This is a genomic window from Pseudodesulfovibrio sp. zrk46, assembly GCF_012516435.1.
Lineage (GTDB): Bacteria > Desulfobacterota > Desulfovibrionia > Desulfovibrionales > Desulfovibrionaceae > Pseudodesulfovibrio.
The window spans coordinates 3,379,924-3,437,594 of the sequence record NZ_CP051216.1 but is presented as its reverse complement, the minus strand read 5'-3'; the positions used below and the strand labels follow the sequence as shown (position 1 = coordinate 3,437,594).

The 57,671-nt window shown below is 46.0% G+C and carries 55 protein-coding genes and 2 tRNA genes (2 of these 57 only partly in view); 39 read left to right on the top strand and 18 right to left on the bottom strand.

Features of this window, described 5'->3' with window-relative positions; all coding sequences use genetic code 11:
* From rimI to HFN16_RS15520, 7 genes are all read left to right on the top strand, one after another.
* A protein-coding gene (rimI, locus tag HFN16_RS15550; RefSeq protein WP_168891629.1) for a ribosomal protein S18-alanine N-acetyltransferase crosses the window boundary here: on the top strand, nt 1-366 show its 3' portion. The gene continues 84 nt to the left of window position 1, outside the view; only the last 366 of its 450 coding nucleotides appear in the window; its start codon lies off the left edge, out of view; the stop codon is at nt 364-366.
* Between the two features lie 21 nt (nt 367-387).
* On the top strand, nt 388-1,590 hold the full coding sequence (locus tag HFN16_RS15545) for a phosphoglycerate kinase (protein WP_168891628.1): 1,203 nt from the start codon (nt 388-390) through the stop codon (nt 1,588-1,590).
* Nucleotides 1,587-2,342 (top strand): triose-phosphate isomerase, encoded by a 756-nt coding sequence (gene tpiA, locus HFN16_RS15540; protein ID WP_168891627.1) that lies wholly within the window; start codon nt 1,587-1,589, stop codon nt 2,340-2,342. Before HFN16_RS15545 ends, tpiA begins: the two co-directional genes overlap by 4 nt.
* Nucleotides 2,343-2,382: 40 nt before the next feature.
* Nucleotides 2,383-2,730, top strand: coding sequence for a preprotein translocase subunit SecG (gene secG / locus HFN16_RS15535; RefSeq protein ID WP_168891626.1), 348 nt, complete (start codon nt 2,383-2,385; stop codon nt 2,728-2,730).
* A 15-nt stretch (nt 2,731-2,745) separates the two neighbouring features.
* A tRNA-Leu gene (locus HFN16_RS15530) sits at nt 2,746-2,832 on the top strand.
* A 413-nt stretch (nt 2,833-3,245) separates the two neighbouring features.
* Nucleotides 3,246-3,332, top strand: a tRNA-Leu gene (locus HFN16_RS15525).
* A 172-nt stretch (nt 3,333-3,504) separates the two neighbouring features.
* Nucleotides 3,505-4,020 (top strand): cache domain-containing protein, encoded by a 516-nt coding sequence (locus HFN16_RS15520; RefSeq protein WP_168891625.1) that lies wholly within the window; start codon nt 3,505-3,507, stop codon nt 4,018-4,020.
* A 70-nt stretch (nt 4,021-4,090) separates the two neighbouring features.
* Here HFN16_RS15520 and HFN16_RS15515 read toward each other — a convergent pair whose 3' ends face one another.
* From HFN16_RS15515 to HFN16_RS15500, 4 genes are all read right to left on the bottom strand, one after another.
* Nucleotides 4,091-6,202, bottom strand: coding sequence for a tetratricopeptide repeat protein (locus HFN16_RS15515; RefSeq protein WP_168891624.1), 2,112 nt, complete (start codon nt 6,200-6,202; stop codon nt 4,091-4,093).
* Nucleotides 6,203-6,725: 523 nt separating this feature from the next.
* Nucleotides 6,726-7,004: a transcriptional regulator gene (locus tag HFN16_RS15510; protein ID WP_168891623.1), complete on the bottom strand. Its 279-nt coding sequence runs from the start codon at nt 7,002-7,004 to the stop codon at nt 6,726-6,728.
* Nucleotides 7,005-7,022: 18 nt separating this feature from the next.
* A complete protein-coding gene (gene folK, locus HFN16_RS15505; RefSeq protein ID WP_247648357.1) occupies nt 7,023-7,454 on the bottom strand; it encodes a 2-amino-4-hydroxy-6-hydroxymethyldihydropteridine diphosphokinase in 432 nt (143 codons plus the stop codon).
* 65 nt (nt 7,455-7,519) lie between these two features.
* Complete coding sequence (locus HFN16_RS15500; RefSeq protein WP_168891622.1) at nt 7,520-8,686, bottom strand: LL-diaminopimelate aminotransferase; 1,167 nt, start codon at nt 8,684-8,686, stop codon at nt 7,520-7,522.
* Nucleotides 8,687-8,904: 218 nt separating this feature from the next.
* On the opposite strand from HFN16_RS15500, the gene xerD reads away from it, so the two are divergent.
* The 10 genes from xerD (at nt 8,905) to HFN16_RS15450 (ending at nt 21,106) form a co-directional block, all read left to right on the top strand.
* Nucleotides 8,905-9,819, top strand: a complete 915-nt coding sequence (gene xerD / locus HFN16_RS15495; RefSeq protein WP_168891621.1) for a site-specific tyrosine recombinase XerD — start codon at nt 8,905-8,907, stop codon at nt 9,817-9,819.
* A 17-nt stretch (nt 9,820-9,836) separates the two neighbouring features.
* The gene (locus HFN16_RS15490) at nt 9,837-12,527 is read left to right on the top strand and encodes a CBS domain-containing protein (protein ID WP_168891620.1); all 2,691 of its coding nucleotides are present in this window, start codon (nt 9,837-9,839) and stop codon (nt 12,525-12,527) included.
* A 116-nt stretch (nt 12,528-12,643) separates the two neighbouring features.
* Nucleotides 12,644-13,132: an HIT domain-containing protein gene (locus HFN16_RS15485; RefSeq protein ID WP_168891619.1), complete on the top strand. Its 489-nt coding sequence runs from the start codon at nt 12,644-12,646 to the stop codon at nt 13,130-13,132.
* 12 nt (nt 13,133-13,144) lie between these two features.
* Nucleotides 13,145-13,501, top strand: coding sequence for a LapA family protein (locus tag HFN16_RS15480; protein WP_168891618.1), 357 nt, complete (start codon nt 13,145-13,147; stop codon nt 13,499-13,501).
* A gap of 9 nt (nt 13,502-13,510) precedes the next feature.
* Nucleotides 13,511-14,659, top strand: coding sequence for a tetratricopeptide repeat protein (locus HFN16_RS15475; protein WP_168891617.1), 1,149 nt, complete (start codon nt 13,511-13,513; stop codon nt 14,657-14,659).
* A gap of 42 nt (nt 14,660-14,701) precedes the next feature.
* Nucleotides 14,702-17,308: a DNA mismatch repair protein MutS gene (mutS, locus tag HFN16_RS15470; protein ID WP_168892388.1), complete on the top strand. Its 2,607-nt coding sequence runs from the start codon at nt 14,702-14,704 to the stop codon at nt 17,306-17,308.
* A 2-nt stretch (nt 17,309-17,310) separates the two neighbouring features.
* Nucleotides 17,311-17,745: a hypothetical protein gene (locus HFN16_RS15465; protein ID WP_168891616.1), complete on the top strand. Its 435-nt coding sequence runs from the start codon at nt 17,311-17,313 to the stop codon at nt 17,743-17,745.
* A gap of 116 nt (nt 17,746-17,861) precedes the next feature.
* On the top strand, nt 17,862-19,100 hold the full coding sequence (lysA, locus tag HFN16_RS15460; protein ID WP_168891615.1) for a diaminopimelate decarboxylase: 1,239 nt from the start codon (nt 17,862-17,864) through the stop codon (nt 19,098-19,100).
* A gap of 48 nt (nt 19,101-19,148) precedes the next feature.
* Nucleotides 19,149-19,886: an RsmE family RNA methyltransferase gene (locus HFN16_RS15455; protein WP_168891614.1), complete on the top strand. Its 738-nt coding sequence runs from the start codon at nt 19,149-19,151 to the stop codon at nt 19,884-19,886.
* The gene (locus HFN16_RS15450; RefSeq protein WP_168891613.1) at nt 19,883-21,106 is read left to right on the top strand and encodes a replication-associated recombination protein A; all 1,224 of its coding nucleotides are present in this window, start codon (nt 19,883-19,885) and stop codon (nt 21,104-21,106) included. Before HFN16_RS15455 ends, HFN16_RS15450 begins: the two co-directional genes overlap by 4 nt.
* 76 nt (nt 21,107-21,182) lie before the next feature.
* Here the strand turns inward: HFN16_RS15450 and HFN16_RS15445 are convergent, their stop codons facing one another.
* Both HFN16_RS15445 and HFN16_RS15440 read right to left on the bottom strand, forming a co-directional pair.
* Entirely contained in the window at nt 21,183-22,451 is a 1,269-nt protein-coding gene (locus HFN16_RS15445) for a glycosyltransferase (RefSeq protein ID WP_168891612.1), read from the bottom strand.
* Nucleotide 22,452: 1 nt separating this feature from the next.
* Nucleotides 22,453-23,574, bottom strand: a complete 1,122-nt coding sequence (locus HFN16_RS15440) for a glycosyltransferase family 9 protein (protein ID WP_247648356.1) — start codon at nt 23,572-23,574, stop codon at nt 22,453-22,455.
* Between the two features lie 227 nt (nt 23,575-23,801).
* Here HFN16_RS15440 and HFN16_RS15435 point away from each other — a divergent pair, with 227 nt between their 5' ends.
* From HFN16_RS15435 to HFN16_RS15410, 6 genes are all read left to right on the top strand, one after another.
* A complete protein-coding gene (locus tag HFN16_RS15435; protein ID WP_168891610.1) occupies nt 23,802-24,479 on the top strand; it encodes a bifunctional precorrin-2 dehydrogenase/sirohydrochlorin ferrochelatase in 678 nt (225 codons plus the stop codon).
* The gene (gene ccsA, locus HFN16_RS15430) at nt 24,466-25,278 is read left to right on the top strand and encodes a cytochrome c biogenesis protein CcsA (RefSeq protein ID WP_168891609.1); all 813 of its coding nucleotides are present in this window, start codon (nt 24,466-24,468) and stop codon (nt 25,276-25,278) included. The genes HFN16_RS15435 and ccsA overlap by 14 nt, the downstream gene beginning before the upstream one ends.
* Nucleotides 25,275-26,648, top strand: coding sequence for a glutamyl-tRNA reductase (gene hemA / locus HFN16_RS15425; RefSeq protein ID WP_168891608.1), 1,374 nt, complete (start codon nt 25,275-25,277; stop codon nt 26,646-26,648). The genes ccsA and hemA overlap by 4 nt, the downstream gene beginning before the upstream one ends.
* Entirely contained in the window at nt 26,648-26,995 is a 348-nt protein-coding gene (locus HFN16_RS15420) for a hypothetical protein (protein ID WP_168891607.1), read from the top strand. The genes hemA and HFN16_RS15420 overlap by 1 nt, the downstream gene beginning before the upstream one ends.
* On the top strand, nt 26,979-28,007 hold the full coding sequence (tilS, locus tag HFN16_RS15415) for a tRNA lysidine(34) synthetase TilS (RefSeq protein WP_247648355.1): 1,029 nt from the start codon (nt 26,979-26,981) through the stop codon (nt 28,005-28,007). Before HFN16_RS15420 ends, tilS begins: the two co-directional genes overlap by 17 nt.
* Nucleotides 28,008-28,105: 98 nt before the next feature.
* Entirely contained in the window at nt 28,106-28,768 is a 663-nt protein-coding gene (locus HFN16_RS15410) for an adenylate kinase (RefSeq protein WP_168891606.1), read from the top strand.
* 87 nt (nt 28,769-28,855) lie between these two features.
* On the opposite strand, the gene HFN16_RS15405 is transcribed toward HFN16_RS15410, so the two are convergent.
* The 9 genes from HFN16_RS15405 to HFN16_RS15365 all read right to left on the bottom strand — a co-directional run bounded on the left by HFN16_RS15405 (nt 28,856) and on the right by HFN16_RS15365 (nt 37,958).
* A complete protein-coding gene (locus HFN16_RS15405; RefSeq protein ID WP_168891605.1) occupies nt 28,856-29,518 on the bottom strand; it encodes an HAD family acid phosphatase in 663 nt (220 codons plus the stop codon).
* A 79-nt stretch (nt 29,519-29,597) separates the two neighbouring features.
* On the bottom strand, nt 29,598-30,665 hold the full coding sequence (gene secF / locus HFN16_RS15400) for a protein translocase subunit SecF (RefSeq protein ID WP_168891604.1): 1,068 nt from the start codon (nt 30,663-30,665) through the stop codon (nt 29,598-29,600).
* Nucleotides 30,666-30,674: 9 nt separating this feature from the next.
* Nucleotides 30,675-32,270 (bottom strand): protein translocase subunit SecD, encoded by a 1,596-nt coding sequence (gene secD / locus HFN16_RS15395; protein ID WP_168891603.1) that lies wholly within the window; start codon nt 32,268-32,270, stop codon nt 30,675-30,677.
* A gap of 127 nt (nt 32,271-32,397) precedes the next feature.
* The gene (yajC, locus tag HFN16_RS15390) at nt 32,398-32,748 is read right to left on the bottom strand and encodes a preprotein translocase subunit YajC (protein ID WP_168891602.1); all 351 of its coding nucleotides are present in this window, start codon (nt 32,746-32,748) and stop codon (nt 32,398-32,400) included.
* Between the two features lie 42 nt (nt 32,749-32,790).
* Nucleotides 32,791-33,552: a hypothetical protein gene (locus tag HFN16_RS15385; RefSeq protein ID WP_168891601.1), complete on the bottom strand. Its 762-nt coding sequence runs from the start codon at nt 33,550-33,552 to the stop codon at nt 32,791-32,793.
* A gap of 1 nt (nt 33,553) precedes the next feature.
* Nucleotides 33,554-34,651: a glutamine amidotransferase family protein gene (locus HFN16_RS15380; RefSeq protein ID WP_168891600.1), complete on the bottom strand. Its 1,098-nt coding sequence runs from the start codon at nt 34,649-34,651 to the stop codon at nt 33,554-33,556.
* Nucleotides 34,652-34,668: 17 nt separating this feature from the next.
* Nucleotides 34,669-35,955, bottom strand: coding sequence for an FAD-dependent oxidoreductase (locus HFN16_RS15375; RefSeq protein ID WP_168891599.1), 1,287 nt, complete (start codon nt 35,953-35,955; stop codon nt 34,669-34,671).
* 14 nt (nt 35,956-35,969) lie between these two features.
* Nucleotides 35,970-36,419: a 4Fe-4S dicluster domain-containing protein gene (locus HFN16_RS15370; RefSeq protein WP_168891598.1), complete on the bottom strand. Its 450-nt coding sequence runs from the start codon at nt 36,417-36,419 to the stop codon at nt 35,970-35,972.
* Nucleotides 36,420-36,431: 12 nt separating this feature from the next.
* Entirely contained in the window at nt 36,432-37,958 is a 1,527-nt protein-coding gene (locus HFN16_RS15365) for a glutamate synthase-related protein (RefSeq protein ID WP_168891597.1), read from the bottom strand.
* Between the two features lie 606 nt (nt 37,959-38,564).
* On the opposite strand from HFN16_RS15365, the gene HFN16_RS19005 reads away from it, so the two are divergent.
* The 16 genes from HFN16_RS19005 to proC all read left to right on the top strand — a co-directional run bounded on the left by HFN16_RS19005 (nt 38,565) and on the right by proC (nt 53,342).
* On the top strand, nt 38,565-38,711 hold the full coding sequence (locus HFN16_RS19005) for a symporter small accessory protein (RefSeq protein WP_348771052.1): 147 nt from the start codon (nt 38,565-38,567) through the stop codon (nt 38,709-38,711).
* A complete protein-coding gene (locus HFN16_RS15360) occupies nt 38,712-40,319 on the top strand; it encodes a sodium:solute symporter family protein (RefSeq protein ID WP_168891596.1) in 1,608 nt (535 codons plus the stop codon).
* 135 nt (nt 40,320-40,454) lie between these two features.
* On the top strand, nt 40,455-40,913 hold the full coding sequence (gene dut / locus HFN16_RS15355) for a dUTP diphosphatase (protein ID WP_168891595.1): 459 nt from the start codon (nt 40,455-40,457) through the stop codon (nt 40,911-40,913).
* 19 nt (nt 40,914-40,932) lie between these two features.
* A complete protein-coding gene (locus HFN16_RS15350) occupies nt 40,933-42,141 on the top strand; it encodes an aspartate aminotransferase family protein (protein ID WP_168891594.1) in 1,209 nt (402 codons plus the stop codon).
* A 53-nt stretch (nt 42,142-42,194) separates the two neighbouring features.
* Entirely contained in the window at nt 42,195-42,407 is a 213-nt protein-coding gene (locus tag HFN16_RS15345) for a hypothetical protein (RefSeq protein WP_168891593.1), read from the top strand.
* Nucleotides 42,408-42,480: 73 nt separating this feature from the next.
* Entirely contained in the window at nt 42,481-43,344 is an 864-nt protein-coding gene (gene prmA, locus HFN16_RS15340) for a 50S ribosomal protein L11 methyltransferase (RefSeq protein ID WP_168891592.1), read from the top strand.
* A 2-nt stretch (nt 43,345-43,346) separates the two neighbouring features.
* Nucleotides 43,347-43,997: an endonuclease III domain-containing protein gene (locus HFN16_RS15335; protein WP_168891591.1), complete on the top strand. Its 651-nt coding sequence runs from the start codon at nt 43,347-43,349 to the stop codon at nt 43,995-43,997.
* Between the two features lie 5 nt (nt 43,998-44,002).
* A complete protein-coding gene (locus HFN16_RS15330) occupies nt 44,003-45,106 on the top strand; it encodes a M23 family metallopeptidase (RefSeq protein ID WP_168891590.1) in 1,104 nt (367 codons plus the stop codon).
* Between the two features lie 47 nt (nt 45,107-45,153).
* Nucleotides 45,154-46,437, top strand: a complete 1,284-nt coding sequence (locus HFN16_RS15325; protein WP_168891589.1) for a S41 family peptidase — start codon at nt 45,154-45,156, stop codon at nt 46,435-46,437.
* 12 nt (nt 46,438-46,449) lie between these two features.
* The gene (locus tag HFN16_RS15320) at nt 46,450-47,682 is read left to right on the top strand and encodes a divergent polysaccharide deacetylase family protein (RefSeq protein ID WP_168891588.1); all 1,233 of its coding nucleotides are present in this window, start codon (nt 46,450-46,452) and stop codon (nt 47,680-47,682) included.
* Between the two features lie 419 nt (nt 47,683-48,101).
* Complete coding sequence (fliM, locus tag HFN16_RS15315; RefSeq protein WP_168891587.1) at nt 48,102-49,079, top strand: flagellar motor switch protein FliM; 978 nt, start codon at nt 48,102-48,104, stop codon at nt 49,077-49,079.
* A 164-nt stretch (nt 49,080-49,243) separates the two neighbouring features.
* Nucleotides 49,244-50,194, top strand: a complete 951-nt coding sequence (locus tag HFN16_RS15310) for an ABC transporter substrate-binding protein (protein WP_168891586.1) — start codon at nt 49,244-49,246, stop codon at nt 50,192-50,194.
* 120 nt (nt 50,195-50,314) lie between these two features.
* Nucleotides 50,315-51,211, top strand: a complete 897-nt coding sequence (locus tag HFN16_RS15305; RefSeq protein WP_168891585.1) for an ABC transporter permease — start codon at nt 50,315-50,317, stop codon at nt 51,209-51,211.
* The gene (locus tag HFN16_RS15300; protein WP_168891584.1) at nt 51,211-52,005 is read left to right on the top strand and encodes an ABC transporter ATP-binding protein; all 795 of its coding nucleotides are present in this window, start codon (nt 51,211-51,213) and stop codon (nt 52,003-52,005) included. The genes HFN16_RS15305 and HFN16_RS15300 overlap by 1 nt, the downstream gene beginning before the upstream one ends.
* A 114-nt stretch (nt 52,006-52,119) precedes the next feature.
* Nucleotides 52,120-52,542: a nucleoside-diphosphate kinase gene (gene ndk, locus HFN16_RS15295; RefSeq protein ID WP_168891583.1), complete on the top strand. Its 423-nt coding sequence runs from the start codon at nt 52,120-52,122 to the stop codon at nt 52,540-52,542.
* Entirely contained in the window at nt 52,542-53,342 is an 801-nt protein-coding gene (gene proC, locus HFN16_RS15290; protein ID WP_168891582.1) for a pyrroline-5-carboxylate reductase, read from the top strand. The genes ndk and proC overlap by 1 nt, the downstream gene beginning before the upstream one ends.
* A gap of 46 nt (nt 53,343-53,388) precedes the next feature.
* On the opposite strand, the gene cbiB is transcribed toward proC, so the two are convergent.
* The 3 genes from cbiB to dnaG form a co-directional block, all read right to left on the bottom strand.
* Nucleotides 53,389-54,342, bottom strand: a complete 954-nt coding sequence (gene cbiB / locus HFN16_RS15285; RefSeq protein ID WP_168891581.1) for an adenosylcobinamide-phosphate synthase CbiB — start codon at nt 54,340-54,342, stop codon at nt 53,389-53,391.
* Between the two features lie 63 nt (nt 54,343-54,405).
* Nucleotides 54,406-56,157 carry an RNA polymerase sigma factor RpoD gene (gene rpoD / locus HFN16_RS15280; RefSeq protein ID WP_168891580.1) on the bottom strand — a complete coding sequence of 584 codons (1,752 nt, stop codon included), beginning with the start codon at nt 56,155-56,157 and terminating at the stop codon, nt 54,406-54,408.
* Nucleotides 56,144-57,671 carry the 3' portion of a DNA primase gene (dnaG, locus tag HFN16_RS15275; protein WP_168891579.1) on the bottom strand. Its footprint extends 239 nt past the window's final position, so the window shows 1,528 of its 1,767 coding nt (coding positions 240-1,767); its start codon lies beyond the right edge, outside the window; it ends in the stop codon at nt 56,144-56,146. Before dnaG ends, rpoD begins: the two co-directional genes overlap by 14 nt.

Genomic DNA, 57,671 nt, shown 5'->3' with positions numbered 1-57,671 from the left:
AGTCGTGATCAGTTTCTTATGGGCCTTGAGAGGGGCGTGTTTAAGATCCTCGGCGTTCGTGAAGATGCCCGTCTTGTCGGGTATATTGCGATTTCTCTAATCGAGGATGAAATGGAAATTCTCAATCTAGCTGTTCATACTGATTACCGAAAGCGAGGTTTGGCCAAGGCCCTTTTGAAACGTGCTTTTGAGATTTGTACTAAGAAGGGAATTGTAAAGAGTTTTCTAGATGTAAAGATATCAAACACTCCGGCCATAGATTTGTATAAAAAATTTGGATATGTGCAAGTTGGTGTTCGAAAGAGGTATTATCCAGATACCAAAGAGGATGCTTTGTTATTCCGATGTGATTTTGCTACAGGCTAACTTTCTTTTGTTGAGGAACATATGAAATTTATTGATCAAATTGACATTCAAGGTAAGAAACTCTTATTCCGTGTGGATTTTAACGTCCCTCAGGATGAAACTGGTGCTATTACGGACGATAACCGTATTCAGGCGGCACTTCCTACTCTGAAGTATGCGTTGGAGAAAGGGGCTTCAGTTATATTGTGTGCACATCTTGGCAAACCTAAGGGGAAAGTTGTGCAGGAGTTGACATTAGCTCCAGTTGCCCAAAGAACTTCTCAGCTTCTCGGTGTTGACGTTCCTCTTGCCCCAAACACTGTAGGGAGAGAGGCTTTGGAGATGGCTGCATCATTAAAACCTGGCCAAGTTATGATGTTGGAAAATCTACGCTTTAATCCTGAGGAGACTGGTAAGACTCAAGAGGATCGAGGAGATTTTGGAAGCAAGCTGGCATCCATGGCTGACATCTATGTAAATGATGCTTTTGGGGTGGCGCATCGAGTTAATTCTTCTGTGGTGGATGTACCGAAGCATGCCAAAATGTGTTGTGGTGGTTTTCTTTTAAAGAAGGAAGTTGAATTTCTTGGTGACGCTCTTGCTGATCCTAGACGACCTTATGTCTGTGTGTCGGGCGGGGCAAAAGTTTCCACCAAGCTAGGAATATTGAATAACCTTCTTGGAAAAGTAGATGACATCATCATCGGCGGAGCCATGGCTAACACTTTCCTTCTCGCAAAAGGCTTGAATGTTGGCAAATCTCTGGTTGAAGAAGAGTTAGTGGACGCTGCTCGCAATATTATAGAGAAGTCAGAGAAGATGGGATCCAAGTTGCATTTGCCAACTGACTTCAAGTATGCAGCTACGCATACCGCCACTGAACCTGATGGTGTATGCGATGCAGATAGTATTCCTGCAGAAGCTATGGTTCTTGATATTGGACCAGAGTCAGCGAAGGACTTTGTTGCTGTACTTAAGCGTTCTAAAACGATTGTCTGGAATGGCCCTATGGGGCTTTTTGAGACACCGGCATTCGCAGAGGCTTCGTTTGATGTATGTCGAGCTATAGCTGAGATGGACGATGCTGTGAGTATCGTTGGGGGCGGCGATACAGATGCGGTGGTTCATTTGTTACACCTTGCAGATAAATTTAGTTTTATATCTACCGGTGGTGGGTCTTTCCTTGAATTTCTTGAAGGAAAAGAATTGCCTGCATTTAAGGCATTAAAGGAGTGCAACCGATGAAAAAATTGATGGCTGCGAACTGGAAGATGTTTAAGACTTGGGATGAAGCTCGGGCTACAGCACAAGAACTGGTTGACTTGGCTGCTGCCAAGTTGCCTGGAGATCGCGAGGTGCTTGTATTCCCTCAATTCACAGCTCTTAAAGGAGTAGCTGACGTCTTCCAAGGTATTGATGGTTTCTCGGTCGGCGGGCAGGATTATTACATAAAGGAAGAGGGCGCTTATACTGGTGAGATCTCTCCGAAGATGCTTGAGTCTGTGGGGGCCGTGTATGGGCTGACTGGCCACTCAGAACGTCGACATGTCCTTGGCGAGGATGATGAGTATATTGGGGCAAAGACGTCTTATGGTTTAGAGTCCGGTCTTAAGGTTGTCTTCTGCATTGGTGAAAAGATCGAGGATCGAAAGGCTGGGCGTGTTGAAGAGGTGCTAGAGCATCAGATACGTGTTGGCTTAAAGAATGTTCCGATCAATATCGATCCGGAAAATCTGAGTATTGCTTATGAACCTGTTTGGGCGATTGGTACCGGGGAAGTCGCTGGTCCAGAAGAAATATTGGAAGCTCATGCTTTTACTAGAAAAATTCTTATTTCAATCTTTGGAGAAAAGGCTAATGAAATGAGAGTGTTATACGGTGGAAGTGTGAAGCCTGCTAATTGCGCAGAGATTATTGCGCTTGACAATGTCGACGGAGTATTGGTAGGAGGCGCGAGCTTGGAGGGCGAAAGCTTTTCTCAGATTGTTTTAGCCTGATCCAAAGCAAAGAAAAACGAGTCAGACGAAGGATAAGATTTTGGAAACTTTAGTAATTGTGATTCATGTTATCGCTTGCGTTTTCTTGATCGGTGCTGTAATGCTTCAGTCCGGTCACGAAGGGATGGGAGTCATTTTCGGAGGCGGAAGTTCTACCATGTTTGGTAGTACCGGTGCCGGAGGACTTCTCGTCAAGGTCACTGCAGGCTTGGCTACTGTTTTCCTTGTGACTTCCCTGACCTACAATGTCCTGACTGGTAACAAGGTCACTGATCAGAATTCCCTGATGCTGCAAGGTGAAGGTGTGGTTCAGCCGATAGTTCCTGCAGACCAGCAGAAGCCGGGTGTTCAGTTCAAGGATACTGGAGACGACGCCAAGAGCGAATAGCTCTGAGCATATAGTGCCGAGGTGGTGGAATTGGTAGACACGCTGTCTTGAGGGGGCAGTGGAAGAAATTCCGTGGGGGTTCGAATCCCCCCCTCGGCACCACGAAATCAAAAAGCCGTAATCCGTTAGGATTACGGCTTTTTTGCGTGAGTATGTTCATGACCAATTGTTGATAGCCAGATAGCTCCTCTGGGGCGCTGGAAGGCTCAAAGGCAAGAGGGGACGAATCTCGCTGTTGATTTGCGTAGGAGGTATGTGAGGTTTGGAAGATGACGTTGATTTACGTAGTGAAAAGTCTCGTTTATACCTGTGTTCTGAGGACAGAGGTTGGCAGTTCGTCATATTAAGTTAGGCTCAAACAGTTTTCTGTTTTTGTGTACAAATAATTGGTATATTTAGTTTTTTTTGACTAATCTATTCGCCCTTAATTGATAATAAAAAAAAATTTAGAAAAACTCCAAATTTTAGTTGACTTTTATGCGGATTCATTAGAAATATTCCTTCCTCGCAAGGACGCCGAGGTGGTGGAATTGGTAGACACGCTGTCTTGAGGGGGCAGTGGAAGAAATTCCGTGGGGGTTCGAATCCCCCCCTCGGCACCACGAAAAGAATAAGGGCTGCAGATAAATCTGCAGCCCTTTCTTTTTGGTTTACAACTATTGGTCATTAATCTGTTCTGTTAAAAAATGGGCTTGATGGCGAGGTGGAGAAAGACGTACTTATATGTCAATGTATACAGACAAATTCGATTCTTAGATTGTTTTGGAGAAATGGATGTCCCAATTGAATGTGTATAATGCTTTAGCAATTATCCTGCTGTTGCTCCCACTTGTTTGCCCAAAGCAATCAGACGCTGCTTCTTCATTTGGCACTAGGCAGTCATTGGAGCTTGTTGTTACGGTGACAGCAGTTGGGCTGGGAGGGGTATTAGAAGGCGAGAAGTCCCATATAAAGCAAATAGAAGTTGTTTCTAAGTATATTAGCCCGATTCGTTTCTTTTCAGACTCATCTGGGTATTTCTTTGTTTATGACGACAAAGGCACCTGTGTTGCGCACGCTACTCAACCCAAACTTATTGGTCGCAATTTATATGACTTGCAGGATGAAAATGGGCAGTATGTGATTAGGGAGATCCTTTCTGTTGGGAATAGCGGAGGAGGATTTATTGAGTACAACTGGAAAAAACCGGATTCAAATGAAACTCATGACAAGGTGGTTTATGTAGCCCCGATACCAGGGACGAGATTGTTCATTGGATCAGGTATTTATTTTTCGAGTCTTAATCACTAAGATATGAAAATAGACAAAACAAAATCCCCAGCAACACCGTTGCTGGGGATTTTGTTTTGTTGGGTAAGCTTTAGAATGGGTACACTAATGCCGAGCTTTGATTTGATGAGGGCTTACCCATCTTTTTATCAATTGCATTGATGCGGGCCTTGGCTGCCTCACGTTGTTCTTTACGATCTGCACGTTTGACTACAGTTGTTAGTAGTCTTTTAGCTGTGTCGTATTTGCCTCGTTTTTCATATATAAGAGAGGCTCGATACATGGCTGTTAGAGCCCATATATTCTCTTGTGGATATTGCCATGCGAGCTTGAGATAATAATCTAAAGCCTCTTCAGTATTCTGCTGAGCCTGCTCCCCTTCGCCCAGCCAGAAGAGAGTCTCTGCTTGCAAGGTTGTAGTCATAGTGGCCTTGTTAGACCACATGGCGAGCAATTGCTCTTTAGCTGCACCAAAATCGCGACGCTGCTGAAAAAGTAAGGCCATACGAAGCCTGGTCATGACGGGGATGTCTACGCCGAGTTCATGCATTTTCTTAAATGTTGTTAATGCACTAGCATTTCGACCGGCGTCCAACTCCAATCGTGTCTTAATGTCAAGCCAGATCATTTTGTTGAATTTGTCCAAATCGTCGCTTTTCACAGAATTGAGATAAAATGCTCCAAGTTGTAGATGCTTACTTTTAACTGCATGGTTGGCGAGATAAAGCAGGCTTTCATTACCAAAGGCCGTTCCATTGAAAAGATAAGCTGCTCGTTTGGCCAAGTCAGGTGAAGCCTTGGTGTCGAATTGCTGTTGCCAGTAGGCGAGCAGTAGTAGTTTGTCTATCGGGTACTCCCTCTGTGAAAGTCTTATAAGTTTGTCTTGCGGTGCACTGATCCAGAAAGGCGCTTCATCGTTTCCGGTTATATTGTGTCCTGCAGCACCAGAAAGAGCCGTGAAAATGGGAGAAATAACATATGACTTGCTTGGTTCTGTCGGAAGGACAATGTTCAAGCTATCCTTGAACTGAATGATACCAGCAAGTTGTAACGCTAAGGGAAGATTTCGCTTTTCAAGTTGACCCCACGTGGAGGAAGCGTTGATAAAATCACCGGTAAACAAGGAAAGTGCCAGTTTGAAATTGTTTAATAAGGTTGCTGTTTGCTCTGAGATCAACATGGAGCCAAGTTCATTATTAATTGATTTGGCAGCTTCACCAGGAGTCATGGAAAGAATGTTGTTGCGGAATTTAGTCCAGGGGCCGGAGTCTGGATTGCCCAGAAGCCAACTAGTGCGAGAAGTAGAGTAGGGGGCTAGTAAATTCCCCTGCCAAAAAGCACTTGCTTTTAAGTAGTTACTATCAATAAGAGGTGTAAGTGATTCCGGGAGTTGGCCATCTTCAATGAATTGGATGACAGTGATCCAGAAGAAGCGAACTGGGGCCTGCTGGATTTCAGACACAAACTGATGGGCTTCTTTGAATTTCTCAAGTGAAGTTGCAGCTAAAGCTCTTACGATCAAGTCCGTATCAGCCTGTGAAATGAAAGGCTGAATCGGCTGTCCATTTTCATTCAGTTGTGTTGGAGGAATTGGAGAGGGCGATTCTTCTGAATTATCTTGATTCATAATGGATACCGTTTTTTGCCAATATTTATCTCCCCACACTTTCATACCAATATCAGCAATTTTAGCTAGTGCACCATGTTGAGCATCTCGCGACAGGCTGTAGTTCGCAGTGTGTGCCCAGTACATCCTTAACCATACGTCTTTCCAGATTTCTTCAAGTCCTGGTTCAGACCTAAATAGTGTACTTAACTCATTGCTGTTTTCCACATGTGATGCAGCTTGGGTAAACCACAGGACTGACTTGGTTAGGTCTCCTAGGGCTCGGTGGGCTTGTCCGCCAAGCCATAGACGATTTGCTTCAGTAGCATTGTCGTCAAATGTAGGTGTCATCTCTACGATTTCAAGGGCTTCCTTTGGAGAATTGAGGTTGAGATAGACCTTAACACGTTTGAGAATAGTTTCTGGGGCATCTTTATCTTGCTCTTGAGAGTATTCCTTCTCAAGTTGATCCCATGCGCCGTATTTTTGGAGCCATTCTTCGAACTTTAGAGTCTGTTTTTGAGCAAATGCTGTCGTTGCAAAGAGAAAAATGGTGCACAGCAGGGGGATGAAGCCAATATGGATAGTTTTTTTCATAAGTAGAATTATTGTTTGTTGTGGTTGTGGACTCAGAATTCTTACCAGTAGGGCTAGAAACATACAACGGGCGTTTTACCTTCCACATTAATAATCTGATTCTGAATTCAATTTTATGGTTAGCATTAAAATTTGAAAATGTGGAAATTTCGACTTTACAATGATTTTTCTTACTTTGTTATGTTAAAAGTTTACATAATTTACATTATGAGACAGTAGTATATGGTGCTGTAATTAATTGATATAAATCTTAAAGCTTGTGCAGTTAGAATGATTCCCGATAAGCGATCGATTTTTTGTATCTGTTCTGAGGATATTTAATAGCAGCTTGCAAGGTTTGGATTCCGATAGTTAGCTAAACTCCCTCTGAGGCTAAATATGGAAGAATCACTACATCGTATGTTTTTTGCAAAATGCTCATTTGTGACGTGTAATACTATTCCACAGAATTGATTCAATCTTCTTAAAGCATAAAAAAAGGCCCCGTTTAGGGGCCTTGATGAGACGTCTTTGGAAGATCTGTCTATTCGGTCTCTTCGTTGACTGTGGTCGCTTCAAGTTGCTTGAGGTATTTGTCTCGGCATTCGTAGGAGCAAAAGACATGTACTTTCTCCCCTTCCTTAACCCGAATGCTTCCGTCCTTCTCGACATACGTGCCGCAGATAGGGTCTTTTGCCATTTCTCCGGAAGCCGCCCTTTTTTTGGTCGTTTCGGTTTTTTCCATTTCTCGTTTTTTCTTGTCGCCCATGAAGAGTTTGTAGACGAGAAATAAGGCTACGCCGATGACAATGAATTTCAGCATGAAGCGCTCCGTTTTCTGTTAATCTTGCCAAATCTTATTGTCTTCCATGCGGTAATCGATGGCATTAAGTGCCTCATCAATATGTGTTCCGTCGGGAAAGACGAAGTCTGGTTCTACTTCTTTCAGTGGTATGAGGACAAATGCCCTTTCTTTTGCGCGCGGGTGTGGCAGGGTCAGGAAATCGCTTTCCAACTCTAAGTCACCCCATGCAATGATATCCATATCCAAAGGCCTAGGGCCACCTGGCTCCTGCCTTTGACGCCCCATTTTGGCCTCAATAGCAGTGCAGGTAGACAGGAATCCCGAAGGAGCCCAAATCTCTGCATCGATTTCCAGCTTGATTATCTGGTTTGTGAACCAGGGTTGATCTTTAATCTCCCCTTGAGGCTCAGTCAGGTAAGTGTGCGAAAACGATTTCAGAGTTATCTCGTCGCCATATTCTTCTAACAACGTCAGTGCGTAGTTCAGGTTCTCTTCGGGGTCGCCCTGGTTGGAACCGAGACTGACGTAGCAGTTTACAGTTTCGATATCCTGGATACCGCCTCCTCGAGCAGATCGTTATTAACGGTCAGGGAAATGCGGAAATAGCCTTCCCCGGGGGCCCCGAAGCCCTGGCCGGGAGTCAGCACGACGCCTGTCTGTTTCAGGACGTTGGTGACAAATTCGGACGAGGTGTATCCTTCGGGAGTGTTGCACCACATATAGAAAGCAGCGTCCGGAACACGGTGTTTGATGCCTACTTTGGTCAGTGCGGCGGAAACAACGTCTCGGCGCTCCTTGTAGATTGCGCGAAATTTCTCGGCGTACGGTTCTCCCTTCTGGAGTGCAGCAATTCCAGCTTCCTGAACGGCCTGGAAGATACCAGAATCTACGTTTTCCTTGATCTTGCCAAGCCCTGCGATGAGGTCTTTGTTTCCCACAGCCATTCCAATACGCCATCCGGTCATATTGTAAGTTTTGGACAGTGAGTGGAACTCAATGCATACGTCCTTGGCTCCTTCGCATTCCAAGATGGAAATGGGCTTGTTGGACGGATCGTAGTATATTTCAGTGTATGCGGCGTCGGAGACAACTATTACGTTGAACTCTTTTGCCTTTTCAATCAGACGATCGTAAAAGTCTTTGGTGGCGGTCGCTGCTGTTGGGTTGTTCGGATAGCAGACGAAAATCATTTTTGCCTTGGCCCAGGTGTCGTCGGAAATAGCATCCAGGTCGACAAGAAAGTCATTTTCTTCTAGCAGCGGCAGGTACTCTACTTCACCGCCGGCAAAGCTAGTGGCGATACCGTATACCGGGTAATTAGGAGTGGCGATGAGAGCCAGGTCGCCAGGATTTATATACGCCAGTGGGAAGTGAGCGATGCCTTCTTTCGATCCGATCAGGCTAACGACCTCCGTTTCGGCGTTGAGGTCCACGTTAAAGCGTTGTTTGTACCAATCGGCAACAGCTTGACGGTAAGACATCATACCTACATATGAAGGATACTGATGGTTAACGGATTTCTTGGCACCTTCGTACAGGGCGTCTATGATGAAATCCGGGGTCGGCAGATCAGGATCGCCGATGCCAAGGCTAATGATGTCCATTCCCTGGGCGGCAACTTCGGCCTTGGCCTTATCGATGGCTGCAAAAAGGTATGGGGGCAGCGTAGAAAGACGGTCGGCAAGCTTGAAATCAGACATTGTAAAGACTCTCCTTAAATTCACTCTGATAGAGCACTTGTCATAAATGGGGTAAGACCGCGTGTCAATGCGACATTGCGCTTTGGGCGGCACCTTGTTAGCTAACAATATACGATGTTTATTTTACGATTATCCATCCTGAACATTTGATTTTCATATTGTCTAATTCATTTTGCGTATCAATCCATAAACAGAATACAAAGGCCAGAGCTAAATTCATGCCTGACAAAGATAAAAACGCTCTACTCTCCCATCGCTGGGTGGATCGTTATCTAGAGCATATTCTAATAGAAAAGGGATTGTCTGAGAACAGTCTTGCCAGTTATTCACAGGATCTGACCTCCCTACTCGCCTTTCTTCAAGACAAATCCTTCAGGTTGGAAGAGTTATCAGATAAAACGCTCTTTTTTTATCTCACATATTTGAGGGCCAAGGGGTTGAAAAGTAGATCGCTGGCTAGACATCTTTCTACTCTGCGTGGCTTTTTTACTTTTGCTATGGATGAGCGGTGGTACAAAGAGGATCCTGGCCATTTGTTGGAAAATCCTAAACTTCCGAAAAAACTTCCGGAATTTCTGACGCGTAATGAAGTCTCCCGCATACTCGCCTTGCCCGATATTAGTACAAAGCTTGGTATGCGTGACAAGGCAATGCTGGAATTGCTTTACGCGGCGGGACTACGTGTGTCCGAATTGATTCAAATGAAGGTTTTGGACTACGATGCCCAAGTCGGTATTTTGAAAATATTCGGCAAGGGGGCGAAAGAGCGATTGGTGCCTATTCATTTCACCGCCCAAGATATCTTGAATCGTTATGTGGAAGAGATTCGCCCTACTTTCAAGCCAACAGAGGACCGCATGTTTCTTAATCGCTCCGGCAAAGGATTAACCCGTCAGGGAGTGTGGAAATTGATCAAGAAATTTGCCGAGAAAGCCGATATAAAACGGAGTATCTCACCCCATACTTTCCGCCATTCCTTTGCTACACACCTTCTTGAAGGTGGCGCAGATCTGCGAACCGTTCAGCTATTGCTCGGGCATTCAGATATCACTGCAACAGAGATATATACGCATATCCAAGCAGGAAGACTTAAAGCTATGCATCAAGAATTTCATCCTCGGTCTGGAATGTAAGGATAGAACAGGACATTATGTCAAATAATCAAAAAACACCTCGTATTACGGCCCCTATTGTCATCACTTCACACGCCAATGCTGATTTTGATGCTTTGGCCAGCATTGTCGCAGCTAGTAAAATTTATCCCGGAGCAACATTAGTCTTTCCAGGTAGTCAGGAAAAAAATCTGCGAAATTTTTTTATTCAAAGCACAACGTATCTTTTTAATTTCAAAATGTTCAAGGATATTGATCCGAAAAGTGTCGAGCTACTAGTCGTTTGTGATACTCGACAGCGGTCTCGTATTTCGCATGTCCGGCCGATTCTTGAAAACCAAAATTTGAAAATTCATCTTTATGATCATCATCCGGATACAGATGATGATCTTGCTGCTGACAAGACTGTTTACCGGGACTGGGGTTCGACCACCACGATCATTACATCAATAATTAAGGAACAAGGAATCTCATTGAATACCGAAGAGGCAACTCTGTTTGGTTTGGGGATTTATGAAGATACCGGTTCCTTTGGCTTTAATACGACTACGCCTGAAGATTTTGAGGCTGCTGGTTGGCTTAAAGGTCAGGGAATGGATATAGAGGTTATTAAAGATCTATTATCTCATGAAATGTCAGCTGAACAAGTAACTAATCTTGGTGAGTTACTACAAAATGCACATACTTATGATATTCATGGTGTTGATGTTGTAATTACTGAAATTTCTACAGATAAATTTGTCCCTGATTTTGCTCTTTTGGTTCATAAACTCATGGATATGGAAGATATTGGGGTCGCATTTGCTCTCGGGCGTATGGCTGATCGTATTCACGTGGTTGCACGCTCCAAAAATCCCGATGTTAATGTTGGACAAATCTGCTCATCCATGGGCGGTGGAGGCCATGCCGCTGCGGCTTCAGCAACTGTAAAGGAAAAGACATTGGCTGAAGTCAGAGATGATTTGTTTGCTTTGTTATACTCTCAGGTGAACCCACAAATTGTGGTTGAGAGCCTTATGTCCAAGCCCGCAATTGCCATTGAAGACAGTCATTCTCTAAGCGAAGCTGTAGAGATGATGACAAGATATGGGCTCAAAGATGTGCCTGTCGTTGGCAAAAGTACTCGCAAGTGTGTGGGGATTATTGGGCAGGCCACTGCGGATAAAGCGGTTGCCCATGGTTTAGGAGATATGGGAGTCGACGAGTATATGAGTCGTTCTTTTGAATCGGTGGACTCGAACACAGAGCTCTATAGGGTTATGGAAATCATACTAGGGAATCGTCAGCGTATGCTTCCTGTGGTTGAGCATGGTGAGATTATAGGTGTTATCACCCGTACTGATCTCATGAATATGCTAATCGAAGAGCCTGCACGCATCCCTGAATCCCTGATGCCAGATAGACGACGCGAGCGGAATATTGCTTCAATGGTTAATAACCGACTGCCGCAAAATATGCTCGACCTCTTAAAAGAGGCTGGCAGTTTAGGTAAAGAACTAGGGTGGGAAGTATATGCCGTAGGTGGCTTTGTTCGTGATATTTTATTGGGGCGTTCTAATCTGGATCTTGACCTTGTTGTAGAGGGGGATGGAATCCATTTTGCCAAGAAGTTGGTTGCCAAGTTGGGGGGGCGTGTTAAGGCGCATCATAAGTTTAAGACTGCGGTAACAATTCTTCCGGATGGTCAACGTGTTGATGTCGCCACAGCCCGTCTTGAATACTATGAATATCCGGCTGCCCTACCAACTGTAGAGCTTTCTTCCATTAAAATGGATCTTTACAGAAGAGATTTTACGGTCAACGCTTTGGCTCTTCGATTGAATCCTGGAAGATATGGTCAATTGGTCGACTTTTTTGGCGCAGAGCGTGATATTCGTAATAAGACAATACGTGTACTGCATTCATTGAGCTTTGTAGAGGATCCCACTCGAATCCTTAGGGCTATTAGGTTTGAGCGTCGATTTGATTTTCAGATTGGTGGTCAAACTATGCGCCTAATTAAAAATGCCATGAATCTTGAATTATTCAGCAAGCTGTCTGGCACCAGAGTAATGCATGAATTACAGCTTATCGTAAATGAGGGCGATCCGTTAGCTTGTCTAAACCGGGTTGGTGAACTTGGTATTATGAAGGCAATCCATCCTTTGTTGGAACTGACAAGGGATCGAATTCATGTACTGACTGAGCTATCTAAGGTGCATAGTTGGTACAAATTGCTTTATCTTGAGCCAGAAGTGGTTCCTTGGAAGCTCTATTTTCTTGGGATGACCATGGGAATTAAACGTGAGCAGATTACGCAAGTTACTGATCGGTTGCATTTTACTAAACGTGAGGAGCGTGATTTCCTTCAGTTGCGTGATATGATCGGTGATGCGCTTATGAAGCTTATGGGATGGCGTGAGGGCAAATCTAAACTGAGCAAGTTGTTTGCCATCTTACACCCAATTCCTGTCGAGGGTGTCCTTTTTCTTATGGCTCGGAGTCGAAAGGAACATATTCGTAGAAATATATCTCAGTATCTTTCTCGGTTGCGTTATATGACCATTGAAATTGATGGAAATGATTTATTGCATTTGGGAATAGAACCGGGGCCGGTCTATTCAAAGATTCTGAATAAAGTCATGGCTGCTAAGATTGATGGTGTCGTAGAAACAAAAGATGAGCAGGTAAAACTTGCAAATCAAGTGCATAAGGATTTTATAAATCACAACTCGGAAAGTGCTGGTTAATTGGCGTTTCATGCTTGCCCTGCGAGCACAAGCCGTGTAGAAAAATCAAGCCGTTGTTGGCATGACTGCAACACGATTGCTAAAGTCTTTTAGAATATTATTGTACTGGATAGACGATGGAAGTTCTGTGGGCGCCATGGCGTCTCGATTACATACTGGGCCCCAAGCCTGACGAATGTGTTTTTTGCATACCGGAGAATACGTCGGAAGACGAAGAGCGATGCATACTTGCTAGAGGTGAGCATTGCTACGTGATCATGAATAAATTCCCATATAATAATGGTCATCTCATGGTCTGCCCATATCGTCATGTAAGCAATCTGACGGATTTGACTTTGGAAGAGTCCAACGATTGTATGTTGTGGCTTAGGCATAGCACCACGGTCTTGGGAAAAGCTTTCAATCCTCAGGGTATTAATATGGGATTGAATTTAGGTGAGGCTGCGGGGGCCGGAATTGCAGCGCATCTTCATTTTCAGATGGTGCCGCGCTGGAACGGCGATGCCTCATTTATGGCGGTGTTTGGAGAAACGTCCGTCATACCGGAACATCTGTCATCGACATACAGCAGGTTGAAGCCGCTGTTTGAGGAAATAACATTTTAAGGAGTGTGTCTAATGCGTTTTATCAAAGTTCTGTTCTTGCTGGCCCTTTTCGTATTTTCTATTCTGTTCTTTTCTCAGAACAATGACGTGCTATTGCAGTCTCTGCAATTGAAATTGGACATCCCATACGCCATGACTCTGCATTCTTTGCCTTTGCCTTTTGGTGTCCTGATTCTTGCTTCTTTTGTTGCTGGTTGTCTTATGACCATGGTTTACTTTGCCGTTGATAAGGTTCGCGCAGGCTCCCGTCTTAAGGAGTGCAAGACTCGTATGGCCAGCCTTGAGCAGGAGTTAAACTCCTTGCGAAACATGCCCATCAGTGAAGAACCCTACACTTCTTCTGAAGAAAAGACTGAAGAGCAGGCTTAAGGAATCCACATGGTCTGGAAGCTGTTCAGTCGCAAAAAGCCGAATGGCTACGAGCAGAAGCTGAAGGCTGCCCGTGAAGCGGGCGGCAGTGAAGCACTGCCCGTGCAGGATACTCGTGCGGCCATTGAAGAGCTTAGTCAGGTTGTTAAAAACAACCCTGAAGCCGTTGAAATCTATCTTGCCCTTGGTAGTTTATATCGTTCTCAAGGGGAGATAGAGCGCGCTATCCAGATTAGAAATAGTCTTATCGTGAGGCCGGGCCTTGACCGCAAGTTTAAGGCTCGTGCTCTCTTCGAATTAGGACGAGATTTCCGCCGTGGTGGTTTTCTAGATCGCGCCGAGAAGGCTTTTGAAGATGCCCGCTCTTTTGGGCACGACCCTACTGCGATTCATCATGAAATGGCCCGGCTAGCCGCCGAACGCGGAGCGTATGAAAAGGCTGCCGATTCTTACGGTCAACTTGCCCTTCCCTTACCTCAGGCACATAGTCTTGTCCGTTTGGCAATGGACTATTTTGAAGAAGGGCAGGACTCTCAGGCGCATAGAGCTCTTCGCCATGCAATTAGAGCTTACCCGGGTGCTGTTGAAGCATGGCTTGAGCAAATAATTCAGGCCTACAAGTGCGGTAACTCCAAAAAAGTTGGAGACATTCTACGTGATGCCCTGGAAAAAGTAGCTCCGGACCTTCGGTTTGTGCTTCTTGAAGGGCTGCTGGAAGCCACGCGTCGCGCTGAACGTGAAGCTGGCCGACTAGCAGACAATGAGCAATGGAGCAAGGTGTGTTCTGACGAGCAGCTTGCCAAGGCTGTTGTTCCGGTGATTGAACAGCAGGACCCGCATGTGTTGTTACTCTACTACGGTGCAGTCTTTCTGTTACGTGTCGATGACGTGGACAATGCCAAATCATGGTTGGAGAAGGCCTTAGTGCTTGAACCTTCGTTTTGGTTAGCACGATTAGAGTTGTTTGAACTCTCCAAAAGTGATCAGACCATGACGCCTTTTTTTAAGGAACAACTCTCATTCTTTATGGGGCATGCTCGTCGGGTTCGACGTTTTTACTGCCGTCGCTGTGGTTTAAAGCGGGACCAACTTTTTTTCAACTGCCCCCGATGCCGCAGTTGGCATTCCATTGCCTTTCGTACTGATTTCTCTCAATAATAAGAATACATATTTCTCGTGGTAAAGAAAAAACTGACCCCCATGCTTGAGCAGTACCTCCGTTTCAAGGAGGAGAATCCAGGCTGCCTTTTATTCTTTCGCATGGGCGACTTTTATGAATTGTTTTTTGAGGATGCGGAGATAGTTGCGCGTTCTGTTCAGATTGCGTTGACAAGCCGTAATCCCAATGATGAAAACCCCATTCCCATGTGCGGTATGCCTCATCACGCTGTGGAGCCATACCTCAGTCAGTTGTTGGAGAAGGGATATAAGATTGCTATATGCGATCAGGTTGAAGATCCAAAAGAAGCCAAGGGGTTGGTGAAGCGCGATGTTACACGTGTTCTGACCCCTGGTACCGTTGTCGAAGATTCCAATCTGAAATCAAAGGCAAATAACTACTTAGGTTCTTTCTATTGGGATTCTAAGAGTGGAGCGGGCGGTATTGCCTGGCTTGATTTTTCCACAGGACAATGGTCCGGTCTTCTTTCCAGGAAAGAGCCTGAATTGTGGCAGTGGATGATGAAAATCAACCCTAGTGAATTGCTTTTGCCGCAGGGGGTTAAGGTTCCTCCGCAGTACAATGAGTTGTCTGGACAGGTGACTGCAGTGCCACTCGGTGTGTATTTCGATTATTCTTCTTCTGCTAATAAAATTAAAGATTTACAAGAATCAACTGAACTTGCCATTCTTGATTTGAATGACAAGCCAGAGCTAGTTCGAGCTTGTGGAGCCCTACTTACATATTTGGAGCATACTCAGAAGAGTGACTTTGGTCATATCGGCGAGTTTAAACCTCTTAATTTAGGCAAGCATCTCCTTCTTGATGAAGTAACCGAGCGTAATCTAGAAATTTTTCGTCGGCTTGATGGTAAGCTCGGTAAAGGCACTTTGTGGAAAGTGTTGGACCGCACGAAGACCCCTATGGGGGGACGTTTGTTAGAGGCCCGCTTGCGTCAGCCGTGGCGAGATATGGCTCCTATTGAAAAGTCTCTTCAATGCGTTACGTTCCTGTTTGATCGGGATCAGTTGCGTTCTGACCTTCGTAACGCTCTTGATTCGGTTTATGATTTGGAGCGGTTGTCCACTCGTGTTTTTCTTGGCCGAGCTAATCCAAAGGATTTCATAGCGTTGCGGCAGAGCCTCAACATGATGCCCCGACTTCATAGTCTGCTGCAGAAGGAAAATTTAGAAACTGCATCTGAGCTTAAGCGTATCATCAAAAAGTGGGATGCTATGGATGATATAGCGGCTCTGCTTGATATTTCTCTTGTGGACTCCCCTCCTCCCGTTATTACGGATGGAGGTTTGTTCAAGAAAGGGTTCGATGATAATCTTGACGAACTGATTGAACTAAATGAGCATGGTGAAGATCGACTTAAGGAGTTGCATGAGAAGGAGTTGACGGCGAACGATATTCCTAAACTCAAACTCGGTTTCAACAAGGTCTTTGGCTATTATTTCGAGGTTTCCAAGGCTTTTAAAGGGCAAGTTCCCGACCACTTCATTCGTCGGCAGACACTGGTTAATAGTGAACGCTATATCACTCCAGATCTTAAAGAGATGGAGGATAAAATTCTTTCTGCATCTGAAGAGCGAAAGTCATTGGAATATAAATTGTTCCAAGCTTTGCGCGACCGCCTTGCCGCAGCCCGGAGCCGATTCCTTTTCATGGCCGATGTTATCGCCACCCTCGATTATTGGCAGGGATTGGCTGAAGCTGCTCGCATTAATGAGTGGTGTCGTCCAGACTTGCATGATGGCATGGAGATCGAGATAGAGAAAGGTCGTCATCCTGTGGTTGAAGATGCTATGGGTGCATCTAATTATATTCCAGGTGATCTGCGAATGGACAAAGAGCGCCGTATCCTTCTTATTACCGGCCCGAATATGGCTGGTAAGTCGACAGTGCTTCGACAGGTTGCTATTTTGACAATCATGGCGCAGATCGGTTCTTTTGTTCCTGCTAAGTTTGCTAGAATTGGTTTGGCTGATCGTGTCTTTTCCCGAGTCGGTGCATCTGACAATTTGGCTCAAGGGCATTCTACATTTATGGTGGAAATGACCGAGACTGCTCGTATTTTGCGGCAAGCAACCAAACGTAGTCTAGTAATCCTTGATGAGATCGGGCGTGGTACAAGCACTTATGACGGTCTTTCCTTGGCTTGGGCCGTGGTTGAAGAGCTTTCCACGCGCGCTCGTGGCGGTATTCGTACGTTGTTCGCTACGCACTATCATGAATTAACCAGTCTTGAGGGTAAGATCGAAGGGCTTCGTAATTTAAATATTGCTGTCAAGGAGTGGAAAGGCGATATCGTTTTTTTACGTAGGCTTGTGCCTGGCCCGGCTGATCGTAGTTATGGTATTGAGGTTGCAAAGCTGGCAGGTGTGCCTCGCCCTGTGGTGGAACGTGCTCGTGATATTCTTGCGAAGTTGGAAGAAAAATCGCAAGAAACTCGGTCAAAAGGGGCTGTGGAGCGTGCGTCACAGACTTTGCTTCCTGGATTTGGTGCCCCGCCCATCGAGATCAGTGAGGAATTAGTTGAGCATCCCATTATCACTCAGCTTACGGAAATTGATGTAGACGGAATGACGCCTATTCAGGCCCTTATGCTAATTAACCAGTGGAAAGATATGATTAAGGGATAGTTATGCGCCCTATTACTATAATAATACCGCTTATTTTGCTTTTTTTCTTTTCTGGTTGTGCATTAGGTAAAAAAGAATGGCCTTCTGCCGTGGAAAGTGAAGATACGTTTACCTTGAAGCTGATGGCGACAGCTGTTCAAAATAATTGTATTTTCATGAAGGTTGTTGTTGATGGAGCATCCCATCGTTTGTACCGGGCCACCATTCAATATGAATATGTGGGGGATGGCGGAGGCTGTGTTGGATGTCCGTTTGTTCCTCGAGATGTCGTTCATTTCACACGCAATCAGACTGAATTCGATATGAGCGGAAATACCTTATCTCTGAGTCTTTGTGGCATTGATCAAGATAAGGAGTATCGTTTTCGTGTTGCTGGCAAAAGTGAGTTGCCTGCTAGTCCTATCGAGTATACAGACGTTTACGTCACCACTCCTTAGGCGTTATTTCCCAAGCGGCTTATGTCGTTTGGTTTCATCGATATGCACAACGAATTAGACAAGACGAATAGTGCATGTTTCAGTGCCATAGTTTACTTATCTAAGGAGAGAGATCCATGCATCATTTTGAATATCGTGATGGCAAGCTGTTCGCAGAGGAAGTCAGTGTCACTGAGTTAGCCGTTGAGTACGGCACCCCCTTGTATATTTATTCCGCTGCTACATTTAAGCGTCATTTTCAAGCTTTTGATTCAGCTTTCGATGGGTTAGATCATTTGACCTGTTATTCGGTTAAAGCAAATTCTAACCTGTCCGTGTTGAAAATGCTTGCTGAAGAAGGCGCTGGAATGGACGTGGTGTCTGGCGGCGAACTTTTTCGTGCTCTTAAAGCAGGAGTACCAGCTGAAAAAATCGTCTACTCAGGTGTAGGCAAGCGTGCTTCCGAAATTCGTGAAGCTCTGGCTGCAGGTATTTTGATGTTTAATGTGGAGTCCCAGGCCGAGTTAGTAAAGATTAACGAAGTGGCTGGTGAACTGGGAAAAGTTGCCCAGATCAGCATCCGTATCAACCCGGATGTTGATCCGCAGACCCACCCTTATATCTCCACGGGTATGAAAAAGAATAAGTTTGGCTTGGATATTGAGAATTCCCTCAAAGCATACAAAATGACTATGGACATGGACAATGTTGAAGCCATCGGAATGGATTGTCATATCGGCTCTCAGCTGACCAATATTGATCCGTTTTTAGAGGCTCTTGATAAATTGCTGGCATTCTATGAAAAACTTAAAGAATCCGGTTTAGAGATCAAGTACCTTGATCTGGGGGGCGGCCTGGGCATTAACTACGACGAAGAGGAACCGCCCCATCCGACAGAATTCGGTAAAGCTCTTGCAGACAAGCTTGCCGATGTCCCGTTGACTGTTATATTGGAACCAGGCCGTGTGATCGCGGGGAACTCAGGCATCATGGTCACTGAGGTGGTCTACACTAAGTCCAATCCGACTAAAAACTTCCTTATCGTTGACGGTGCTATGAACGATTTGGTTCGTCCTAGCTTGTATGGTTCTTTTCATCGCATTGGCGAGGTAGTGCTGCATGGTCGTGAGGTTAAGGAGTACGACGTTGTTGGTCCAATATGTGAGTCAGGAGACTTTTTAGCCCGAGAACGCGAATTGCCGGGTATTGAGCAGGGAGAGTTGTTGGCCCTCTACTCTGCCGGCGCATATGGTTTTACTATGTCCTCAAACTACAACTCAAGGCCGCGTGCATGCGAGTTGATTGTGGACGGCGACAAAGTTGTTGTTGCTCGAAAGCGCGAGACTTACGAAGACTTGATCGCAAACGAACTCTAGAAGATAGGGCCGGGAGTTTGCTCCCGGCCCTTTTTTGTTGGAGGAGATATGGCTCGGCTCAATTCATTTTATTTTCCCGCTGAAGACTGGCCCTCCCTTGTGGGAGATACTGTATTGTTTAAAGGGAACGAAGCGCGTCATATGTTGACTGTCCTTCGTACAGAAACAGGTCAGACGGTTCGCCTATTCGATGGTGAAGGGTGTGAAGGGTTGTTCCTAGTTAAAGAAATCGACAACAAGCGAGCCTTGCTTGAAGCATTGCAAATCAATGAATTGCAACGTCCGGAAACAGGGGTGACGCTTGCTATTGGTTGGGGTAAATCCAAGCGACGCAATTATTTGTTTGAAAAGGCGGTTGAACTGAGGGCGTCAGGCATAGCCTTCTGGGATGCTCGTCGAAGTCAGGGAAAAATTCCGGATCAACCCAAAGACACATGGCGGGAGAAATGCTTACAAGCGGCCAAGCAGTGTGGCAATCCGTATATTCCTGAACTGATAACACTTGGAGATATTAGTGAGCTGGTTGCTTTTGCTCAGAGTTTCGACCATTGTTACATCGCGTGGGAGTCTGAGAAGGCAACTACTCCCTTGGCTCCGGTCCATATGAGAAGTGGCAAGTGTCTGGTAGTCATCGGCCCTGAAGGTGGCATGGAAGACAAGGAAGCAGGTCTTTTGCTGGATACAGGCTTTGAGCCGGTCACATTGGGTGACTCCATTTTACGGTGGGAAACGGCTGCTGCCTATTGTTTGAGTCTCAGCTGGTTTGCAAGGCAGGAATCGAAATGAAGTTGGAAATAGAAGACGCCCAACCATTGGCTGACCGTATACGACCTACTTCTCTGGACGATTTTGTCGGCCAGGGACATATTCGTAATCGAATTGAAGCGATAACGCAGTCTAAACGATTACCTAGCCTTCTCCTTTTCGGTCCTCCAGGGTGTGGTAAATCTACCCTTGCCCTTTTGTTGGCCAAAATATCAGGCAAACGCAGTCTGCGTGTAAGCGCTCCAGAAGCCGGCTTGACTGCGTTACGTAAGCGTTTGCCTGGGCACGATATTTTGATTCTTGACGAATTGCATCGATTTTCCAAAGCACAGCAAGACTTTTTTCTTCCCATTCTTGAAACCGGTGAGATCACACTACTGGCTACGACTACGGAGAACCCTTCATTTAGTGTTACACGCCAACTTCTTTCGCGACTTCATGTGTTGCGTCTGCGTCCTTTGAGTCGTGGAGAGTTAGCCCAGGTTGTTGTACGCGGCGCAGCAGAATTGAGTTTGGAGTTGGAAGAAGATAGTCAGCAATTATTGGCAGCCATGTCTGGCGGTGATGCTCGTACTTTGCTGAATTTACTTGAATATACTGCTCAATTGCCAAAAGATCAGCGAAACGCAGAAAAATTGCGAGAATCACTACCCGAGATAGTCGTTCGAGGTGATCGTGATGGTGACTCTCACTACGAGCTAGCTTCTGCGCTTATCAAATCTATTCGGGGTAGTGATCCTGATGCGGCCCTCTATTATCTAGCTTGTTTACTTGAAAGTGGTGAGGATCCCCGGTTTGTGACTCGTCGTCTCATTATCTCTGCCTCCGAAGATGTCGGATTAGGAGATCCTAATGCGCTGCCTCAAGCCATGGCCTGTCATCAGGCTATTGAAGCTATTGGTATGCCTGAAGGATTCATTCCTATGGCACAGACCGCAGTATATCTTGCATTGGCCCCAAAGAGTAATTCTACTTACGCAGCTTATCGTACTGCTCAAAAAGAGGTTCGTGAGAATGGCCCTAAACCTGTTCCACTTCACCTGCGAAATGCCACCTCTGCTTTGCAGAGGGAGTGGGGCTATGGCCGTGGGTATCTGTATCCACACAACTTTCCAAGGTCATGGGCAGATCAGGATTACTTGCCTAATGAGTTGACGGGGCGTAAGTTTTATCATCCCAAGGACCAGGGGGAAGAACCTCGTCTTCAAGCTTGGCTTAGACAGTTTAAGAAATCTCGTTAGTGTATGATGATCAACTAGAAACTCCTTTATCTTTTAGCGAGATAAAGGAGTTTGCTTATTCTCCACTGTAACCTGTTTAAGCTCTTTTTTTGTATAATTTTTGCCATTCATCTAAGAATAGAATGGCTGTATCCAGTTCTGATAGCTTTCCTTGCTGTTGTCTGACTGCCCAAACAATATCATCAAAAGAAGTGCTTTCTGGTAGTCCTAGTTTGCCAAGTAACTGTTTAATCTTAGTGGCGAGTTCAGGCGGGAAATTTGCTGGCAGATTTGAGTCTGTATGCTTTGGGGGCCATCCTTTCATTCGTTGGGCGGTAAATTCCAACAATGTGCGCATGCGCGTCTGATAAGTATGCTCTTTGAGCACGCGCAATTGAGATTTCACGGCAAAGGATTCACGTTCTTTTTGGTTGTTGAGAAAATAATCAATCTTTTCGATTAGTTCTTCAATTGATGCGAAGGTTGCCAGTTCGTCTTTGGCAAATGCTTCATTAAGCAGGCTGCGCTCGTCAACCAACTGAAATGCCCCGCATGCAGCCAATTCAAATGTGCGCGGGTTAACGAAGTCACCGAAGGTTACTAATTTCTTTGATTGAACGCTGGAATGCAGATTGAGATTAACTTTGGTGGCGTTGAAAATTTTCACGCAATCTTCGGGGGAAACACGTGCTCCGTTCATTTGGACAAGAGGTTCGAGAACATGGTCTCCTTCCCATTCTGTGCCCCATATTTTAATGTCGTAATTGACCATTTCCTTGAAGGCAATTCGACGATTAGGATAGCCTGCCCCCATAAATGAAATATCTGATCCGAATTTTTTCTGTTCGACAGAAGTGAGTTTTATAGGTTGGTGAAAATCTGGCTGGGCTGCCAGAGGCAGATAGAGAGCGTTTGGTTGACCAATGGCGGCTAGCTCTTCAAAGAAAGGCTCTTTTTGGATAACGGCAAAAATATCATAGAAAGGTGCAAATGATTTCCAATAGGTAAACAATCTATAGTCTTCAACAAACCACATGGCTGTTGTTACACCATCCCGCCTCAAACGTTTGAGGGCCTGATGGTTCAGTGGTGCTTGTGCCATGGCAATGACCAGATCAGGCTCAAAGGTCTCGACTTTGGCTAGGACGGATTGACTAACTACATTAAGGAAGGAGTTTTGGAGATAGCTCAATCGATCTGTAGTTACCTTAAGTGATTTGAGTGATTCGTATGCAGAGTGGAATTCAGGAGCCTCGAAGATTTCCACTATATGGTTATCCTGTCGCAAGGCCGAAGCAACGTATCTACCAATTGGGAGTGAGCCTCCATAAAGTGGTAAGACAACCAAAATACGTAAATTTTTCATGCTATAATCCAATGGATTTTCCTGGTTCGCTATCCATGATCCAGTCGTTTTCACGGTATAGACGTTGTGCGAAGACGGTTTCCATATCTGAGGCTTCCCCCTTCCCTGTTAGAAACTGTTCAATGAAAGAGCGGAATTTTATGCGTTGCTCGGCATCAGGGTCATTTCCGGCCACGGGAGTATAGACTTGTCCTAATGTGTCGAACTCAGATGTGAATAGTGTTAGATTTGTAGGACAATGCTCAGGTTTATGAGTGACAAGAAAACGCTGAAATTCTTGCGAATTGAAAGAATTACCGCATTTAACATCATAGATGCATGGAGCTGTTTCTAGGCACGGTAGGCAGTCTGTTGAGGCTTGGTACACCAGATGTCCAGTTCCATATGGGCCTGTTTCAAAGCACCATGCAGAGGACAGAAAAAAAGCACGGACAGGAGTGCCGAGATGGGCAGCCAGATGCATAGTTCCTGTATCAGGAGTCACGAGCATATCAAGAGAACCGACTATATCCACCAAGTCGGTCCATTGAGTTTTACCTGCCATGTTTGAAGTTGTTTTTTGAAGTGCAGATGGTAGTGATTTGATGACAGCCTTTCCTGCGCCCTCTTCGGCGCCCCCTCCAAGAAGTGTAATTCTTTCGGCTTGCTGACTACGTGCAAAAGTTGAAACTACTTGTGCTAATGTATTGACTGGAAGAGAACGTCGTGATTCGCGCCCAGCTAGGACTACCCCTATTCCGCCCCCTTTGGGAGATGCTATAGGATTGACTTTTTGGGGGCTGATCATATCCGGGCAATATCCGGCCCAGAAATCCACCAAGTTGATGCCAATGCGTCTATAGTCAGACCACCGCATGGCCATGGAGGGCCATATTCCTACTAGTTCCTGACCATTTTTCCATGAATACCCCTTAACTCTCTCTGGTTCAAATAACGCTGCGATACGAAAATTGAGTGGGGAAAAGTTAAGATTGAATATTGTTTCAAAATTAAGGGATGTTAATTGAGAGAAGGCAGACACATTGTCCACGAGCATGGTACACATTGCCTCCGGGCCTGTCAGGCCTGTTCCATGACAAGCAATGGAGTGAACAGTCACATTGGGGTAGATCAGTTGAGCCAATGAAGACAACGAGTTATCCACGCACAGATGTACATTTGCTTTCTCACGAGCGCATAGTGTGGCCAAAAGTCGTTTGGTCTGAATGAGGTCGCCGAATCGGGCAAGTTGTATAACTAGATAGTGTTTCATATTTTTTTGTGTCAATTTTCTACCGTATTTCCGGCAGATAATGCAAGAAGTGGGCAATTCCCGTTTTACATGTTCGCTTGCATTCGTTATCAAGAGTCATGCAACATTATCCCCTTTTTGTGAATCTGGAAAATAGGCATTGCTTGGTGGTCGGTGCCGGAGGCGTTGGAAAGAGAAAAATCCGCTCCCTGATTGATTCCGGGGCGGGGCGCGTTACTGTCATTGATACACGTCCTGCCGATGCAGAGCTTGCACATATTCTTGGTTCGGGAAATGTTGAATTCCAGTGTCGCCCTTTTCAAGATCAGGATGTAGATGGGAAGTTTCTAGTCATTGCCTGCACCTCAAGTGATGACGTCAACTCCCGGATCGGCAATATTTGTAATGAGCGTCAAATTCTTTGCAACATTGCGGATGATCCGGACATGGGCAGTTTCATCGTACCTGCTACGTTTCAGCGCGGTGATCTTGTGCTTGCTGTGTCCACATCGGGGAAGAGCCCGGCTATGGCTCGTCGGATTCGTCTGGAATTAGAGGATTATTTCGGTGATGAGTACGCTTTTATTTTAACTATAATGGGGCGTCTTCGCCCGCTTATGCTTAATTTGGGAATGGAGACTAAGCACAATACCGCTGTGTTTCGTAAGTTGGTCAACTCCAAACTTTTGGAAGCTTTGAAGCGACAAGACCTTGACGCAGCGCAGGAAATACTTAATGAATCTTTGCCCCAACCTTTGCACGCCAACATTCCGGAGCTGTTAGATGGGCTTGTTTGAACTACTGCACATCGTGATTATCGCCCTGTATGGACTGGGCACAGTGCTGTTCCTCACAGGACTTGGCACCGGCAATGATCGTTTAAAAAAAATAGCGGTCTGGCTGGCTGTCGCTGGTTTTGTCATGAATACTGTCGACTTATCGCTTGTTGTAATGCAGGATCACGCCGCTTTGTACGCGGGTAAATTTTATTTCAATATTCTGGCTTGGTGCGTACTCGCTTTGTATTTTTTCCTATGGTGGCGATTGCGTTTGGAGTTTCTCGCTATTACTGCACTGCCTTTGGCCTTACTCCTTTTTATAGCCTCGTTGGCCCTTGGTGGAGTCCGGGTGAGCATGCCGCCGGAATTGACCGCACTTTTCTTCAGTCTGCATATCGGTTCGCTTATTTTGACTTTGGGTGTTCTGATTATGGCCTTTGGGGCTGGTGTAGCCTTTATTCATTACAATAAGAAACTTAAAACCAAGGCCGGTTTGTCCAGCATGGGCAAAGATGTTCCTTCGTTGGATAAGTTTGACAGAGTTAACCGTTGGGCCGTTGTTATCGGCTTTCCACTTTATACTCTAGGTTTGTTTTCTACATTCTTTTGGTACTGGATTGCACCAGATAAGCAGTTTTCTTGGGATGTCATGAAGATCGGTTCTTTGGCAGTATGGTTTCTGTTCGCCTTTCTCTTTCACCAGCGGGTAGTGCTGGGATGGCGCGGGCGCAAACCAGCCATCCTTGCCATCTGGGTCTTTTCGGGCATGTGCATTTCCCTTATTCATCACACGATTACTTTTAGAGCCCTGCCATGAATAGAAAGATCATACTTATAGGACTCAATCATCGCACCGCAGGAGTGGATGTACGCGAAAAGTTCGCCCTGACCGATGTGGATAACTTTGAGAAAGGATTGATGGCGCATTGCCCTGTTCGCGAATGTATGTGCCTCTCCACCTGTAATCGAGTGGAGATTATTGCTATTTCCAAGCGTGTGCCTGAACGTGAAGTTGTTGAGGCAATTATTCAATATTGGGCTGCAGTTTGCAAAGGTTCCCCGGAAGTTTTGATAGATAATACTTATCAGCACAGGGAGTTAGATGCAGTCAAACATCTTTTTACTGTGGCGTGCAGTCTTGACTCTATGGTCATGGGAGAACCACAGATTCTTGGACAGCTTAAAGATGCCTATCGAAAAGCTGCTGATGAAGGAACTGCTAAAACGATCATAAATCGATTGCTTCATAAGTCTTTCTCCGTAGCTAAACGAGTGCGCACCGAAACAGCAATCGCATCCAGTGCGGTTTCGATCAGCTATGCGGCTGTTGAGCTTGCTAAGAAGATTTTTGGTAATTTGGATGGCACCCGTGCAATGATGGTTGGTGCTGGCGAAATGGCTGAATTGGCTGTCACTCACCTCCTTCAAAATGGAGTTCAGGACACGATTGTAGCCAATCGCACACTTTCTCGAGCTAAGGAGTTGACTCAATCTTTAGGTGGTGAAGCCATTCAGATTGAACACCTTCCTGATCGTTTGCATGAGGTGGATATTGTTATTAGTTCTACTGGTTCTCCAGTGTCAGTCATCAAGGCCAAAGATGTAAAAGCCGTACTCAAACGACGTAAATTTAAACCTATGTTTTTTATCGATATTGCCGTTCCACGTGATATCGACCCTGACGTTAACCAACTGGACAACGTATACCTCTACGATATTGATGATTTAAAAGAGGTTGTGGAAGATAATATGGCCCAGCGTCAGGAGGAAGCAAATAAGGCTCGTGCTGTGGTTGATGCTGAAACTATGATATTCAGCAATTGGCTCAATTCGCTGGCGCTTCAACCGACAATTGTTGATTTAGTGGACAAGAGTGAAGAAATCGCTCTTCGTGAACTGAGCAAGACCTTGAAAAAGATCGGTCCTGTGAATGAAAAGACGCGCAAGTCTCTCGAAACACTAGTGCTATCTGTTGGAAGAAAGTCCCTTCACGAGCCCATTTGTTTCTTAAAACGACGCACTCAGGAAGAAGGGGCGGCTGAGCGCTTTATTGATTTGGCTCGTCGCATGTTTAATCTTGATGACGAGACAGTACCTGTAACGGCACATCAGAATCGGAAAGCAAATACTTGCACCCCTGAAGATATTGAACATCTCATTGATGTATCAAAAAATAAGGAACAATAATGCGCACCTACCTCTTAGACGATATTTCTGAAGACGATTTTATCAAGGTTCAGAACGCTTTTGATGAACTGGATTTGCGTGGTCCTATCGATGGGATTTATTATCTGCCTATGTCCGAAGAACTTTTGCAGCAGGAACAGAAGGATCACCTAGACGAATGCGGTCCTTATTTTATGGCTCTTGAATTAGTTGATGGTATTTCTGAGAAACAAGTTCGATTGGAGTTGTTGGTTCGTGGTCGCAATAAGCTTCGTTGTTCTTGCGTCACTTATGCGACTGCTGAGCAGCGTAAACATATGATCGAGTATCTCGATCAGTTTCTGGACGAGCTTGAAATCTACGTTTAGCATGACGGGTGCGTCCATAGATATCCCGCACTCACTGCAGGAATTACCACCTAAGTGGGCGCATTTTTGCCTTCACATTGAGCAATTTGTTCGCGATGAGTTGTTCTTTGAACTTGGTCAAAAAAAGCTTGTCGTGGCTTTCTCCGGCGGAGTGGACTCAACTGCCCTACTTCTCTGTTTATATTATCTTTCCCAAAAGAATAATGGCAATATCATTGCTGCCCATCTCAATCATCAGCTTCGTCCTGAGTCGACTGATGATGCGGTGTGGGCTGCTAATCTATGCAGCCATCTTGGAATTACATACATTCAAAAGGATGTTGATGTCGCGTCGTTGGCTGAAAAGATGGGAATTGGAGTTGAAGAAGCTGGGCGAAACGCACGATATAATTTTTTTCATTCCGTAAAGGATGACAATCAAGCAGACGCTATTGCTGTAGGACACCATCTCGGTGATTTGTGCGAGGATGTGCTCATGCGTTTGATTCGCGGCACAGGGTGGCCCGGCCTGTCTGGTATGGAGGGCTGGGATGAGAAGCGAAAACTGTTCCGCCCTTTCCTTTTGACAAACAAAGGGAAGCTAGAGGCATTTCTTAGTACTATTGGTGCGACTTGGCGTGAAGACTTGAGCAATTCGGATCAGGCTTGGACCCGCAATCGTGTTAGGTGCACCTTGCTTCCTCTTTTTCTCAAAGAAAATCCCAATTTCCCGAAATCTATAGCTCGTCTTTGGAAGTTGGGCAGGATAGATAAGGCTTTTTGGGATGACTTTACTGCTGAAACACCAAGTACCATTCTTCACAAGACTTTGGAGTCTAGCCATCAGGCCGTACGGTTGAGAATGTACAAGGCTGCCCTAGATTCTATAGGTAAAGGACAGGCATTGGCCGACACTTTATTTAAGCTGGATGAGGCCTGGCAGGAAAATAGAGTGGGAGTTGTCTTTCAGTTTCCTAATGAAAAAACCGCAACAATTACATCTTCTGGTGTGGTTTTCTCCTCCAAGCATTGACTTCCTTTCATCACCGGTATAATAGCATGTGATCTTTTGCACAATGTGCCGGTTTGCACTAGTGGCATACCGATTTTTATCATCAGGAGGAGTTAATTATGAATATTCTGATTTTCGGCCCCAACGGCTCCGGTAAAGGCACCCAGGGCGATATCGCCAAGGACAAGTACAACCTGGACCACATTGAGTCTGGCGCTATCTTTCGTAAGCACATCGGCGGTGGCACCGAGCTCGGTATGAAGGCCAAGGAATACATCAACAAGGGCGAGCTTGTTCCTGATGACATCACCATCCCCATGGTTCTCGACGTTTTGGCCGGTTCCACTCAAGGTTGGCTGCTCGATGGTTTCCCCCGCTCCCTCGTTCAGGGTGAAAAGCTGTGGGAAGCTCTGCAGAAAGACGGTGTAAAGCTCGATTACGTCATCGAGATTAAGCTGCCTCGTGAAATTGCCAAAGGCCGCATCATGGGACGTCGTCTCTGCGAAAACAACCCCAATCACCCCAACAACGTTGGCATTCCCGTTATCGCACCTGATGGCGACAAGTGCCGCGTGTGTGGTGGTGCTCTGACCGCTCGTGAAGACGACCAGGACGAAGCTGCAATCGATGTTCGTCATAACATCTACTACGATGAAGAGACTGGCACAATGGCAGCTTGTAACTACTTTAAAAACCTCGATGGCGACTTCAAGTTCGTTGAACTGAACGGCGAAGATTCTATCCAGGAGATCAAGGATTATTTGATCAGCCAGCTTGACTAGTTTCTACTTTTTTAGAAATGCTTAAGACCCTTTCGAGTTTCTCGAAAGGGTCTTTTTTTGGGTTATGACACTGAGTTTATATATGTGCTATTCGGTAACATATAATAAATTAGGTAAGCGAAATGATCGCCCTATAATATCTGATCCAAAATCAGATTCTTGGTCACCGAAGTTCGCGATTATTTGAACATCGCTTGTATTTTGGATTTGGTTTATTATTCGAGTCTTATACTGCTTTGCAGTGAGTTTTCGGTCCCACTCTTCCTTGAAGAAGATTCCTGTCCAATTGTCATACCCCTGCCCTTTGAGGTTTCGTAGTGTTTGAGAACGTTGAAAGACGTTTCGGCCAGTGACTATGAAAATATCCACCCTGTCTACATATTTTGCATAAAGCGATTGTATTGGAGCAATGGCAGGAATATTGGCCATATTTACCCACTGCTCCCATAGAGACCTACGGAATTGAAATCCATTTCTTTGATAGAATGAATAGTTATTTAACAACGTGTCATCAACATCAAAAACAATGGCTGGCTTGTTATATTGCCTCGATTTAAGTGTCTTTGCGATAAAAATATCTGCTTCAATGGACAACTTAAGAACGTCTTTGTCGTATTGTCCGTTGTAGTAGGCTGCAACAGCATCCATGTTGGTTTGGAGATTAACCGGACCATTTGTCGTAGTTATCTGGGCCGTGCATCCAGTTAAAATCATTACCAAGATAATGAGGTTTAATATATATTGCTTCATAGTTCATCTATTCTAACCAAAAAAAGGGAAGGACCGCTAGGCCCTTCCCTTTTTTTGATTGATATAAGCTTAGACTGATCTAGGCTTCGGTTTCCTTAACTGCTTCGCAGCCTGGGCCGAATCCAAGTAGGATTGGGCTGGCTACGAAGATGGAGGAATATGTACCGACGACGACACCGATGAGCAGAGCCAGTGCGAAGTCGTGGATGACGGCACCACCAAGTACGTAGAGACATGCCACGACCAACAAGGTAGTCAGGGAGGTCATAATCGTACGCGACAGAGTTTGGTTTATTGATCGGTTAATAACCTTTCCAAAGGAATCACTTCCCTTCCGTGCTATGTTATTCTCACGAATACGGTCAAATACGATGATGGTATCGTTGAGCGAGTAACCAATGATGGTCAAAAGCGCGGCGATGATGGTTAGATCGAACTCTTTGCCTAAAATAGAGAAGATGCCGACTGTGATCATTACGTCATGTATCAATGCGGCAACTGCACCTAAAGCATAGTTGAGTTTGAGGTACCAACAGAGACCTACTGTGATTACCATTGCGGCCACAATTAGGAAGCCCATGTCAAAACCGAGCATACCAATTCCGTAGATAGAAAAGCCCAGAGCGGCAGCCATAATGCCTGCTGCGGTCCAACGCTGTTCAAATCGACCAGAGATGTATACGGCAATGATAAGCACTGCATAGAAAAGAGCTTCAAGAGCTTTAGTGCGCAGGTCTGCTCCTACTTTGGGGCCAACCATTTCTAAACGTTGGATTTCAAAACCGGTAGCACCAAGATTTGAGCTTAAAGCTTCGGACACCTTACCACGTACTTCCTGAGAAGAGATATCTGAACTCGAAGTTCGAATAAGGTATTCATGGTCTCCTTCCAAGCCCAAGGTCTGAATAACCAGCCCGGGGAGTTCAACCCCCTTCATGGCGTCTTTAACTTCTTTAATGTCTTGGGCCTTATCGATCTTCACCTGGACAATCATGCCGCCGGCAAAGTCGATGCCATACTTAGGGCCACCCTTGAGTGCAAGGGAGCCTACACCGGCCAGAATGATAATCGCAGATAAAATAAAAGCGATTTTCTTGAAGCCGATGAAGTCGATATTGGTATCGGGTTTAATTACTTGCAGTCCCATGATCTACTCCTAAATGCTCAGCTTGGCGTCGTTGGCGCGGTTCTTCAGGTACAAGTCGAACAGAATGCGCGACACAAAGATGGCCGTGAACATGGAGGTAATGATGCCGAGCGTTAGGGTGACGGCAAAGCCGCGAACCGGACCAGTACCGAATTGGTACAGGATGATGGCAGCTATGACTGTAGTCACGTTGGCATCAAGAATGGTCAGTGTGGCTCGGCCATAACCTTCGGCAAGTGCTGCTTTCGCAGTCAGTCCACGTCGCAGTTCTTCACGGATACGCTCAAATATGATGACGTTAGCATCTACAGCCATACCGATAGTCAGGATGATACCCGCAATACCCGGTAGAGTCAGTGTGGCGCCAAACGCAGCAAGGCCACCGAGAATCAGCATTATATTAAGACAGAGCACCACATCGGCCACAAAACCCGCAAAGCCGTAGTAAATGACCATAAAGGCCAGCACCATGCCCATACCGATAAGGGCTGACATAATTCCCTTATCGATGGACTCTTGTCCCAAGGACGGACCAACCGAGCGTTGTTCCAAGATTACAACTGGCGCAGGCAAGGATCCGGCTCGAAGGACGACTGCGAGATCGCGAGCTTCTTCACGGGTAAACTGCCCCGTGATTGAAGCGCGACCGCCAGAAATCTTCTCTTGAATGACCGGCGCAGAGTATACTTTTCCATCCAGTACAATGGCCATGCGTTTATTTACGTTATCAGCCGTGAGGTTGGCGAAGATGGTGCCTCCGCGATTATTAAACGTAATGGAAACGTACGGCTGGTTCCAAGTGTCGAGTTGAACCTTGGCATCGGTGATATATTCGCCTGTCAGCACAGAGTCTTTTTTTAGAACAATCGGAGATTCTGTGTATTCCCCGTTGGCCTGTCGGTTTAAAATGACAGACAGTTCGCGACCGGGGGCCAGAATGCCCTTGAGGGCTTTTTCCATATCAGCGATGTCGTCCACCATTTTGAATTCGAGGTGAGCGGTTTGACCGATGATTTTAATGGCTCGTTCTGGATCCTGAAGGCCAGGCAGCTGCACTTGAATGCGGTTGCCTTGCTGCTTACGAATGTCCGGCTCGGCGACGCCAAATTGGTCAATACGGTTACGGATTGTCTTAATAGCTTGATCCATAGTCAATTTGGCAATCTCTTCCTTATATTGAGGAGGAACAACCAAAGTGAACTTGACCTTGCCGTCATCCATGGACTCCATGGACTCGACATCGAATGGACTGTAGTTTTTTACAGCTTTTTCAAATTTGTCCTGCTGATCCGCCTTGAGTAAAACAATTTCGATGCGAGTGTCGGAAATGACGTTCGGACGCAGCACAAAAATTTCTTCGTCCCGTGCTGCAGCTTTCAGGTCATCGCCGAGTCGGGCGAGATTGTTGTGCATGGCCGTATCCATATCGACACCGAGGGTCAGATGAATACCACCTTTTAGATCAAGGCCGAGGTTGACAGGATTGCCGGGCAACATTTTACCCAGTGCGGACCCTGACACTCCAGGCAGGGATGGCATCATGTATGCCAAACCCAAAGCCAGTACTACCAGGGCAGTGATGATTCTCCAACGCAGACTCTGCATGAAAACTCCCTTAATAAGAACATGTTACAGCCGAAACAATAGAACTTCGTTAAACGCAAACGCGGATCGGGCCATTTCTAATAAATGGTCCGATCCGCACGGAAGTCCTATTTCCTGGCTGTCAAGCCTACTTCTTTTCGTCTGCTGCGGGTTTGCCGTCCTTGTCGGCGACGAAACCGCGCTTGATGACAACATTGACGCCCTGGGCGATCTCGATGGTGAGATTGTCACCGTCGACATCGACGATGGTGCCGAGGATGCCACCATTGGTCCACACTTTATCGCCCTTCTTAAGGGCGTCCAGCATGGCCTTGTGCTGTTTCTGCTTTTTCTGCTGGGGGCGGATGAGAAGGAAGTAGAAGATAGCGAACATCAAGACCAGCATCGGCAGCGGACCACCAAGAATACCAGCCATGCCGCCAGCCTCTGCACCACCAGCGGGCGGAGCCATTGCGTAGGCTACGGAATCGAAGAACATAGTTCCTCCCAAACAGGGTAATTAAAGTTTCTTGTCAGCTATCTAGCAAGGAACGTACAGATTGCCGTACGGGCGATGCGAGAACGGACGAATTTTTACGAAGTTCTCGCTCATTATTTCCTTGCTGTCCAGCTTCAATTCTTTGGCGTAGTCTTTGGCTAGTTCCTCAATGACTTTGAGGTCTTCGGAATCGACGGGTTGCGAGTGCAAACCTGGGCCGAGTTGTTCCTTGGGAACTTCGCCGCGAACATAGATCACGCCGCCATGCATCCCTGTTCCGAGACTTCGTCCCGCAACAGGCGCATCAGGCTTATCAGAAAACATACCCAAGAGCAAAATAATTCCGCCAGCCATGTACTCACCGAGGAAGTCTCCGGCCTTGCCTCCAACCACGATTTTTGGCTGGTGGTCCATGTATGCCTTCATATGGATGCCAACTCGGTACCCCACGTCGCCCCGGATGAATATTTCACCGCCGCGCATGGCATAACCGATGACGTCTCCCGCAATGCCTTCGATGACCACACGGCCATCATCCATGGTATTGCCTACGCCGTCTTGTGCATTATTGTGTATACGAATGTAAGGGCCGCGCATGAAGGCGGCTAGATCCTGACCTGGCACGCCGTATACATCGAAACGGATGTCACCTTCCATAGCCGTACCAATGTAGCGCTGGCCGTTACATTCTTTAATAATGAAGTGGTTAACACCTTCTTTGGCTAATGCTCGAATCTCTTTATTAAACTGCTTGTAATATGTGCGCCCTGCCGTCAGGGTTTTCTGCTTAGTTTTAGCTGTCATGTTAGTCCTCCAGGTCCACGATAACGGGTTCACCTGCCTTGGGCATCCAGACTCGATCCAATTCGGGACAGACATCGCGAACGGCGGATTCTTCACTTGACATGAAAACCATGTCGTCTTTCTCGGCTACCAGCAGCGGGCGCAACTTGATTCGGTCGTTGAGCCCCATCAAACGATTGTTGTCTGCAACGAGAATGGCAAATGGACCATTAAGCATACCTGGACCATAGGTCGCGCGCAGGGTTTTGTACAACTCCTGATCTTCTTTATCCATGCGCTCAATTTCGTCCCAGAATGGCGGCGCAAAGCATTTGGCTGCCATCTCCCAGGATAGGCCGTGTTTTCTAATGAGCAGGTCGAGTTCGTATGCTACGACTTCCGTGTCAGTCATCATGGTGCACAGGTAGTCGTGTTCGCACAAGTAGCGACGGTTGATGCCGTATGAAGATATCTCGCCATTGTGTACAATGGACCAGTTTAGGATAGTGAACGGATGTGCCCCGCCCCACCAACCGGGGGTGTTGGTTGGGAATCGATTGTGGCCAGTCCATATGTAAGCCTTGTACTCTTCCAGTCTGAAAAGATCGGCTATCTCTTCGGGAAAACCAACACCTTTGAAGGCGCCCATATTTTTACCTGAAGATACAACGAACGCACCGTTTATAGTGGTGTTTATCTTCATGACTACAGCAACAATGTAATCTTCTTCTGGTAATTCCGCGTACTCGTTAAGTGGACGTTCTGGTACAGTGACAAAGTAACGGTTGAAGGTCGGCGGATTGGGAATTGCAAGCACTCGACGAGTTGGAATTGGCTCGTAATGATGCATGTCGAAGTAGTGGCGTAGCAGCTTTTCAGTCCTTTCGATGACTGCGTCATCATCATACATCAAGTGAAAAGCATAATGGTCGGCGTGCTCAGGATAGATTCCGTAGGCTGCAAACCCTCCTCCCAGGCCGTTGCCACGATCGTGCATACAGGCCATGGCTTGGATGGGCATGTCGCCGGGGATCAACCCTCTCTTTTTGTTAATGACGCCGAATATACCACAGCCGGATATATCCTTCTCGAAATCGTAATATCTTTCAGGCGCTTTCATTTATATAATTCCTCTCACTAGTCCTGTTCTTCCCAGCCGGGATTCCAGGTTTCCTTGAAGAAATCATCAGGCCACATGAGAACGTCAGGCTCTCCTGCCAGGATTTGCTTCTTAGCGTCTTGGGGTACTTTCATCTGGAACTTCACGAAGGCAGTGTACATGCCAGCCATATCGATGTCGCCTACCAGTACATACCCAACGATCCTATCGTTCTGGAACACGAGTTTGCGGTAGCTTTTCTTCTTCTCATCAAGGGACACGGCGACCTCATAGGAGTCATCGCCATCTGGTGGATTTACAGTGCCTACTGATATTGTTGGCAGGCCATAAAAGCTGATGGAATTCATAGCCAGACTGCCGGAGAACTCAATGGCTGTGCCTGTCATGTTCTTGCCTGCGCAGAAGCCCTGGTTGTATGCGTTGGTCCAAATTGGAATAACTCGGTCATCGCCAAACAATAGATCCTTCGCCTGGGCCACGTCTCCTGCTGCGAAAATTCCTTCGGCGCTGGTGCGCATATGATCATCCACATGGATGCCGCGGTCGACTTTTATTCCAGAATCTTTGGCTAAATTGTAGTTGGGCACGACACCGATTGCGATGACGACAACGTCACACTGGAGGAAATCGCCGTCAGTCAGATGCACCCCTTTAAGGTTGCCTTCCGCATCACGTTGAATTTCCTTGGCAGAAACACCGCAACGAACATGTAACCCCACTTCTTTAAGACGGGAGCTTGCCAAAGAGGCTGCATTTTCATCAAAGGCGAGACTCAATATTCTTGGGGATAGTTCAAGGATAGTCACGTCTACGCCACGATCAAATAGGGATTCACCGGCTTTTAGACCAATAAGACCACCACCTATGACAACCGCCCTTCTGATCTCCTTTGCTTTAGAGATTAGGGTTTGAGCATGCTTCAGATTGGTAAAATTATAGACATCCGAACCTTCAGAGCCTGGAATAGGAGGAGTAAATGGAATACCTCCGGTGGCGATGAGCAAGTTTTCGAACTCAATGGACTCGCCCTTGTCGGTCTGCACGGTCTTGGCAGAAGTATTGATATCGGTGACGGTGGTCCCAAGTTTTAAGGATACATTGGATTTCTCGTAGAACTCTTGAGGCCGAAGGGCTAGGCGATCCGGGGTGATCTTACCTGCCAGTAGATAGGAGATCAGTGGACGACCGTACGCCGGAGAATCTTCTGCTCCAATGACCAGGATTTCGTTTTTGGCATCAACCTTGCGAATGCCTTCGATGGCTCCGATGGAGGCGATACCGTTGCCTATGATTACGTATTTCATTGGTATCTCCTCTTCTAGTCGCGTTCTTCGAATTTGAGAGCCAAGTTTGGGCAGGCTGCAACGCAGGCCGGGCCTTCCTTCCTGTCTGAGCAGAGGTCACATTTTATGATCTTGCTTTCTGTTGGATGGCGCTTAATGGCCCCGTAGGGGCAAGCCATGAGGCAAGACCAGCAACCTACGCATTTTTCACGGTCATAGACCGTGCGTCCTGTTTCAGGGTCTTTATGAAGGCCACCGGAGATACAGGCGGCAATGCAGGAGGGTTCGTCACAGTGACGGCAGGAAATGGCCACACAGGTATCCCCCTTCTCGAAGACCTTTTTGCAGGAGTTCAGGCCGTCCTTTGTGCGTTCTTCTCGGTAGGCAACAATCAGGTCCTTGCTTTTGGAGTGAGCTGTGATGCAGGCCAACTCGCAGAGATGGCAACCGATGCAGTATTCTTTGTCCGGATAGACTCTTTTCATATCGTCCTCCGTTTAGCGACCAGCATGCTTGATGCCGAGAATGTCGAGTTCAGTATCAGAAAGGCCTACGCCGCGCAGTTTGTCACGGTTCCCCCGCAGTGATTCAATAGAGTTAAGTCCCATGCCGCCTAGCATTTCTTCGATCTCATGTCCCCAAGCACGAATTAAGTTGGACAGTTTCTTGGCTGCAATGTCGGGATTTTGTCGTTTGGAAAGCTTGGGGTCGTTCGTTGCAATGCCCCAGGGACATTTACCAGTGTAGCAGCGTCCACAAATTGTACAGCCTACAGCGATCAAGGTTGCTGTACCGATATACACGGCGTCTGCGCCAAGAGCTATGGCCTTGATGACGTCGCCTGCGCAACGGATACCACCAGCTGCAACTATGGAAACGTTATTGCGAATGCCTTCGTCGCGTAGACGTTGGTCCACTTGTGCCAAGGCAAGTTCGAGGGGGATACCTACGTTATCACGAATCATGGCCGGAGCGGCGCCTGTGCCACCGCGCATGCCGTCTACTGTAATGATGTCAGCGCCAGCACGGGCAATACCGGAAGCGATAGCGGCCACGTTATGGACTGCTGCGATCTTAACAGAGACAGGAACCTTGTATTCCGAGGCCTCCTTTAACGCATAGATAAGCTGTAAGAGATCCTCAATTGAGTAAATGTCGTGGTGTGGTGCGGGTGAAATTGCGTCGGAACCGATAGGAACCATGCGTGTTTCAGACACTTTGTCGTTGATTTTTTCACCTGGTAAATGGCCGCCGATGCCGGGCTTGGCTCCTTGACCAACCTTGATTTCGATGCCGCAACCAGCTTTAAGGTAATCAAGATGTACGCCAAATCGACCGGAAGCAACCTGAACAATGGTGTTTTTGCCGTATTTATAGAGGGACTTGTGCAGGCCGCCCTCACCAGTGTTGTACGCTGTGCCGGTTTCAGTTGCGGCGCGTGCCATGGCTCGGTGTAAATTGAAGTTGATTGCTCCGAATGACATCGCCGCAAACATGATAGGTACGTCTAATTCGATTTGGGGTGTCAGTTTCGTCTTGAGATTAGGCTTGCCATTCTTATCTGTTTCAATTTCAACCTTTTTGGGTTTGGCTCCAAGGAAGGTCTTGAGTTCCATCGGTTCGCGAAGTGGATCAATAGAAGGATTAGTGACCTGGCTTGCGTCCAGAAGCATGCGGTCCCAGTAAACCGGAATGTCAACGGGCGACCCCATGCCAGCCAGTAGCACACCACCTGTGTCGGCCTGTTTGTAAATGTTCTGCAGAAATACCGGCCGCCACAGATTGTTGGTCCTGAAGTCGGATGGTTTGTTGCGAATGTTCAGCGCAGCAGTTGGACACAGAGCCTCGCAGCGATGACAGCCAATACATTTCGTATTGTCATGTGCCACTTTCTGGCGAGCTTCATCCCAGAAATGGGCCTCATAGGAACACTGTCGGACACAAACCTGGCAATCGATGCACAGGTCTTTGTCACGGTCAATGCAAAACTCGTGATAGTTTTTATTGACGGGTTGGAACAGCAAGTTGGGCACCTCTTTCGTTTATTGCCAAAAAAGTAATCTTTTGTTTAGTTCAACCTTGTTGGCGTTTCTTGTTTTTCACAATAAGAGCAAATAGCGCTTTGTGTGAAGAGTTGACAAAAGAGCACAGGAAAACCTTTTCTGTCAAGAAGAGTTTCAATTAGCTGATTTTATTGTAAAAATCATCATTGTTAAATCTGGTAATTGTGTTTACTCATTTTTTGATTGCAAACCAACTAAGGAAAACTTTCTATTATTAATTATGTTGAAATGAAGAGATAACCCTTCGCAACCTACCAAAATGTACTCTTCGCTTTACTAAAATGAACATCGTGGAGAAAGTCATTTTTACGTAAGAATGGCTCTGCGCTTGACTTTGCAAATATTCCAAACTAAAGGTTTCTACATGAGTACAAACCTAAACCGCTTTAGCTTCTTTTTCTTTTTTAGCTTTCGCTTCTTTAGAAGCGCCTGCGGTCTTGGGGTGTGCGTATAACCATAGATAGGTAAATGCATTCATAACAAGGGCCGCAGGCGTTAAGCCAGCGGCCCTTTTCTTTTATCTGCCGTTGGACAAGCGTTAGGCCCGCAACGAGAGAGGTTTTTATCATGATGTTGGGTTTCGGGAGTATGGAGATCGCACTGGCCTACTGGCTTAGTATTGGTGCCACAGTATTGTGCGTCGTTTACGGAATTGTGAATTGGAACGAATCGGGTGAATCTTCTGATGTAAAGCCGCCCCAGGAGGATGCGTAGATGGAAGGTAAGATTCTCGGTATTCTCATATATTTGGGTGTCATTTTTTACCTCGGATACCAGGCGTGGAAAAAAACTAAACAGTCCACCGATTATATGCTGGCTGGGCGTCAGATGAATCCGTTTGTCCTTGCAATGTCTTATGGAGCAACCTTTGTTTCCACTTCTGCCATAATAGGTTTTGGTGGCGTGTCGGGCATGTTTGGCATGTCGTTGCTGTGGCTGACTTTTTTGACGATTTTCGTAGGTATCTTCGTTGCTATGGTCTTCTTTGGCAAGCGCACGCGCCGTATGGGGCTCGCACTTGATGCGCACACTTTTCCCGAGTTTCTGGGTAGGCGTTACAATTCAAAATTCATTCAGCAGTTCTCTGGTGTTGTCGTCTTTGTCTTTATTCCTGTATACGCAGCTGCTGTACTCATAGGTATTTGTCGTATGCTTGAAGTAGCTTTCCCCGCTGTCAGCTACGGCGCATGGCTTTTGATCGTGACAGCCATTGTTGCCATGTATGTAGTTACTGGTGGTCTGAAGGCAGTGATGTATACCGACGCTTTTCAAGGTACAATTATGGCCGTCATGATGCTTATTCTTATGGTTACCACTTACTCTCTGCTGGGTGGAGTTACCGAAGCGCATCAAGCCTTGACGGATATGGTGAACATGATTCCTCCCAAGCTGCTCAAGGGCGGGTTGGTTGGATGGACTGAAGGACCTCACTTTCAATCGCCCATCGGACTGACTATCTACACTACAATTATATATGGTGTCGGAATCGGAGTTTTGGCTCAACCGCAGCTTGCCATCCGATATATGACTGTTCCTTCTGATCGCGAACTGAATCGTGCTGTAGCGATAGGTGGTATTTTTATTTTGCTCATGACTGGTGTCGCCTTCACCGTAGGGGCGCTGTCAAACGTTGTGTTTTTTAATGAATTCGGAAAGATCTCTATCGCTATGGCTGGTGGTAACTTCGATAAAATTATTCCCATTTACATCGATAAGATCATGCCCGGTTGGTTTTCCGGTCTTTTCCTTGTGGCAATGTTTGCGGCAGCCATGTCTACCATGAGCTCTCAGTACCATGTGGGTGGAACTTCCCTTTCCCGAGACTTTTTGGAGCAGCATGTAAAAATCGGCAACAGCGGTTCTTCCATGAAGCTGAATCGTCTTGGCGTTACCATTGCGGTCATCGCCACTCTTGTCTGGGCTTGGTTGTTGCCAGGTGGTGTTATCGCACGCGCCACGGCTTTCTTCTTTGGTCTTTGCGCAGCCTCCTTTCTCCCCATCTACGTTTTGGGGCTTTATTGGAAAGGCATGACTAAAATAGGAGCAAAGGTCTCTATGGTCGGTGGGTTTGCTTCTTCGATGTTCTGGCTGCTCTTCATCCACCTCAAAGAAGCAAAGCCGATAGGCCTGTGTCAGGCTCTGACTGGCAAGGTAACTCTGGTGGCCGATGCAACTCCAATGTCATGGCCATGGCTGCTCCAGTGGGTTGATCCCAATGTGGTCGCCCTGCCCGTATCTGTCGCATTGGCCATAGGCGTTAGCCTTGCCACTCGACGTATGGGTGAAAAACACCTCGAAATGTGCTGGAACGGCGTGGTATAAAATAATTACTGTTGAAATCAGTTTATCTAGCGCCGGGGCACATTGTCCTGGCGCTTATTTTATTCCGTAATTGACAGGCTAACCCTTTAGGCACCATAACCAATCGACAATAATAAAAAGGATCGGATACGCTCTATGAGAAATATTGATGTGAACGTGAAGTTCCTGCACGAAGTTTGGAAAGAAAATGAACTGGCTTATGCTACCGAGCATTCTGCTGGACTTGACTTGCGTGCTTGCATCGACACCGAAGAACTGGAGATCGGTTCCGGTGAAAAAGTGGCCATCCCTGCTGGTATTTCAATTGAAATTCTTGAGAAAAGTGTTGCGGCCTATGTCTTTTCCCGTAGTGGTCTTGGCACTAAGGAAGGTTTGACTGTCAGCCAAGGCGTGGGGGTTATTGATCCTGACTACCGGGGCGAGATAAAAGTATCACTGCTCAATACTTCCGGAGAGAAGCGACGAATCAAGCGCGGTCAGCGCATTGCACAGCTTGTTTTTATGCCTATCTTTCAGGGTGTCATACGCCCTGTTGATGAACTCGGTGAAACCGATCGCGGTGCGGGAGGTTTCGGATCCACCGGAAAGCTATAATACATAATCGAGAGATAAAATGAGCAATAAGTTCGATGAAATAAAAGAGAGGGAGAGCAACCTCCTTTGCAATACATATGGTCGGTATCCTCTGGCTGTATCCAAAGCCAAAGGATGTAAATTATATGATTTGGACGGTGAAGAATACCTTGATTTTCTTTCTGGGATCGCCGTCTGCAGTCTCGGTCACAGTCGTGATGATTTGGCTGATGTTATGGCCGAACAAGCACGGCAATTAGTGCATGTGAGTAATCTTTTTTATCAGGAGCCTCAGTTGCAGTTGGCGGAAAAGCTGCTTTCTACCTGTGCTGCTGGTAAAATTTTCTTTTCCAATTCTGGAGCAGAGGCCAACGAAGGGGCGATCAAGTTGGCCCGTCGTTATATGCGGACAGTCCGTGAAGAAGATCGTTATGAGATAATAACTCTCGAAAAGTCTTTTCATGGTAGAACGCTGTCGACCCTGACAGCAACAGGTCAGACTGGACCAATAAAAGATGGTTTTAGTCCTTTACCCGAGGGGTTTGTCACAGTGCCGTTTGGCAACGTCAATGCCCTGCGCGGAGCTATTGGTAAGAATACTGCCGCTATCATGATCGAAATGGTTCAAGGAGAAGGTGGCGTACGCCCTCTGCCTTCAGATTACGTCAATGATATAGTAGCATTATGTAAGGAAAACGGCTTGTTGCTCATCGTGGATGAGGTTCAGACTGGCGTATGTCGTACTGGCCGTTTTTGGGCACATCAGCATTATGGAATTGTGCCGGATATTTTTACTTCAGCTAAGGCGCTAGCCAACGGTCTACCCATAGGGGCTGTTCTCTGTTCGGACGAAGTAGCTAAAGGTTTTAGCCCTGGTTCCCATGCGACCACTTTTGGTGGCGGCGGTGTTGTTTCCGCTGTTGCCAGTAAGGTCGTGGACATTATGCTGGAAGAGAAGATGGCGGAGCGTGCATTTGAAATGGGTAGTTTCGCCGCAGAAGAAGCTGAAAAGCTTCGTGCCAAGCATCCCGATAAGATCGTGGGCACACGTGGGCTTGGATTGCTTTTCGGTATTGAACTTTCTTTTCCGGGTAATGACGTTTGGAAGTCATTGCTTGACCAAAAGATGGTTTGCAATCTGACTCAGGGGACCATATTGCGCTTAGTGCCGCCCCTAACGATAGAAAAAGAAAATATCCGTACATTTATGGCTTCTCTGGACTCTATCTTGGAGACCATTGAGATATAGTCGATCTTGACCACTTGGTGGCGAAGGCGTATCCAATAAAGAGAGGTCAAGGTATGAGTAGCATTGCAGCATTGGAATCGATGAGCGAATATGCGCCCAATCGGTATGAAGAAAAACGGGAAGACGTTGAACCCGTCAAGGACCAGCCAAGGGAAGAAATCCAAACGCCGGTCATCCAGGCTGCTGCAGAGCAACAGGACCAAAAAAATACCATGAATGCATTCCAGTATACCGGAAAAGGTTCATTTATCGACAAAGTCTTTTAATGTTTTAAACAATAATCAACACTCAAGGCCGGGGCAATATCCCCGGCCTTTCACATGAAAAATGGAGCATCGTATGTCCACTCTGCTCAAGATTGAATTCTCTCTTGTCGAAGAAAAGGCTGATGAAGCTGGCGTATTCATTGCCACGAAGGTTCCTCACGGTTGGGAGGAAACCCCTATTGAAGGTGGCCGCAAATTCACTATTTTTTTGGAGGATCATCCGTTGGGAATGGAGATGATTCGTGATTTCCAATCTCGTTTTCCCGGAATAGACATCAAGCATTCGGAACAGGAGTCAGAAGATTGGGCTGTTGCCTGGAAGGATTTCTTCAATCCTGTAAATTGTGGGGAAACTTTCAAAATTTTACCGCCCTGGCTTGAAGATGAAGAAGATAATGGGACAACACATATTGTCATCGAACCTAAAATGGCATTTGGAACTGGTCACCACCCCACTACCTCCTTGTGTCTTGCGACTATTGGTGAACTTGCCCAAAAGGGAGCTATCAAAGAAGGTCAAGATTTTTTGGATCTTGGCACTGGATCTGGTATTCTTGCCATTGGATTGTGCAAATTAGGCTTGAAGGGAACTGGTCTTGATATTGATCCGCAAGCAATTGTTTGTGCTGTCGAAAATGTTGAAAAGAATAAAGTTTCTGATGACGTCAATCTAGCTGTTGGTTCCATAGAAAGTGTTGCAAAAGAACTTCAGTTTGATTTGTTGGTTGCCAATATTTTATCTGGTCCACTCATTGAGATGGCAGTAGATATTACTTCTCACGTTAAGCTTGGAGGTAGCTTGGTTCTGTCTGGTATTCTGGCAGGCCCTCAAGGTGATGCAGTAGTGGAGGCCTACGAAAGGCGTGGCATAGGACACCCTGAACGCTTCCAAGATGGCGAATGGGAATGCTTGGTGTGGGAGAAAGTCGGAGTGTAAAGATGGGCAACTCTAAAGTTCTCATCGAAATGTATGAAACAATGAGCGAGTCTCTGGGCCCCAGCAACTGGTGGCCTGGGGATTCGCCTTTTGAAATTGCTGTCGGTGCGATTCTTGTTCAGAACACCAACTGGGCTAATGTCGAAAAAGCAATCGATAACCTTAAGTCAAGGCATCTTCTTTCAGCTCAAGCAATGCATGAAATGCCTTCGTGCGATCTGGTCGAACTCATTCGTCCTGCTGGGTATTTCAACATTAAGGCAAAGAGACTTGTCAATTTTCTTGAATTTTTAAGAAATGAAGTTGATTACGAGATAGAAGGTTTGAAAGTTCAAGGCTTGGATGAGCTTAGGCCAAAGATGCTTGAAGTTAATGGGATTGGACCAGAAACAGCTGACGCCATCCTTTTGTATGCATTGGAGAAGCCGTCGTTTGTTGTAGATGCCTACACCTTTCGTATGATGGGCCGTCATGGATTGGCATGGGAGAATATGAATTACCATGATCTTCAAGCCCTTTTCATGGACGCATTGCCTGAAGATGTGGCACTGTACAATGAATATCATGCCCTCATCGTTCGTGTTGGCAAAGAATGGTGTAAAAAAAAATGCGGATTATGTGAAAATTGTCCGCTCAACTCTTTTCTCAATTGATTTTGATGAAACGATTCTTCCTTGTACTTTTACTATTTATTTTGATTCCAACGTCAGTCCAGGCGTTGGACGATAAAGAGCCTTTGCATGAAACGCTTCAGAAAGAGCATGAACGTGCTGATGACAAAGAACTGAAGGTTCGTGAATTGACGAAAAAGGCTGGCCGTATTTCCACGAGATTGTCAGATATTGAGCATGATATTGGTATGCTTAAGAAAAAGATCAGTGCTCAAGAGAAAGTGCTCAATGAAATCAAGATAAATGAAGTAAAAGCTCGTAAGGACCATTTTGCCTTAGAAAAGGAAAAACAACGTATCGCTTTGGAATTGTCTGGGCTCATGAAAACGTTATGGCCTGTGCATCTGCAGAATATTCGTGCTCGTTTTGAAGGCGTTGATAGCTGGGATATGTTTGATCGTCGCTTTACTTGGTTATCTGATATTTATGATGCGACTCAGGGGAAGCTTGAGGAAGCTCGTCTTAACTCTGAACGGATTGCGCGAAATTTGGAGCGTCAACGTTTGTTGGAAGAAGAGGCTGCGACACAACTTGCCAGCATCAACAAAAATAAAGATCGCCTTCTTGGCAATCGATACGCACTTCGTAAAAATCTCAAAAAGGTAAGACGACAGCGTGAAAACGTTGAAGCTGAACTCAGCGACATTTTGTCCTCTATTGAGAATTTGAAGTATCAATTACAGTCACAAAAAACCAAACGTTTTGACCTGTATAAACGCACTTTGCCCTGGCCTGTTCAAGGGCATCTTGTAAAAGGGTATAACCCTAAAGCCAAGCCACCTCTTCGCGGGTTAGTTATACGAGCATCAGAAGGGGCTAGTGTTCAATCTGTTTTCTGGGGCAAAGTAGTCCACAATGACACCTTGCGCGGGTTTGGGCATGTAATAATTGTATATCATGGGTATGATTATTACAGTCTTTATGCTTATTTAGCAGAGACTTATGTCCGGAATGGACAAGAGGTCGAAAAAAACGAGCCTCTTGGAAGTGTCGGTTATAATCCCAAGGCGGATGGTCCTGGAATGTATTTTGAATTGCGTTTTCACCAAAAACCAATTAACCCAAAGCTTTGGCTAACCGCTAAAAAATAGACGGTTTGCAGATACATTGAACCCCACTCCGTTTCACGGGAGGATACATGCGGATCACGCTCTGGATAGTCACTTTTCTTCTTCTTTTCACCCTGACTGTCGCCCCTGGCCCTACTATGGCCGCCAAGGACGATCACTTTGAGGCCTTAAAGAGGTTCTCTCAAGTGCTCGACATGGTGGAGAGCTACTATGTCAAACCTGTTACTCGTAAAGAGTTAATCAACAATTCCATTAAGGGAATGATTGAGCAACTTGATCCGCACTCTACTTATCTTACCCCTGAAGATTATAAAGAGATGCAGGTGGATACTGCTGGGAAGTTCAGTGGAATTGGCATCGAAATAAGTATGGAGCAAGGACGTCTCACTTGTGTGACTCCTATTGAAGATACTCCCGCTTATAAGGCTGGCATGCTTGCTGGTGACCTGATTCTTGAGATTAATGGTGAATCCACTCAAGAAATGACCTTGGAAGATGCTGTTAAGCGTATTCGTGGTAAGAAAGGAACAACTGTTAAGTTACTTATTCTGCATAAAGCCGCCAGTAAACCTGTTGAAATTGCAATTGTTCGTGGCACCATTCCGATTATCAGTGCAAAATCACAATCTCTGGAAGACGGTTATTTGTATCTGCGTTTGACCCGTTTTAACGAGTCTACTACCAAGAACATGCGTGAGAAGATTGTTGACTATCAGAAAACTCACACTCTGAAGGGTGTAGTACTGGACTTACGAAATAATCCTGGGGGCCTTCTCGGGCAGGCTGTATCTGTTGCAGACACCTTCATTGATGAAGGAACAATTGTTTACATTCAGGGTAAGGACAAGAATAATCGCAAAGACTTCTTCGCTGCTAAAAATTCCAATGAGATTTCTGTCCCGTTGGTCGTGCTTATAAACGCTGGCTCTGCGTCTGCTTCTGAAATTGTTGCAGGTGCTCTGCAGGATCACAAGCGTGCTCTTATTATCGGTGAGCGTTCATTTGGCAAAGGGTCCGTTCAAACCATTATTCCAATGGCGGATGGTTCTGGTATCAAATTGACCACTGCACTTTATTACACCCCTAATGGTCGCTCTATTCAGGCTAAGGGAATTGAGCCAGACATTAGAGTTCCTTTTGTGGCTCCACCCAATGATGAAGACAAAACAATGCGTGATCGCTTCACTGTTCGTGAAAAGGATCTGAGCCGTCATCTCGAAAATGGTAATAAGTCCAAGAAGGGAACTGACAAAGATGCCGAAAAGGCCAAGGACCGTCTTGAACGTGATAACCAACTCAGAATGGCGCTGGAACTAGTCAAGAGCTTGCCCAAACTGAAGGACATCAGATAGGATACCTCTTCCATGGACGAACGTTCCCCGGAAGAAATTACTACCGAACAAAAGACCGGGTTGGACAGTCTGATTACTAGACTGTACCAGCCCGGTCCTCTTGTTTTTCTTTTTATCCTAGCCTTCTTAGCTATGGCTTCCCTTGGCTATTATCTTTTAACTAAGGATACGCCTCCGCCGACGGTTGTGACAGAGACTAATACAGTATCAGGCGTTACTTCTAAGCCTAGGATCTATGAAGAAGAGTTGTCTGATATGGAAGACAAGGTCAAACAAGCCGACCTTGCTGTTATAGAGACTATGCGGGCCATGGAAATGAACATGCAGGAACTTGGGCTTCTGGATGTTGAAATGCGCCATTTGGAAGACAAAGGCTATCATTACCAAGTCTTGCAGCTTCCTCCTGTGACTGAACAACAGTTTTTTTATAAAAAACTTCAGACCAACTTGGTTCAGCGTTTGCCAGAAGCTGTATTGAGTCCAGTATCGGCCTACGAAATGCAGCTTTCCATCGAAGGTATACCTACTCATCGCCTTCTCTTAAAACCTACCCCACTATCCTTGCCCCGTCCAAAAGACAAAGGGCCAAAACTTGCCATTGTTATTGATGATATTGGTGAGAATCTTCCTGTGCTTGAAGGCTTAGTTAATCTCGATTTTCAAGTGACCCTAGCTGTTTGGCCTCACGCGACACATACCCGTAAATCTGTAGAGATCATTGCTCAGAAGAGGCGTGACCTTATCATCCATTTTCCAATGGAGCCAAAGGGGTACCCTCGTTACAATCCGGGTAAAGACGCCTTATTTGTCTCTATGACGACCCAAGAAATCAAGCAGCAAGTCGCGGAAAATGTGTCTAAGATTCCTGAAGCCATCGGCGTGAACAATCATATGGGGTCGCGTTTTACTGGTCACACAAAAGGGATGGAAGTCGCGCTGGCTGAATTCAAGCGTCATGGCCTTTTCTTTCTGGACAGCAAAACTACTGCCAAGAGTGTTGGGCGTTCCACTGCTCGTGAAACAGGTATCCCCTTCTACCAGCGTGATATTTTCATAGATAACGTTAAAGACGTGAACGCCATAATTCACCAACTAAAGAAAGCGGAAAACGTTGCTCTCAAACGCGGGCATGCTATTGCTATCGGCCATCCATATAAGGAAACTCTCGCTGCTTTGAAGGAATGGAATAATGGTCGAAATCAATCCATCAATCTTATTCCTCTCTCCAGATTGACTGCGGAATAACCCATTATTGGACAGAGTAATTAATAGTTGTTCTGATTGCTCAAATATTGAAAGTTGAGCTCGCTTTCTCTTATAGGAATACTTTTGGTCTTGCGTACATCCTAACATGGTAATATTAAATGTTTATTCGATTATCCTAATAGAGCCATTTGATTTTTTCTAAATGATATCCAGACATTTTCTTGGAAAATTGAGGCAAATAAACGCCTTGCTATTGCCATCCGACCACAGCGAGTGTAACAATTTCTTAAGTTTAAAAGCACTGCTGCCGAAAAGAGTGTATAGGGTTCGGTCCGTTTTTTGCTTAGTGTTTAACAGTGTTCAAAAAAACGGCATTAGATGTATTGATGTGTTCAAAACTGGAACATGTAGATTTAAAGTGGACCGGAAGTCCGGCAAATGAGTGAGGCTTTCTCCCAATGAGCAAAATCCTCGAACAAGATGAAGTCGATGCCCTGCTCCGTGGTCTTTCCGGAGGAGATGTCGAAACAGAGACTGAGATACCGGAGGATGACTCCGGTGTGGTTGCGTTTGATCTGGCCAATCAGGACAGAATCATTCGTGGCCGAATGCCCGTTCTCGAAATCGTTAACGATCGTTTCGCAAGGCTTTGCACTAACGCACTTGCCAATACCATGCGTAAACGTGTCGACATTAATCCCATCTCTATCGACATGTCCAAGTTCGGTGACTTCATGCGCTCGCTGCCCGTACCGACGTCCATCTCTATCTTCAAAATGGACCCGCTACGGGGCAACGCTCTGCTCGTTGTCGATTCTCGTCTGGTTTTCGCCTTGGTAGAGAATTTTTTTGGTGGAGCAGGTAGTCAACCCAAGGTTGAGGGGCGAGATTTTACGCCTATTGAGCAGGCCATTGTCGAACGGGTTGTCAAAATTGCCCTAGCTAATATGGAAGAGTCCTGGAAGCCAGTCCACGAAGTTCATGTGGAAATGGTTCGTACAGAGGTAAATCCTCAGTTTGCTGCAATTGTTCCGCCTTCAGATGTCGTTATCGTTGTTACTTTTGAAGTTGAACTCGAAAATGCCATTGGTTCGCTCATTGTTTGCCTGCCGTATGCCACCATGGAGCCTATTCGCTCCAAACTCCACGCCTCTTTCCAATCTGAACGCCTTGAAGTTGACCATGTTTGGATTAATCGATTCAAAGAGCGTCTTATGGAGACTCCGGTTGAAATGGTTGTACGTCTTGGACGAACAACCATTAGCGGACGCCAGCTTCTTTATTTGCAAGAGGGTGATATTATATTGCTTGATACAGACGAGGACGAACTTCTTGAAGCTGAAGTTGAAGGGGTGAGAAAATTTCAGGGTCTTCCTGGTCGTGTTAAAGGTAATAAATCTTTCAAGGTTATCAAGGAAGAAGAGATTCGTTTTTAAGGATAATCAATAACATATTGTTAAAGGTCGCTATTGCGACCTTTTTTTTTTACATGTGTTGGTTTTGTAATTTGAGTCTCCTTGGTTGAACAATATTTCTTGACGAAGAACTTGGTACAGTCCAAAATTTTAAATTACAAAAATATTAAGAGGAGTCTAACTCAATGAAAAAAATTATTATGTCTTTGATGGCGCTGTTTCTCATTGCTAGCACCGCCTTTGCAGGCCAGAGCTACACTGTATCTGTGACACAAATTGTTGAACATCCTTCCTTGGACGCTATGCGTAATGGTGTTTTTGAACGACTGAAGGAGAAAGGAGTGGTAATTAAACCCAATGTACATATTGCACAGGGGAATGCTGCGACAAACGTACAGATTATTAGTCAGATTATAGGTGAACAGCCCGATCTGGTCTTGGCTATAGCGACCCCCGGCGCTCAAGCTGCTGCCCAGAAGATTAAGGATCGTCCAATTCTGTTCACAGGTGTTACAGATCCTGTTTCTGCTGGTTTGGTAAAGGATCTTCAGAACACTGGCGGTAAGAATATCACTGGAATGTCTGATTTCAGTCCTATGGACAAACATGTAGAATTGATTAAGGAAATCGTGCCTTCTGCTAACTCAATCGGTGTTATCTATAATGCTGGTGAACCTAATTCTGTAGCATTGGTTAGCAAACTTAAGGAAGAAGCGGCCAAAGCTGGTCTAAACGTTGAAGAAGCCACAATCGCAAATTCCAGTGGTGTATATCAGGCAGCCAAGAGTCTCGTTGGGCGTTGCGAGGTCATCTATATTCCCACTGATAATACTGCTATATCCGCTTTGGAATCTGCTATCAAAGTCTGCAAGCAGAATCGCCTCCCTTTGATTACAGGTGACGTTGATTCGGTTGCTCGAGGCTCCATCGCAGCTGTTGCTGTAGATTACTATAAGATGGGTCTTCAGACTGGGGATATGGCGTACAAGATTCTTGTCGAGGGTGTTAATCCTAGTTCTATGCCAGTTGAGTTTCTGCATGACCTTAATTTGCATGTAAATAAGAAAGCCGCAGACTCAATGGGTGTTGCATTGCCCGAGTCTACTATTAAACGGGCTGAAAAGGTTATTGAATAAGCTCTGATTTGCTAATTTTCTCTAATAAGTATAAAAGGCGCGTTGTTCTCAACGCGCCTTTTCCTTTGTTCTTCCTCGTCTGCTTGGATTAGTGCGTGATATTATAAATTAGGAATAATTATGACAAGTTACGCCCTCTTTGGCGCTTTAGAACAAGGGTTCGCTTATGGCCTAATGGTTATTGGTGTATATCTGACGTTTCGCATTTTAGATTTTCCAGACCTTACAGTGGACGGCAGTCTACCACTCGGAGCATCGGTAACAGCCGTATGTATCACTTCCGGCTACTCTCCAGTGCTGGCAATATTTGTATCCGCATGTGCAGGATTTATATCTGGAGCTGTAACTGGAATCTTGAATACGAAATTTAAGATCCTCCATTTGTTGGCGTCTATTCTGACAATGATTTCACTGTATTCAATTAATTTACGTATAATGGGACGTCCCAACATGACGTTGCTGGGGCAAGATACTGTCGTTGATTGGTTTATTGAGTTCACTGGTTGGCTGCCACATTTGTCTACACCCGTTTTATTTGGTGTCATTAGTGTTATTGTCATGGTTTTGCTTGTTTGGTTTCTTCACACTGAGCACGGCCTCGCATTTTTGGCAACGGGTGACAATAAACAAATGATCACTAGCCAGGGTGTAAATACAGATAATGTAATTATTTTTGGTGTTGGTCTTTCCAATGCTTTAGTGGCTGTGTCAGGCTCACTTGTTGCTCAGAATCAGGGGGCAGCAGATGTTAATATGGGGGTCGGAACCATTATCGCAGGTTTGGCCTCGGTCATCATCGGTGAGACAGTTTTTGGCGATAAGACTATATTTCGCGCTATGATCGCCGCCCTACTTGGTTCTGTATTATACCGAGTTGCTATTGCGCTTGCGTTGGGACTGAAGCTTGGCTCTTTCTCATTTACACCCAGCGATTTGAATCTCATCACCGCCCTGCTCGTCATTGTCGCGTTAGTCATGCCTAGGATGAAGCAGAAAATTCTGGCAGGGAGGTCTTAATGATCCACATCTCTAACGTTACTAAAGCCTTCCACAAAGGAGACGTAAATGAGGTTACAGCCTTGAATAACGTCAGCTTGGAAGTTAACGACGGTGATTTTATTACCATCATAGGCTCTAACGGTGCAGGTAAATCTACATTCCTCAATGCTATAGCGGGCACTTTCCCATTGGATAAAGGGAAGATTGTGTTGGGGGAGCAGGATGTGACCGGTTGGCCGGAGTTCAAGCGTGCCTCTCTGATCGGACGTGTGTTTCAAGATCCACTTCTTGGTACTTGTGCTGGTGCCACTATCGAACAGAATCTCGCTATGGCGATGAAGCGGGGTAAGCGGCGCGGTCTTGGATTGGGAGTTCAAAATCGTGACCGTGAGTTTTTCAAAGATAAACTCTCTGTACTTAAGCTTGGCTTGGAAGATCGTCTTAAGACTCAGACTGGTTTGCTTTCTGGTGGGCAGCGTCAGGCTTTGACAATGCTCATGGCAACTTTGGTGCGCCCCAATTTACTTTTGCTTGATGAGCATACTGCTGCACTGGATCCCAAAACAGGCGGCATGATTCTGGATTTAACTGACGAAATTATCGAATCTGAAAAGCTGACTGCTTTGATGGTGACCCACAATATGAATCAGGCCATTCAGTTGGGTAACCGCCTGATCATGTTCCACCGTGGTGAAATAGTAATGGATATCTCCGGAGAGGAGAAAATGAATCTCAAGGTTGAAGATCTTCTGCTGCGATTTTCCGAATTGCGTGGTGAAGCAGAAATCTCTGACCGAATGTTGTTGTGTTAGGGCCGTTTTTCCGGGCGGCCTATGGCTCTGGCTGTTTAACTAGGTGATAAACAGTTCAGAACTGGCGAAATATCGTCATTACGTATATTAGTGATAACTCAATTGGAGGCTACTATGGCTATCGAACGTACATTTTCTATCATCAAGCCTGATGCTGTTGAACGTAATCTCATTGGTGATATCCTCAAAATGATCGAGGAATCTGGTCTTAAGGTTAAAGCTATGAAAATGATTCACATGGATCGCGCTCAGGCTGAAGGTTTCTACGCTGTTCACAAAGAGCGTCCTTTCTTTGGTGAATTGGTTGATTACATGATTTCTGGTCCTGTTGTTGTTTCTTGCCTAGAAGGTGAAAATGCAATTAAGGCCTATCGAGAACTCATGGGTGCTACCAACCCTGCGGATGCAGCCGAGGGCACCATCCGTAAAAGGTTTGCTGTGAACCTTCAAAATAACTCTTGCCACGGTTCTGACGGTCCTGATACCGCCAAGACTGAAGTGGCATACTTCTTCAACGATGACGAATTGGTGGGATAATGACCAAGAAAATCGGATTCATTGGTGTGGGAAATATGGGGGCAGCCATTATTAATGGCCTTGCCTCACGTGACGATATTCAAATTCACGGTACTGATCGTCGTGCTGCCGGACTCGCTGAACTTAGCAAGAAATTCGGCGTTGTTCAGCAGGAAACGGCTTTGGATCTGACCAAGGTTTGTGATTATATCATTTTGGCAGTCAAGCCGCAGCATGCAGAAGCTGTCGTCCGTGAGATTGCCCCGCATTTGGACAACAACAAATGTCTTATATCCATATGTGCCGGTTTAAATACTGACTCATTCAAGGAATGGACAGACAATCGTTGTCCTGTGGTTCGTGTCATGCCTAACACCCCTGCTCTGGTAGGAGAATCCGTTTCTGCAATTTGCCTGGATGACCAGGCTCTCACCGACGAGATGAAGAGCTTCGTTCCTGAAGTCTTTGAGGGCATCGGTCAAGCGCATGTTCTTTCTGAGAAACAGTTTGATGCCTTTACCGGTGTTATCGGATCTGGACCAGCTTATGTCTTCTATTTTATGGAAGCCATGATTGAATCTGGTGTTGCTCTGGGGCTTACGCGTCAGCAATCAACTGAAATGGTCAAGGGCCTTTTTCTTGGTTCTGCAAAGCTTGCTGATCAGAGCGATCATACCGTCACAGCACTTCGTGAAATGGTTACTTCACCAGGAGGTACGACCATTCGTGCGCTAATGCATTTCGATCGCAAGTCGGTTCGAGGTGACATAATTGATGGTGTTTTTGAATCATACTTACGAAGCATCGAACTCGGAAAGTAAATATTAAGGGGCTCCATATGGAGCCCCTATTTTTGAAAAGTAGAGACTATAGTCTAATTACACTAGATCCAACTAGGCATAGAATAAATACTCCAGCCACGCCGAGCCCTGTCTTTTGGCACAGGGTGAGCAATGTGTTTAGTCGTTTTTGAGTCCAGACTTTCCCAATTGGACCAAGTATCGGTTTGGATTTGACTTTGCCAAAATAGATTGTTTTGCCGCCCATTTGTCCCCCGACGATCCATGCTGCAGCAGCCATAGGCCAACCAGCGTTAGGGCTTTCCATTTTTGTTGCGTCATTGGCGTAGTTCTTTTGGCAAGCAGTTATATCCAATCCCATCCATTTCCCTGTCAGCATTAATGCAACTCCCGACAATCGAGCTGGGATGTAAGCCAATATGTCGTCAGTCTTAGCTGCAGCATAACCAAGGTCTCGGTAACGATCTGTTTTGTAACCCCACATGGAATCCATGGTGCTGACCGTTTTGTAGACCCACAGCCAAGCCGGTCCAAGTAATATCAGATAAAATAATGGGGCTATAAAACCATCATTGAGATTTTCGCTTAATGTTTCGGCTAGAGTTCGTCGAATGTTGTCTTCATCCATGGTTTTGGTATCACGACTACACAGCATGCCTATGGATGTACGAGCTGTTGTAATGTTCCCATTGTCTAGTAGGTTCACTACATGCTGACACTCTTTAACCAGACAACCCAGAGCAAGGCCGGCGTACGCAAAATAGATGGCAAATAACAACCCAATATAGGGTATTGAGATGAACAATTGGACTATTGCCCAAGCTGCTAATGATAGAATTATCATGGTACACCAACCGGCTGCGTGCAGGTTGATGTTGGTTTTGAAAACCATGCTTTCGATCATATTGAGAGTCTTTCCAATGAGCCGTACGGGATGCGGAAAATGCTGGGGATCACCCAGAATCGAATCGAGAATAACAGCGACGATGGGAACGCCGAAGACGAGTGCGAAAGAGTCCATGATATAACGTTCTGTGAGCTTAAAGAAAAAGGGCCGGGAAGTGATCTTCCCGGCCGATATTGTCTAATTCTCGAAGTAAGACCTAAGCAGTGCGCTGCGCACTGGATGGCGTAGTTTGCGAAGTGCCTTGGCTTCGATTTGACGGATACGTTCACGGGTGACGTTGAACAGCTTCCCCACTTCCTCAAGGGTGTGGTCGGACTTTTCGCCAATACCGAAGCGTTTGCGAAGAACCTGCTCCTCACGGGGGGTCAGGTCGGACAAGACAGATGCGATCTGCTCCCCGAGTTTGGTAGATACGACTTCTTCAGCAGGCGCAGCAGCCTTCTTGTCTTCGATGAAATCACCAAGACTTGAATCTTCCTCATCTCCAATGGGGGTCTCGAGGGAAATTGGTTCCTTGGCGATCTTGAGCACCTTCTTGACCTTTTCAAGCGGGTAATCCATGCGTTCGGCGATCTCCTCTGGAGACGGATCTCGCCCAAGTTCCTGTACAAGGTAACGAGAAGTGCGAATTAGCTTGTTGATAGTCTCGATCATGTGCACTGGAATACGGATTGTACGAGCTTGGTCCGCAATAGCGCGAGTGATTGCCTGACGAATCCACCAAGTTGCATAGGTCGAAAACTTATAACCACGCTGATATTCAAACTTGTCGACAGCCTTCATCAGGCCGATGTTTCCTTCCTGAATCAAATCCAAGAATTGCAGACCACGGTTGGTGTATTTCTTAGCGATGGAGACAACAAGTCGCAGATTGGCTCGAATAAGCTCTTGCTTGGCGTCCATGGCAGATTGGTTGCCGCGTTTGATACGCCACAGCACTTCTTCGAGATCATGTACAGAGTGGCAACACTTGTCCTGCAAGCGATGCATAATCTCCAATTTGCCTGCAAGCATTTCTTTGAAAGAAAAGAACTCTTCCACAGTCATGCCAAGTTTGTCGGCTGCCATGACAGGATTGATCTCTCGATCGTCCACGCCCTTGAATAACTCTTCAATTTCGCTCTTAGTTTGACCTACGGATAAGACGTATGCAGAGAGGTCGCGCTGACAGTTGTGCATTTGCCGCACGTAGTCGTTAACCGTCTCGATAATTCGGTCGATCAAAGTCTTTTCGAGCTTAATGTCACGAAGGCGACTGACGACGTCTTCTTTGTAGCCCAGAATATCCTTTTGGACACCGTAAACTCGCTTGTCTAAGCATGCACAGTAGTCAAGCTTTTCGTAAATCTTCTGCTTCTTATTGTAGAGCTTTTTGACCTCACCGAGAAGATGGATGACGCGCTGACGTTGGTTCATCTCATCTTCGCTGGGATCATCTTCCTCAATGGTTTTTACTACGTCCTTAAGTTTGACACGACCATCTTCGAGGTCCTCGCCAATGGAAATGAGTTCTTCCACTGCCACTGGAACTTCGATCAATGAGTACAGGACGTCCATCTCGCCGTTTTCGATCTTCTTGGCGATAACTACTTCGCCTTCACGATCGAGTAGCGGCACAGCACCCATTTCACGCAAGTACATGCGAACCGGGTCTGTAGATCGGGAAGCGTAATCTGCAGAATCCTCTTCATCTTTTTCTTCGAGCTTTAGATTCTTGCTATCGTCAGTATCAAACTTAACGGCTTCACCGTCTTCATCAACAAGGGCAATGCCCATTTGTTCGAAGATGGTATGAATTTCTTCAAGTTGTTCTGGAGAGTTGTAATCAGAAGGCAGTGCCTTGCTCAACTCATTGTACGTCAGGAATCCTTTTTTCTTACCTGCTGCGATAAGAGTTTTGATCTGCTGGATTTCCTTAATGTTGCTCATCGTCCCTCCTGAGAGATTCTTCCAAGGCCCGGAAACATTCATTTATTCGTTGGCGGTCACCGCTGACCTGTGCCAGTCGCAGGGCCTCTTTGAGCTGTCGTCTGCTGTGTTTTTGCTGTCCAACCGCGATTTTATTACAAATATGTTCCCATTCGTCCAGCAATTCATGCCCAGTAAGAATGGATTGCCGAACTTCCTCGCGACACTTGATGTAAAAGCCTTTCTCATGGTCTTCTAGCAGGCTCATAATTTGGGCGTGCTGTCCGTTTACAAGCTTTTGCCATAGTGCCCTAGCCCAATCGGTGCCGAGGATGGAGCCAAAACCCCGTTCATCCAGAGCCGGAATGTAATCCGGGTACTGAATAGGAAACTTTAAAAAATATCGATCGTCCTTTGCTTCCTTGCCCGTATCCATAAGTCCCGGTTGGGGAGATTGCATCGTCTGTGGGACCTGTTGCTGCGGAGGCTGCTGATAAGGATTGCGTGGCTGCCCTGATACGCCTGCGTCACGCCTGAAATCAGCCTCGGACAACCCCAGTCCACTTGCGATGCGCGGTAGGTAATACGCGCGCAAGGAACCATCTGACAAATCCGATAAAAAACTATTGGCCCAAGCCATAATATCCCTAGGTGCGAAATCTGCACGCAGGGTGTCCATACAAAATTGCAAACCATCTGGGGCTTCGCTCATGCATTTATCTAGCCCCATAGTACCCTGTTGCTGCAACAGGCTATCCACATCCTCGCCCTCGGGCATAAGAACGACCTTACAGGCCACACCTTGCAAGAGGATCATTCTGCTGCTCTTGAGCGCTGCCTTTCGGCCAGCTCCGTCACCATCAAAAATTAGATCGATACGTGAGCAAAATCCAGCTAATCGCTTCACCTGTTCAATTGTCAGGGCAGTGCCCAAAACACCACAAGAGTCGGTGTAGCCGAACTGATGGAGCGAGATGACATCCATGTACCCTTCTGTCAAAATGGCCCGTTTCGTTCGAGTCATAGTAGACCGAGCCAGATTCAACCCATACAAGTGGTCTCCCTTCTTATAAATAGGTGTATCAGAGCTGTTTAGGTACTTGGGTTCTCCATCTGTAATAATTCTGCCGCCAAAAGCAATAACCCGACCCGATAAATTTTGAATCGGAAATATGAGCCTTGCACGGAAGCGGTCGTAAATATTACCTTTATCATTATTTGACAAAAGTCCGGCATCCACTCCCTGTTGAGGAGTACGGCCTTTTGTCTTCAAAAAGTTATCCAATCCATGCCAATCTTCCGGACTGTATCCCAGTCCGAATTTATCGATCACTTCCTCTGTCATGCCTCGATTCATCAGGTACTTCCTAGCGATATCCCCTGAAACTGTGTGCAGGTTTCGCTGGAAGTAGCTCTGTGCTTCGTCGTGCATGTCCATGAGCATTTTCTGCTTTGCTTTGCGCTCTGCCGCATGGGGATCATGTGGCACATTGGCCAATTCGATGCCCGCCTCAGCAGCAAGTTGCTCCAGTGCT

Coding starts and splice junctions, on each gene's coding strand:
- HFN16_RS15330 (WP_168891590.1), top strand. CDS start 44,003: ATGAAACGATTCTTCCTTGTACTTTTACTATTTATTTTGATTCCAACG.
- HFN16_RS15455 (WP_168891614.1), top strand. CDS start 19,149: ATGGCTCGGCTCAATTCATTTTATTTTCCCGCTGAAGACTGGCCCTCC.
- mutS (WP_168892388.1), top strand. CDS start 14,702: ATGCTTGAGCAGTACCTCCGTTTCAAGGAGGAGAATCCAGGCTGCCTT.
- ndk (WP_168891583.1), top strand. CDS start 52,120: ATGGCTATCGAACGTACATTTTCTATCATCAAGCCTGATGCTGTTGAA.
- HFN16_RS15345 (WP_168891593.1), top strand. CDS start 42,195: ATGAGTAGCATTGCAGCATTGGAATCGATGAGCGAATATGCGCCCAAT.
- HFN16_RS15485 (WP_168891619.1), top strand. CDS start 12,644: ATGGAAGTTCTGTGGGCGCCATGGCGTCTCGATTACATACTGGGCCCC.
- HFN16_RS15480 (WP_168891618.1), top strand. CDS start 13,145: ATGCGTTTTATCAAAGTTCTGTTCTTGCTGGCCCTTTTCGTATTTTCT.
- hemA (WP_168891608.1), top strand. CDS start 25,275: ATGAATAGAAAGATCATACTTATAGGACTCAATCATCGCACCGCAGGA.
- HFN16_RS15300 (WP_168891584.1), top strand. CDS start 51,211: ATGATCCACATCTCTAACGTTACTAAAGCCTTCCACAAAGGAGACGTA.
- yajC (WP_168891602.1), bottom strand. CDS start 32,748: ATGTTCTTCGATTCCGTAGCCTACGCAATGGCTCCGCCCGCTGGTGGT.
- HFN16_RS15350 (WP_168891594.1), top strand. CDS start 40,933: ATGAGCAATAAGTTCGATGAAATAAAAGAGAGGGAGAGCAACCTCCTT.
- HFN16_RS15335 (WP_168891591.1), top strand. CDS start 43,347: ATGGGCAACTCTAAAGTTCTCATCGAAATGTATGAAACAATGAGCGAG.
- HFN16_RS15450 (WP_168891613.1), top strand. CDS start 19,883: ATGAAGTTGGAAATAGAAGACGCCCAACCATTGGCTGACCGTATACGA.
- secF (WP_168891604.1), bottom strand. CDS start 30,665: ATGGGACTGCAAGTAATTAAACCCGATACCAATATCGACTTCATCGGC.
- HFN16_RS15465 (WP_168891616.1), top strand. CDS start 17,311: ATGCGCCCTATTACTATAATAATACCGCTTATTTTGCTTTTTTTCTTT.
- fliM (WP_168891587.1), top strand. CDS start 48,102: ATGAGCAAAATCCTCGAACAAGATGAAGTCGATGCCCTGCTCCGTGGT.
- HFN16_RS15515 (WP_168891624.1), bottom strand. CDS start 6,202: ATGAAAAAAACTATCCATATTGGCTTCATCCCCCTGCTGTGCACCATT.
- ccsA (WP_168891609.1), top strand. CDS start 24,466: ATGGGCTTGTTTGAACTACTGCACATCGTGATTATCGCCCTGTATGGA.
- HFN16_RS15380 (WP_168891600.1), bottom strand. CDS start 34,651: ATGAAAGCGCCTGAAAGATATTACGATTTCGAGAAGGATATATCCGGC.
- HFN16_RS15370 (WP_168891598.1), bottom strand. CDS start 36,419: ATGAAAAGAGTCTATCCGGACAAAGAATACTGCATCGGTTGCCATCTC.
- HFN16_RS15435 (WP_168891610.1), top strand. CDS start 23,802: ATGCAACATTATCCCCTTTTTGTGAATCTGGAAAATAGGCATTGCTTG.
- HFN16_RS19005 (WP_348771052.1), top strand. CDS start 38,565: ATGATGTTGGGTTTCGGGAGTATGGAGATCGCACTGGCCTACTGGCTT.
- lysA (WP_168891615.1), top strand. CDS start 17,862: ATGCATCATTTTGAATATCGTGATGGCAAGCTGTTCGCAGAGGAAGTC.
- tpiA (WP_168891627.1), top strand. CDS start 1,587: ATGAAAAAATTGATGGCTGCGAACTGGAAGATGTTTAAGACTTGGGAT.
- HFN16_RS15420 (WP_168891607.1), top strand. CDS start 26,648: ATGCGCACCTACCTCTTAGACGATATTTCTGAAGACGATTTTATCAAG.
- xerD (WP_168891621.1), top strand. CDS start 8,905: ATGCCTGACAAAGATAAAAACGCTCTACTCTCCCATCGCTGGGTGGAT.
- HFN16_RS15320 (WP_168891588.1), top strand. CDS start 46,450: ATGGACGAACGTTCCCCGGAAGAAATTACTACCGAACAAAAGACCGGG.
- HFN16_RS15510 (WP_168891623.1), bottom strand. CDS start 7,004: ATGCTGAAATTCATTGTCATCGGCGTAGCCTTATTTCTCGTCTACAAA.
- HFN16_RS15475 (WP_168891617.1), top strand. CDS start 13,511: ATGGTCTGGAAGCTGTTCAGTCGCAAAAAGCCGAATGGCTACGAGCAG.
- rpoD (WP_168891580.1), bottom strand. CDS start 56,157: ATGAGCAACATTAAGGAAATCCAGCAGATCAAAACTCTTATCGCAGCA.
- HFN16_RS15310 (WP_168891586.1), top strand. CDS start 49,244: ATGAAAAAAATTATTATGTCTTTGATGGCGCTGTTTCTCATTGCTAGC.
- HFN16_RS15445 (WP_168891612.1), bottom strand. CDS start 22,451: ATGAAAAATTTACGTATTTTGGTTGTCTTACCACTTTATGGAGGCTCA.
- HFN16_RS15500 (WP_168891622.1), bottom strand. CDS start 8,686: ATGTCTGATTTCAAGCTTGCCGACCGTCTTTCTACGCTGCCCCCATAC.
- HFN16_RS15385 (WP_168891601.1), bottom strand. CDS start 33,552: ATGACAGCTAAAACTAAGCAGAAAACCCTGACGGCAGGGCGCACATAT.
- proC (WP_168891582.1), top strand. CDS start 52,542: ATGACCAAGAAAATCGGATTCATTGGTGTGGGAAATATGGGGGCAGCC.
- HFN16_RS15520 (WP_168891625.1), top strand. CDS start 3,505: ATGTCCCAATTGAATGTGTATAATGCTTTAGCAATTATCCTGCTGTTG.
- HFN16_RS15405 (WP_168891605.1), bottom strand. CDS start 29,518: ATGAAGCAATATATATTAAACCTCATTATCTTGGTAATGATTTTAACT.
- prmA (WP_168891592.1), top strand. CDS start 42,481: ATGTCCACTCTGCTCAAGATTGAATTCTCTCTTGTCGAAGAAAAGGCT.
- HFN16_RS15410 (WP_168891606.1), top strand. CDS start 28,106: ATGAATATTCTGATTTTCGGCCCCAACGGCTCCGGTAAAGGCACCCAG.
- dut (WP_168891595.1), top strand. CDS start 40,455: ATGAGAAATATTGATGTGAACGTGAAGTTCCTGCACGAAGTTTGGAAA.
- cbiB (WP_168891581.1), bottom strand. CDS start 54,342: ATGGACTCTTTCGCACTCGTCTTCGGCGTTCCCATCGTCGCTGTTATT.
- HFN16_RS15305 (WP_168891585.1), top strand. CDS start 50,315: ATGACAAGTTACGCCCTCTTTGGCGCTTTAGAACAAGGGTTCGCTTAT.
- HFN16_RS15545 (WP_168891628.1), top strand. CDS start 388: ATGAAATTTATTGATCAAATTGACATTCAAGGTAAGAAACTCTTATTC.
- HFN16_RS15325 (WP_168891589.1), top strand. CDS start 45,154: ATGCGGATCACGCTCTGGATAGTCACTTTTCTTCTTCTTTTCACCCTG.
- HFN16_RS15490 (WP_168891620.1), top strand. CDS start 9,837: ATGTCAAATAATCAAAAAACACCTCGTATTACGGCCCCTATTGTCATC.
- HFN16_RS15375 (WP_168891599.1), bottom strand. CDS start 35,955: ATGAAATACGTAATCATAGGCAACGGTATCGCCTCCATCGGAGCCATC.
- HFN16_RS15360 (WP_168891596.1), top strand. CDS start 38,712: ATGGAAGGTAAGATTCTCGGTATTCTCATATATTTGGGTGTCATTTTT.
- secD (WP_168891603.1), bottom strand. CDS start 32,270: ATGCAGAGTCTGCGTTGGAGAATCATCACTGCCCTGGTAGTACTGGCT.